Below are 56,884 nucleotides of genomic sequence, written 5' to 3' on the forward strand. Positions count from 1 at the left end.
TGTTGCTGTAACCGTAGCGGCGCATGAGGGCGCGCACGGTTTCTTCGAGCCATTCCCAGCGCGCCGATTCGGGCGGCAGGATGTCGTTCATGCCTTTGATGGCTTGGAGGATGTCGGCCATGAAAATGAAAGTCGAGACGGTGTCTGTGAGAGAACGGCGCAGAGCTTGCGCCGGGAAAGAAAATCAGGCCTGGACGGCGGCGCCGAAACGCCGGTCAATGTAATCCTGCACCAGCTTCTGGAAGTCATCGGCGATGCGGTCGCCGCGCAGGGTCAAGGCTTTCTCGCCGTCGATGAACACTGGCGCGGCGGGTGCTTCGCCGGTGCCGGGCAGGCTGATGCCGATGTCAGCATGCTTGCTTTCGCCGGGGCCGTTGACGATGCAGCCCATCACGGCCACCTTCATGTTTTCGACGCCAGGGTACTTGACCCGCCAGACGGGCATTTGCGCCCTCAGAAAATCGTCGATCTGCTTGGCCAGTTCCTGGAAGGTGGTGCTGGTCGTGCGGCCGCAGCCTGGGCAGGCGGTGACGCTGGGCACGAAGGTGCGCAAGCCCAGCGCCTGCAAAATCTCAAGCGCCACCACAACTTCTTGCGTGCGCGCCTCGCCGGGCTGTGGCGTGAGCGAAACGCGGATGGTGTCGCCAATGCCCTCTTGCATCAGCACCGACAGCGCGGCGGCCGACGCCACCGTGCCCTTGGTGCCCATGCCAGCTTCGGTCAGCCCCAGATGCAGTGGGTAGTCGCAGCGCTGAGCCAGGCCCCGGTACACGCTGATCAGGTCCTGCACACCACTGACCTTGCACGACAGGATGATCTGCTCGGGGGCCATGCCCAACTCGCGGGCCGCCTGGGCTGATTCGAGCGCCGAATTGATCAGGGCCTGGTACATCACCTGCTGGGTGGTCCAGGGCTGGGCGCGCCGGGCGTTTTCGTCCATCAGCGAGGCCATCAGTTCCTGGTCCAGGCTGCCCCAGTTGACGCCAATGCGCACGACCTTGTCGTACTTGAGCGCCGCCTCGATCATCTGCGCGAACTGCTTGTCGCGCTTGTCACCCTTGCCCACGTTGCCGGGGTTGATCCGGTACTTGGACAAGGTCTTGGCGCACTCGGGGTAATCGGTGAGCAGTCGATGACCGTTGTAGTGGAAATCGCCCACCAAGGGCACGTCGATGCCCATGCGGTCGAGTTGCTCGCGGATGTGGGGCACGGCTTCAGCCGCTTCCGGCGTGTTGACCGTGATGCGCACAAGCTCAGAGCCGGCAATGGCCAACTCCTTGACCTGGATGGCGGTGCCAATGACATCGACCGTGTCGGTGTTGGTCATGGATTGCACGCACACGGGGGCGTCGCCGCCAATGAGGACGACACGCTTGTCCCAGACGACGCGAGCCTGACGCGAGCGCCGTGGCGCCGGTCTGGCGACCTCGATCGGTTTGGCCAAAGATGAGGAAAAGTCGTTCATTTCAATTCAAGCCGCGCCACATTGTTGCGCGTGTGAGAGGCCAGTTCAACCGGCTGGCCTTGGTAGATCACGTCCAGGGCCGAAGAGTTTCCAAGGTGGAGCTTGAAAGGCGGTATGCCGGTCAGCTCAACGGTTTCGCCCACTTTGAGGTGACGGGACAGCAAGACACCTCTTCCATCGCGAATTTCAACCCACGCAGGTCGGCTGCTCTTGAGCACCAAAGGCCCTTCGCCAGCACCAACGACTGGCGAAGAGGCGGCAAGCGCCACTGGCGCAACAACTGCCACCTGAGAGGCTGCAGGCTCGGGTGCCGCCGACGACGCAGCAGCATCTGCCTGCGAAGGCACCACCGCTGGTGCACTGACCGCATCGATCGATGGCACGGGCGCCTCGGGCACCGATGCTGGCGCAGCCACGGTGTCGATGGTGGCCGGTTGCTGGCTGGGGCCCGCCCACTGAGGCCACTGAACTGAGGCGGGCATGAAATAAACCACCAGTGAAGCCAGCAGCAACACGATCGGAGCCAGCCATTGCGGCTTGAGCAAGGCTTTCAGATCAAACGATTCGCCCGAATCAAACGACAAATTGGCCCCACGCGACTCCTTGAACGGCTGGTTCAAGGCGGGCTTTTGCGGTGACAACGGAATGGCCTGGGCTGCAGGCAAAGCGGCCAGAACAGGCGCTGGGTCAATCTTCAGGCTGCGGCACACCGTCATGGCCAGCGCACGCGTGAAATTGGCATCGGGCAATTGATCATGCCGACCGCTTTCAAGCGCCTCCAGCTTGGCCGGAGAAACCTTGATCATTGAGGCCAAAGCATCGATTTCCAGGTTCTGAGCCTGCCGGGCTTCACGCAGCAGATCGCCCGCTTTGGCGCCCAAGGGGGAACTCGAGCTGAACGCGGTTGGATCACTCATCGAAACGCCCCAACTCCAACGCCGTGGCTTCGCGCGAATTGGGGAAACGGCTGCGCAAAATCCTGGCCAGTTCATCACGGCCGCCCACATTGCCCATGCGATTCTCAACGCGAGCACCCAGCCAGATGGATTCTGGTGTGATCTGCTCTGGAATGTTGTTCACACGGCGAATGTAAAAGCGCGCGCGCTCATATTCACCTCGTCGGTACAAGACCGCGGACAGGTTGTAAGCGGTGGCAGGGTTGGTCACGTCCAGCTCGTAAGAGCGCGCCAGGGACTTCTCGGCCTCAGGCAATAGACCGGCGCGCACCTGACAGACACCACGGGCCATCAAGGTTTTGCTGGTGGCGATGGTCTGCGGCAAATTGGCGGCGCGCTCAAAAAGGGCATCGGCCTCGGGATAGCGTTGCTTGCTGCAAAGCCACCAGGCGTAGTTGTGGATGGCACTGCCGTTGCGCTCATCGAGCTGGATGGCGCGCTTGAAGCTTTCATCCGCCAGTGCCGGTTCGTTCATGGCGCTGTAGATCAAGCCGCGCAACTCATGCGCCTCGGACATCCGGGCATCCAGCGCCAGCACGTGCTTGAGCTCGTCCAGCGCAGTAGTTAGTTGACCTTGCGCAAAATACGCTGTGGCCAGTTCCAGCCGGATGCGAGCCCGCTTGCGCACATCGCTCTCATCCGAGGTAGTGACCACATCGTCGGACACTGAGGCCGCGGCCGACCTGGCCATGGCCTTGCTGGCGAATGAGCCCTCAGCCTGCGGCGCTTGGACGCAACCCGAGAGAGAACCAAGACTCAAGGCCACAACAACGCCCAGACAAGCCAGCTGCGTACAACGGGAAATGGTCATGCGGTCGGTCTCCTGCGCCGGGAACGGGCCGCCGGCGCTCAATTCGATGGGGGGGTGCCGCGGCCAGCGGCCCCCGGGATCAGGTGGACTACAACGGGTTGGCGGGTCATGCGACCCTTGGCATTGGTGCGGTCCTGCACTTCACCGGCGAGTTGACCACAAGCGGCGTCGATGTCATCGCCACGGGTTTTGCGCACCGTGGTGATCAGGCCGGCATCCGCCAGGATCCGGGCAAAGGCCTGCACCCGGGCATTGTCGGAACGATGCAAGCCGGACGCAGGGAAAGGATTGAACGGTATGAGGTTGAATTTGCACGAAATGCGCCCACGCACCAGGTCGATCAACTGGTGAGCATGCTCGTCAGTATCGTTCACGCCATCAAGCATGCAATATTCGAAAGTGATGAAATCGCGCGGTGCGGCGGTCAAATAATCTGAGCAGGCTGCCAGCAGTTCGTCAATCGGGTATTTGCGGTTGATGGGCACCAGCTCATCGCGCAGCACATCATTGGGGGCATGCAAAGACACCGCCAGGGCCACCGGGCAGTCGTTCTTGAGCCGCTCGATCATGGGCACAACCCCGGACGTGGACACCGTGACGCGGCGACGCGACAAGCCATAACCATGGTCGTCCAGCATCATGCGCAAGGCGGGCATCACGGCCGAGTAATTTTGCAAGGGCTCGCCCATGCCCATCATGACCACATTGCTGATGACGCGCTCGGTCTGCCCCAGTCGCTTGCGCAGCGAATGCTCGGCATACCAGAGCTGGGCGATGATTTCGCCAGTGGTCAGGTTGCGGCTGAAGCCTTGGTGGCCGGTCGAGCAAAAGCGGCATCCCACGGCGCAACCAGCCTGGGACGAGATGCACAAAGTGGCTCGGTCGTCTTCGGGGATGTAGACGCTCTCGACGGCATTGCCGGCACCGACATCAAACAACCATTTGATGGTGCCATCGGCAGAAACGTGTTCGCTGATGATCGGCAGCGGCTTGAGGGTGGCAATGCCCTGCAGCTTGCCCCGCAGCGATTTGGCCAGGTCCGACATCTGGTCGAAATCGGAGGCGCCTTTCTGATGGATCCAGCGGAACAGCTGGGTGGCGCGAAAGCGCTTCTCACCCAGTTGTTCACAGAACGCGGCCAAGCCATCCAGGTCGAATTCGAGGAGGTTGACAGCGCTCATGGACAATCGACTTAGCGGCTGTAAACGTTCAGGCCAGGGAAGAAGAAAGCGATTTCTTGGGCAGCGGTTTCAGCGGCGTCAGAGCCATGAACGGCGTTGGCATCGATGCTGTCAGCGAAATCGGCGCGGATGGTGCCCTTCTCGGCCTTCTTGGGATCGGTGGCGCCCATCAGGTCGCGGTTCTTGGCAATGGCGCCTTCGCCTTCGAGCACTTGAATGAACACAGGGCCGGAGACCATGAAATCAACCAGGTCCTTGAAGAAGCCACGCTCTTTGTGCACGCCGTAGAAAGTTTCGGCTTCCTGACGCGACAGTTGCACCAGCTTGGCGGCAGCGATCTTCAGGCCAGCGCCTTCAAAACGGGCCACGATTTGGCCGATCACGTTCTTGGCAACGGCATCAGGCTTGATGATCGACAGGGTGCGTTCGATGGTCATTATTAAGTTCTCCTAAGTCTAGATTGGACAAAACCCAGCATTGTATCGCTGGGATATGACGGGCAGCGGACAGGCCGCTCAGCGACGGCCGCGACCGCCACCACCGCCGCCATGATTGCCACCGCCTCCACCGCCGCCCTGGCCACCACCGCCACGTCCTGAGCGACCACCCACCTTGTTGAAGTAGGCATCGGCACCGATGTAGCCGACCGAGGTCTGCAGCGGATCTGGCTGACGCGGGCCGCCCTTGGGCTCGCCGCCGCGGTCAGCATTGTGGTCGGGACGACCAAAACCCTGCGTGATGCGCTTGGAGCCTTTGGCGAAACGCTTGTCGAAGGTTTGCTCCAACGGATTGGGGATGGGGCCAATGTGGTCGAAGTCGTCGTTGTGCTCGCCTTGAGGCCCTTGCTGGGCCTGAGCACCCCCGCCCTGCGGACGATCCATGGGCGGGCGTCCAGGACGATTCTGGTTGTTGCGGCCCTGGTTATTGCCGCCTTGCGGGCCATACCCGCCCTGACCCTGCTGAGGACCGCGGCCGTTGCCTTGCTGGCCATTGCCTGCCTGCTGGCCACGGCCTTGGCCGCCTTGCCGACCCTTGAAGTTGTCCTGGCCCTGAGGGGCCTGTTGCTGCTGGCCGCCACCTTGGGGCTTGCCATTGTTGCGGCCCCCCTCCTGGCGACCACCCTTCTGGAAATTGTCAGGACGGTCAAAACCGGCCAGCGACTTCACGGCGCGGACGTCGGACTCGCCCAACTCAACCCAGACACCGCGCTTGAGGCCACGTGGCAGCACGATGGCGCCATAACGCACGCGGATCAGGCGGCTGACGGCCAGGCCCACGGTTTCGAACAGCTTGCGCACTTCGCGGTTGCGACCTTCGGTGATGACCACGCGGTACCAATGGTTCACGCCTTCGCCGCCACCGTTTTCAATGGACTTGAACGAGGCCATCTGGCCTTCGATGCTGACACCCTCCAGCAGCTTGTTCTTGGAAGACTCAGGCAACGTGCCCAACACGCGCACCGCGTATTCGCGCTCCACGCCAAAGCGGGGGTGCATCAACTGATTGGCCAACTCACCCGAGGTGGTGAACAGCAGCAGCCCTTCGGTGTTCAGGTCCAGGCGGCCCACCGACATCCACTTGCCGTTTTGCAAGCGCGGCAGACGCCGGAACACGGTTGGACGGCCTTGGGGATCGTCATGGGTGACCACTTCGCCCACGGGCTTGTGATAGGCCAGGATGCGCGCCGGTTGAGGCGCGATACGGATCCGGATGGGCTTGCCACCAATCTTGACCTGATCGCCATACGACACGCGCTGACCGATGTGGGCAGCGTGCCCGTTAACCGTGATCCGGCCATCTTCGATCATCTGCTCGATGTCGCGGCGCGAGCCCACGCCCGATTGGGCCAGGACTTTTTGCAGCTTGGGGGCATCGGGCTCAGGGCGCAGCACGCGCTTTTGCGGATCCGTCTCGGCACCCTCGGCTTCTTCTTCGGCGACCTCGTCGCGCACCGTGTCGAAATCGCCTGACAGCAATTCGGCAAAGACCTCATTGGCCTGCTCGGCCGCGATCGCTGCGCGGCGCGAGGGCAGTTGCTCCGGATCGCGGGCTTCATTGCCCTCGCCTTCCAGCGCCTCACCACCGTCAGTGACCTGCTCGCCAGCTTGCTGCTCAAGTGCAGGGCGTGGAGAACGATCACCTCGCGGGCCGCGGGGGCCACGATCTCGCCGACCACGCTCGCCACGCTCTTCAAAGCGAGGCTCGGCGCCAGCCGCCGCGACTGGCTCACCGTCTTGCGAGGCTTGCACTGGCTCAGGCGCAGGCTCATTCACGTCAGGGCCCAGCTGCAAGAAGCCGTCACCGGCGGGCTCACGGACCACCGGCGCTTCATCGCTGATCAAATCAGCCTGCACTGGCGCCGCTGATTCGGCATCTGCCGCTGGCTTCTTGCGCGGGGCACGCTTGGGCTTGGCCTCAACGGCTTCTTCAACTGCAGGCTCAACCACGGTCGGAGGCACGTCCTCGGCGACGGCGACGGCCTTGCGGCGGCGCGGTGCGGGCTTGGCGGCCTCTTCCACCACGGCTTCAGCCTCCGGCTCGACCTGGCTTTCGGCGGCCTTGGTGCGACGAGCCCGTTTGGGCTTGGGCGCATCTTCGGGCGCGTTGAGCGCGGACGGGTCCAGCTCAGGTGAGGATTCGTTGGGGTCTTGCATGGGCGCGTTGTCTGAAGTCATGGAGCGGGAGAGGGTTCGGCGGGATCGGCTGGGTCAGCCGCATCGGCATCGGGGGTAGAAGGGGGTTCGGACTCGAGCAATTCGGCTTGCACTTCCAACAGCGTGCCCTGCCCTTGTTCGTCGTGTTCTTGTTGTGTGGCGCTGGCAGCGGCCTGGGCTGCCGCTTCGGGGTCGTTGTCGAGGCCGGGCAGCATGCCTTGGGCACCCAGCATGCCGTCCAGAGCTGGCAATTGATCCAGCGACTTCAAGCCCATGTCGTCCAGGAAATGCCGGGTGGTGGCGTACAGGCCGGGCCGCCCAGGGGCGTCGCGGTGGCCGATCACTTCGATCCAGCCACGGTCTTCAAGCTGCTTGACCATCTGTGTGCTGACGGTCACGCCACGGATGTCTTCGATGTCGCCCCGGGTGACCGGCTGCTTGTACGCAATGATGGCCAGGGTTTCCATCGTGGCCCGCGAGTACTTGGGCGGCTTTTCAGGGTTGAGCCTGTCGAGGTACTCCTGCACATCAGCGGTGGTTTGAAAGCGCCAGCCCGAGGCTGACTCCCGCAACTCCACGCCCCGACCATCCCACTGCTGAGAAATGTCGGCCAGCAAAGCACGGACCCCGTCTGCCGACAGGGTGTCTTCGAAGAGGGCGCGCATGTCACGCACCGTCATGGGCTGATGTGCGCATAAAAGCGCCGCTTCTAGTACGCGTTGAGCGTCCTGAGGATTGAGGACTTCCATCTCTTCAATCGGTAAACACACGCCACCCGTTCAAGGTGGAGGTTCAAACGCCGCGCGCCCTGGCTGTCGGGCTGCGTGGCACGGACCCAAGTGGCATCGACCGGCAAATGAATGCACACGCCTGATGACCGAGTTTGACCGCCTGGTGGGGCTGGTTTGACGCCTTGGGTTTGATCTTGCGCCCCAGTGAGGGGCATCCGCTTGTGGGCAAAGTCGTCAGATCAAACGCTCTTTGCCGGATGGTTGGCACGCCTTGGCGAAACCACCTGATTTGCGAGTCATTATGCACCAGTTACAGGTTTTTGGTTGGCCATTTGCAGACACCCCCAAGCTTGGGCCAGATCGTCGGGCAAAGGTGATTCGAAATGAAGGGCTTTGCCGGTGATGGGGTGCTCAAAAGCCAGGCGATAAGCGTGCAGCGCTTGCCGCGTGAGACCCAAGGCGGGAGATCCCCCATAGACCGCATCGGCCACCAGGGGATGCTTGCGGCTCGCCATGTGCACGCGGATCTGGTGGGTACGCCCGGTGTGCAAGGTGCACTCCACGGCACTGAAAGCACGGCGAATCGGGCCGTTAGGATGGTCCTCGTCCAGAACGACACGCCCCAGACAGCGCACATCGGTGCGAGCTGGTTTGCCCGAGGCCAGCACCGCCATTTTCACGCGCGAGGCTGGATCGCGGCCAATAGGCGCCTCCACGGTGAAAGCGTCGGCCACGGCGCCATGGACCAAAGCCACGTATTGGCGCTTGACCACGCGGTCGGCAATGGCCCTGGACAAGGCAGTCACCGCCTCCAGCGTCTTGCCCACCACCATCAGGCCGCTGGTGTCCTTGTCCAGACGGTGAACAATGCCGGCCCTGGGCAGGTTGACAGCACCGGCATGGTGGGCCAGCAGGCCGTTCATCAAGGTGCCACTCCAGTGGCCGGCCGCAGGGTGCACAACCATGCCCGCCGCCTTGTTGATGACCAACAAGTGCTCATCTTCGAACACGGTGGGCAGCACCATGGGCTCAGCGACAAAGGCCTGGCTTTGCGCGGTGGGCCGCAATTCGAGCCACCCCAGCTGGCCACTGCTGACCTTGCGCGAAGCTGAATCAGCCAATTTGCCGTCAACGCGAACACAACCCGCTTCGATCAAACCTTTAAGGTGGCTTCGCGAGAACTCGCCCGCCAGACTGACCAACCAGGCGTCCAGGCGCTGCCCATGCTGCGCAACCGCGACCACGCCCTCCCGAGTCACCAAGGGCAAAGGTTGACTGGCGGGCGCCGTGGCCTCGGCGCCCCAATCCTCGTCCAAAGCGTCAATGTCCAAAAGCGGCGGAGGTGAAACGGGAGATCGGGACATGAAAGCTTTGCAGAGGGGTGGATGAAAGGGGTGGTGCCATGCTTCTATACTGCCGGGTAATGCGCACCCTCGTGCGAAACTCTATGCGGTTCCAACCTCCGCCTTATACACACGTGAAACTGCTGAAAAACACCTTGTGGGGCCGGTCATCTGGCGTGAAAACCGGCCTGGTCGGCAGCTTGGCCGCCGTCCTGATGGTGCTCAGCCTGAGTGGCTGCGGATCAACGCCCGAAGACGAGTTTGGTGGCATGGCACCCGACAAATTGTACGCAGACGCGAAAGAAGAAGCGGCCGACGGCAATTACGAGAACGCCATCAAGCGCCTTGAGAAAGTGGAGGCCCGCGCCTCGGGCACGATGCTGGCCCAGCAAGCGCAACTGGACCTGGCCTACGCTTACTACAAGACGGGCGAAAAGGCCCAGGCCCTGGCCAAACTGGAACGCTTCATCAGATTGCACCCCACCAGCCCCGCCGTGGATTACGCCATTTACCTTCAAGGCCTGGTGAACTTCAATGACGACCTGGGCTTGTTTGGCCGTGTGGCCCGCCAGGATCTGGCCGAGCGTGACCAGCAAGCAGCACGCGATGCCTACGAGTCGTTCAAGCAACTGTCGACACGCTTCCCCACGTCCAAGTACGCCGCGGACGCCAAGCTGCGCATGAACTACATCGTCAACTCGCTGGCCTCCGGCGAAGTGCATGTGGCGCGTTACTACCTGCGCCGTGGTGCCTACCTGGCCGCCGCCAACCGGGCGCAACAGGCCTTGACCGACTACCGCAGCTCACCCGCCATCGAAGAAGCCCTCTTCATCATGGTGCGAGCCTACGATCAGCTGGGCTTGATCCCGCTGCGGGATGACGCAGAGCGCGTGCTCAAGCAAAGCTTCCCGAACAGCCCCTACCTCATCGGCGGCGTCAAAGCTGCCGACAAGCCTTGGTGGCAACTCTGGTGAGTTGACACAAGCCCGGCACAGGCCCCGCCTCAATTGGCCGAGCTGCCTCCTGCGGTAAAGCCTGTCAGGCGGCCTTGGTCATGAACCGCCGGGCCTTCGGCGGGCACATCCACCGGCTCTTCCACTGGCGTGGTCTCTGACGAGGCCTCACCTTCGGCCGACGCCAGGTGGAGCTGGTGCACAAAACGGCGCCCACGGTCATACGGGAACACGTCGTGCACATACCCAGCCTTGATGCGTTCCTTGTGCTGCTGCCAGAAATCAGCTTCCAGCAACTCGGCATGGTGCTTCATGAAGATGGCACGCACGCGAGGATCGCCCAGCAAGAAGGGCCCGAAAGTCTCCGGGAACACATCGTGCGGGCCGACTGAATACCAGACCTCGCCAGACATCTCTTCTTCCTCATTGCGCGGCTCTGGCACCTTGCGGAAATTGCAGTCGGTGATGTACTCGATCTCGTCGTAGTCGTAGAACACAACCTTGCCGTTGCGCGTGACGCCGAAGTTCTTCCAGAGCATGTCGCCCGGGAAGATGTTGGCCGCCACCAGATCCTTGAGCGCGTTGCCGTACTCGATGACCGCGTGCTCCAGTTGCTCTCCCTCAGCTTCCTGGATGTAGATGTTGAGCGGCACCATGCGCCGCTCGATGTACAGGTGCTTGAGGATGAGCACATCGCCCTCCTCTTCCATCACGCTGGGCGAGAAATGCTTGAGCTCGGCGATCAGCTCATCGTCGAAACGGTCGCGCGGGAAAGCCACGTTGGTGAACTCGAGCGAGTCGGCCATGCGGCCCACCCGATCGTGCTGCTTCACCAGCACGTACTTGGACATGATCAGGTCGCGCGTGGTTTCTTTCTGCGGCGGGAAGAAGTCCTTGATCACCTTGAACACGAAGGGGTACGAGGGCAGATCGAACACCAGCATGACCATGCCCTTGATGCCCGGCGCAATGCGGAACTTGTCGCTGGAGTGGCGCAGGTGGAAAAGGAAGTCGCGGTAGAACAGGTTCTTGCCGTGCTTCTGCAGGCCCAGTGCACTGTAGATTTCCGCGCGCGGCTTTCGCGGCATCAGCGTGCGCAAGAACTGCACGTAAGCCGAAGGCACTTCCATGTCCACCATGAAATAGGCGCGGGCAAAGCTGAACAGGGCCAGCAGGTCATCTTCACCAAAAAGGGCTGCGTCAATGTACAGGCGCTTCTTGGAGTTGTGCAGGATGGGGATGGCAAAGGGCAGGCTCCGGAAGCCGTTGATCACCTTGCCCACGATGTAGGCGCCCTTGTTGCGGAAGAACAGGGAGGACAGCACCTGGATCTGGAAATTGGTGCGCAGGCGCACATTGCCCACCTGCTCCTGCAGGGCCTCGAAAATGAAGCCTACGTCGCGGTTCAGATCTTCAAACGGTTCGTCGAGCTCGTAGCTCTGGATCACCGTTTTGAGCATGGCGCGCAGGTTCTCACGCGTGGGGTAGTAAGCGCGGAAGGTGGGCTTGGCTTTAGGGTCTTCGTCCTCGATGTACTCGGTGGACACGGCCGGCCGCACAAAGATGAAATCGTTGCGGAAATAGCGCCGGTGCAACATCCGGATCGTGACCGAATTGAAGAAAGTCTCGGCCAGTTCGGGCTGGCGGTGGTTGGTCAGCAGGCCGATGTAGAACAGCTTGATCTGGTGCCAGACCTCCATGGGCAGTTCGCTGGCCAGGTAGTCGTTTTCCAAGCGGGCCACAGCCTCGTTCACGCGCAGATCGTAAAACTCGATGCGCACGCGCTGGGCCAGTTGCTGGCCATGCCAATCGGCCTGCTCGAAACGAACCTTGGCGTCGGCGCTGGTTTCGCGGAAGATCTTGTAGTGGCGGTCAAACCCATCGAGCATGGCCTTGGCGATTTCAAAGGCGCGTGAATCGGTCAGTTGCGTTGGGAGCATGGATCGGCCTGAAATTAAACCGCTGAGCCAGCGGCAGGTTGTGGGGTGTGGCGTTTTTTCAGCTCGGACAGGGCTTCGGCATAGGCGGCCCCGAGGGCTTCGGGGTGTTCCACGGTCATCCGCATGTCCTTGATGTGGCCATCATGCAAGCCGTAGACCCACCCGTGCACAACGACCTCCTGGCCACGTGCCCAGGCATCTTGCACCACGGTGGTCTGGCACACGTTCAAGCTTTGCTCCAGCACATTGAGCTCGCACAGGGCGTCCAGCCTGGCTGGGCCGTCCGGGAGTTGGTAGAGCCAGTCGCGGTGCAGGTTGCGCACGTCCTGCACATGGCGCAGCCAGTTGTCGGCAATGCCGATGCGCTGGTTGTTCATGGCCGCCTTGACGCCGCTGCAGCCGTAGTGCCCCACCACGATGATGTGCCTGACCTTGAGCGAATCGATCGCGAATTGCATCACCGACAGGCAGTTCAGGTCGGAATGCACCACGACGTTCGCCACATTTCGGTGCACGAACAATTCACCGGGCAGCAGCCCCACGATTTCATTAGCCGGAACGCGGCTGTCACTGCAGCCGATCCACAGGTACTGGGGGGACTGCTGCTGCTGCAAGCGGGTGAAGAAACCGGGCGTGCGGTTTTCAATGTCCCGAGCCCAGGCCCGGTTTTTGTCGAACAGGGATTCAAGTGTCATGGATGAGAGTGTAGTCAGGCTTCATGGGTCACAATTCCCGCATGCAAGAGACTTCACCTGCGACGATCGACTACCCCATGGGCGACACCCTGCCCGCCACGGGCCAGGCCTTGGCCGTGACGCCCGGGGTGCGCTGGGTTCGCATGGCCCTGCCATTCGCACTGGACCACATCAACCTCTGGCTGTTGCGCGATGAGATAGATGGCCAGCAGGGCTGGACGATCATTGACTGCGGCATCGCCAACCAGGGCACCCAGGACGCGTGGGAACAGGTGTTTGCCACCCAGTTGGAAGGCTTGCCGGTGCTCAGGGTCATCGTGACGCACATGCACCCCGACCACGTCGGCAATGCGCATTGGTTGACCGAGCGCTGGAGCACCCCGCAGCAGCCCTGCCGCCTCTGGATGAGCGCCACCGATTTTCACGCGGCGCACCTGGCGAGCAAGCACACCAACAATTTTGGCGGTGAGCGGGCCGCGGACTTCTTTGCCAGCCACGGGCTGACCGACCCGGAGTCGGTGGCCAAGATCCGGGCCCGAACCAACTACTTCAGCGCCATGGTGCCCGACATGCCGCATGCCTTTCACCGCTTGCGCGATGGCCTGGCGGTGAAAATCGGCCCTCACACCTGGAGCTGCCACGTGGGACACGGCCATGCGCCAGAGCACATGGCGCTGCATTGCCCGGCACTGGGCGTGTTGATCTCGGGCGACATGGTGCTGCCCCGGATATCGACCAACGTCAGCGTGTACGACGCCGAACCCGAGGCCGACTCACTGACCTTGTTTTTGCAGTCTTTGGACCGCATGCGGGCGCTCCCAGCCGACACCTTGGTGCTGCCATCACACGGCAAGCCCTTTTCTGGCCTGCATGCGCGCATCGATCAATTGCACGAGCACCACCGGGAGCGCCTGGCCGAGGTCGTCACGGAATGCCAGCAACAAGCCACCACGGCCGCCGACCTGCTACCAGTGCTGTTCAAGCGCAAGCTCGACCTGCACCAGACCACGTTTGCCATGGGCGAGGCCGTGGCCCACCTTCATGCCTTGTGGCACAAGGGCACGCTCACGCGCACCCTGGGAGCCGATGGCATCTACCGATTCAGCTGCTGACGACCTGACGCCTTGAGTTTCGGCGGCGGCCCAGCGCCCCAATCACCAACAAACCCGCCAACGCGCTGGCCCAGGTTTCCGCTTCGGGCACCATGGCCACGACCATGCCGTTGATCCCGATGGCGTACAGACGGCCAAAGCCGTCTTCACCAAAGGAGGTCGGACCACTCAAGCCGGTGGCGCCCAGCAAGGCTGCTGTGTCGTCACGAAAATCCACGGGCTTGCCATCTGCCCCCAAGTAAAAAGAAAACACTCGGTCGGATACGAAGTCAGCGAAGAAGTAGCGCCCGTCGGCATCCCCAATGCTGGGGCCTCGGTAAACATAGCCCCCAGTGATTGAATTGCCCAGACCACCAGGTGCGCCCAGGTGCGCATATTCAAAGATGGGATCGGTCAAGCCGGGCGCCTCGCCGCCCACCACAGGAGTCGCCACAGAGCCTTCTCTCAGGCGCCAGCCATAGTTGTGACCACCAAGGTCCCCGGCCTTCTCCAGATTGATTTCTTCGAAAACATCCTGGCCGACATCCGCGATCCAGAAATCGCCTGTTTGCCGATCAAAGCTGTTGCGCCATGGGTTGCGAACACCCAGTGCCCAGATCTCGGGCCGGGTGCCTGCCTGGTTCACGAAGGGGTTGTCGGTGGCCACGCTGTAGCCAGCGTCGGCACCGCTCACGTCAATCCGAAGCACCTTGCCCAGCAGGCTGTTGCGGTTCTGTCCATGGTTGTGGGGGTCATTGGCATCGCCGCCATCACCGGTGGCGATGTAGAGGTTCTGGTTGTCGCCAGGCCTGAAGGCCAGCCAGCCCGCCTTGTGGTTACCGTAGGGTTCTTGAGGGATGCTGATGACGCTTTGGGCCGAGCCCGCATTGGCCACATTGCTGGATGGCGCGGCCACCGTGTACCGCTCGACCACGGTGTTGAGCGTGGTTTTGTCGATGTAGTTGACGTAGAACCTGCCGTTGCTGGCATAGCCGGGGTCAAAGGCCAAGCCCAGGAGTCCGCGCTCGCCAGCGGTATCCACCTTGGCCGACAGGTCCAAAAACGGCGTCGCCAGCGTCTGACCATTGGCAATGATCTTGACCAGCCCGCTCTTTTCAATGACAAAAAGGCGGTGGTCCCCGGTAGGTGCGGTCAGGTAGACGGGCTGGCTCAGATCACCGGCCACCAACGTGCCGCTGAGGGCGTGCGCCCCTGAAACAGCCACGGCCATCGCCATGGACGCGCAAAACTTTGCCAGAACATATCGTCCTCTCATGCTTTTCTCCTTGTGACCTATGTTGACCCGAGCCGGAGATTAAGCAGGAAAGGAAGGGACTTTCAAGACAAGGGCTATTCAGGCCCAGTCCGGGATGACTGCATGGCGCAATTGCTCGCGGGCTTTTTCGTAATCTGGCATGACGGACATGACCACTTCCCAGAAGCGGGGGCTGTGGTTCATTTCGCGCAAGTGGGCCAGCTCGTGCACCACCACGTAGTCGATCACATGGTCGGCAAAGTGCATCAGGCGCCAATGCAGGCGGATGGATCCATCCACACTCGCACTGCCCCAGCGCGTGCGCGCAGACGACAGGCTGATCCGGCTGACGCTCACACCCATCAGCGGGGCAAAGTGCTTCACCCGCGCTTCAAAGCGCTGTTTGGCCTGCTTCTTCAGCCAGGACTGAAAAGCATCACCAATCAGCCCAGATGCTGCGTCAGGGTTCAAACCCAACATCAGGGCCCGGCCGCTTTCGCTCAGGCTGACACCTTTGGTGCCAGGATCCAGCACCAGGGTCAGCGGCTCACCCAGGTAAGGCAAAACCGCACCATGCTGCCACTCGATGCGAGAGGCCTTCTGCTTCAAGGCACGCTCGCGCTGCTCGACCAGCTTGTTGCAGATCCAGCGGGATTTGGCGTGCAGGGCGGTTTCGATGTCGCCGGAAGACACCCACCGGGGGGCGCGCACGCTCAGCCCTTCGGAGCTGACGACCATGCCGATGCTGCGGCGGCGCACGCGCTGGAATTCATAGGCCACGATCACATCGCCCAGGCGCACTTCATGCTCGGCCTGGGGGTGGCGGAATACGGGTATGTCGGGCTGGGCAGGCACCGGCATGGCGGGCGACTGGGCCAGGGCCGCAGAATGCGGCTCCTTGCCAGTGGCGCCTTCCACCCAGGGCAGGCCCATCTGCTCACCCGACGACACTGGTGTCACTGTCTCAGGCGTTCGGTCACTCATCACTCAAACTTGTCTTTCATGTCAGCTCGCCCATGTGTGTGGCCACGGGGCTGTCTTCGCCATGTGCACGCCGATCCCGCAGGATCAGGAAGTCGGCAAAGGACGACAGATCGGGATGGATCGTCAGATCGGAAACCTGCTGGCGCAGGTCGATCAATTCGGTTTCGGTCATGGTGGCGGCCTGCCCGGTGCGAACCAGGTGGGGCTCGCAACCGACGGACTGCGCCGCCAGCACATCGCGCGGAAGGTCGCCCACCATGGGCACACCCGCCAAGGACACGCCAAAGCGCTGCCCGATCATCTTGAACAGACCAGGCAAGGGCTTGCGGCAGGTGCATTGGTCTTCGGGGGTGTGGGGGCAGAAGAAAACGGCCTCGACCCGGCCGCCATGGCGGGCCAGCAACTGGTTCATCCGTGCATGCATGGCGTTGAGGGCCACCATGTCGAACAAGCCCCGGCCGATGCCCGACTGGTTGGTGGCCACGACAACGTGCCAGCCGGCATGGTTGAGCCGGGCGATCGCCTCCAGCGCACCGGGCAGAGGCACCCACTCGTCCGCCGACTTGATGTAGTCGTCCCGCTCGTGATTGATGGTTCCGTCGCGATCGAGAATGACGAGTTTCATGCCCACTCCGAAAGGGGTCATGCGGCCAACCTGGACAGGTCGGCCACGCGATTCATGGCCTGGTGCAAGGATGCCAGCAAACCGAGGCGATTGGTGCGCAATGCGGCATCTTCGACATTAACCATGACATCGGCAAAAAATGCATCAACTGGCGTCTTCAGAACTGCGAGTGCTTGCAGCGAGGCCGTGTAGTCACCGTCATCAGCCTTCATCCTTGCTTTGACCTTAACAGCGGTCAGGGCCTCGTATAGCGCGACTTCGGCGGGCTCCTTCAGTAAAGCGGCATCGACCTCGGGCTCAACCTTGCCATCGACCTTTTTAAGAATGTTGCCCACTCGCTTGTTGGCAGCGGCCAATGAGGCGGCCTCAGGCAGCGCGGCAAAAGCCCGGACGGCCGCAAGGCGCTGATCAATCTCGGCCAAGCGCTGTGGATCCAAGGCCAGCACGGCATCGACTTCCTGGGCGCTGTAGCCTTGCTCGCGCAGGCTGCCGGACAGGCGATCGTAGATGAAACGCACCAGCAAATCCTTCCGTTCGGCGGCCTTGCCCTCAAACGGCGGGTAGAGCTTGCTTGCCAGATCGGCGTCTTGTTTGACACTCGGCTCCGGGAGGCCGGCAAACGCGCCAAATGCACTATCCACCATCTGCTCTAACTGCAGCGGCAGATCGCGCTCGATCAGCATGCGAATCACGCCCAGGGCATGGCGACGCAAGGCGAATGGATCCTTGTCGCCCGTGGGCAACTGGCCGATGCCGAACAGGCCCACCAGGGTCTCCAGCTTGTCGGCCAAGGCCACCACCACGCCGACCAGATCGCGCGGCAATTCATCGCCCGCGAAACGGGGCTTGTAGTGGTCTTCGATGGCCTGCGCCACCTGGTCGCCCAGGCCATCGTGGCGGGCGTAGTAGCCGCCCATGATGCCTTGCAACTCGGGGAACTCGCCCACCATGTCGGTCAACAGATCGACCTTGGCCAGGCGGGCTGCCGTATCCACGTTCGCAGCCAGCGAGGCTTGACCCAATGCCTCCATCAACCCCTTGGCAATGGCGCGCACGCGTTCGACGCGTTCGCCCTGCGTGCCCAGCTTGCCGTGGTAAACCACCTTGGACAGGCCAATCACGCGGGACTCCAGGGTCTTCTTGCGGTCCTGGTCGAAGAAGAACTTGGCGTCGGCCAGGCGCGGGCGCACCACGCGCTCGTTGCCGCCAACCACCGCGCTGGCGTCTTCAGGACTGATGTTGCTGACGATCAGGAACTGGTTGGTCAACTTGCCGGAAGCGTCCAGCAAGGGGAAGTACTTCTGGTTGGCCTTCATCGTGAGGATCAGGCACTCTTGCGGCACTTCCAGGAAGGCCTCTTCAAAGCGGCCGGTCAACACATTGGGGCGCTCAACCAGGGCCGTCACCTCGTCCAACAGCGCGTCGTCATCGATGGGATGGAGGTTGGTGCCGACCTTGCTCGCAGCAAGCTTGAGTTGACGCGAGATCTCGCCCCGGCGGGCTTCGAAGCTGGCGATCACGGCGCCTTCTTGCGCGAGTTGCGCCGCGTAGGTGTCGGCGTTATGAAGCACCACGGGGTTGACCTTGGCCTCAAAGCGATGGCCTTGCGTGCTTCGGCCAGACAGCAAGCCCAACGCACCCACGGAAACCACTTGGTCGCCATGCAGGGCCACCAGGCCATGCGCCGGACGCACGAAGTTGACGCTGGTCCAGCCCGGCTGGAAATCAGCGCCCGGGCCTTGCTCCAACTGGTAATTCATCACCTTGGGGATCGGCAGCTTGGACAAGGTTTCGTCCAGCGCCTTTTGCAAGCCTTCGCTCAAGCTGGCACCGGCCTTGATGCTGTCAAAGAACAGCGCCTCGGCCTTGCCATCGGGCAAGCGCTTCAGGCTGGCAACCGCGTCAGGTCCAGCGCCCAAGGCCGAAAGCCGTTTGAGCAAGGCTGGCGTGGCCTGGCCTTCGGCATTCAGACCCACGCTGACGGGCATCAGCTTTTGTTGCACAGCCTGGTCAGTCGCCTTGGCCAGCACCGACGTCACATGCACCGCCAGACGGCGCGGCGAAGCAAAGGCCGTCGCCACGGAATCAGCACCCGCCAGGCCTTGCGATTTCAGGCTATCAGCCAGCACCTGGGCAAAAGACTCACCCAACTTCTTGAGCGCCTTCGGCGGCAACTCTTCAACGAACAACTCAACGAGCAAATTGGAAGCGCTCATGCTCAGGCGACTTTCTTTTCTAGTTGTGCAAGAACCTCTTGCGCCCAGGCCTTGGGGGCCATCGGGAAGCCCAATCGGGCACGGCTGTCGAGGTAAGCCTGGGCCACACTGCGGGCCAGGTTGCGGATGCGGCCGATGTAGGCCGCGCGCTCGGTCACCGAGATGGCACCACGCGCGTCCAGCAAGTTGAAGCTGTGCGCGGCCTTGAGCACCTGCTCATACGCCGGCAAGGCCAGGTGCTGCTCGATCAGGTACTTGGCTTGCGTTTCGTAGTTGGTGAAAGCGCCCAGCAGGAACTCGACATTGCTGTGCTCGAAGTTGTAGGTGGATTGCTCGACCTCGTTCTGGTGGAACACATCGCCGTACTTCAGCGTGCGCTGAATCTTCTGGCCATCGGCGCCCACTTCTTCCCAACTCGTCCACACCAGGTCATAGACGTTTTCAACGCCTTGCAGGTACATGGCCAAGCGCTCCAGACCATAGGTGATCTCACCCGTCAGCGGCTTGCAATCGATGCCGCCCACTTGCTGGAAGTAGGTGAATTGCGTCACCTCCATGCCATTGAGCCAGACCTCCCAGCCCAGGCCCCAGGCGCCCAGCGTCGGGTTCTCCCAATCGTCTTCCACGAAGCGGACGTCGTTCTTCTTCAGGTCAAAGCCCACGGCCTCCAGCGAGCCCAGGTACAGCTCGAGGATGTTGGACGGCGCTGGCTTGAGGACGACCTGGAACTGGTAGTAATGCTGCAAGCGGTTGGGGTTCTCGCCAAAGCGGCCATCCTTGGGACGGCGGCTGGGCTGCACATAGGCTGCGCGCCACGGCTCTGGGCCCAGCGCGCGCAGAAAGGTGGCGGTGTGGCTGGTACCGGCGCCCACTTCCATGTCATAGGGTTGCAGCAAAGCGCAGCCCTGGGCATCCCAGTAGCTTTGAAGGCGCAAGATCAATTGCTGGAAGGTCAGCATGGCATTTTTTGGGTCGGTGGGGTGGGCATCAAGCAGTGACGCGAATGCCCGATTCTAAAGACTCGCGGACGGACTCCGCGAACGGCGCTTCAAGGCCAGCACAGCCAGGGCCGCCAAAGCCACCACCGGCCACAGGCCGAAACGCCCTGCCCACTCGGCATACGGCGTGTTGCCCATGCGCCCTTGGACCGATGCCACCAGGGCACCACGGGTGTTGGTGGGCAAGGCAGCGGTCACCTTGGCGGTGTGATCAATCACCACGGTGGCCCCGGTGTTCGTGGCCCTGATGGTGGGCAATTGAAACTCCAGCGAGCGCATCCGGGCGATCTGCAAGTGCTGGTAAATCGCCACCGTGTCGCCGAACCAGGCCAGGTTGCTGACGTTGGCAAACACGGTGGGCGCTGGCTGCCCAGGCGTCACGAAACGCTGAGCCAACTCTTCGCCAAACAAATCTTCGTAGCAGATGGTGGGCGCCACCCATTGCCCTTTGACGCCAAAAGATGGCGCGGCGCGAGGCCCTCGGGTGAAGTCGCCCAAGGGCATGTTCATCATCTGAACGAACCAGTGAAAGCCCAAGGGAATGAACTCGCCGAAAGGCACCAGGTGGTGTTTGTTGTAGCGGTAGAAACCGTCGGGCAAGGCTTTGGTGGCCGATGACAAGCCCACCACGGAGTTGGTGTAGCCCCGCTCGAAATCACCCAAGGGCAGACCGATCAAGGCCGCGCGATCCCCCACGTGGAATGCACTCGCCAGTTCAGCCCAATAGCCTTCGGGCATCTGATCCGGCAACAGCGGAATGGCCGTTTCGGGCGCCACCACCAGATCGCCTTTGGCCGCCACCAGTTGTCGGGCATGCCAGACCAATTGGTCAATCAGGTGCGACTGCGCGAACTTCTCGTCTTGAGGGATGTTGCCCTGCAGCAAGGTCACGGACAGAGGTGCGCCATGGGCGCGGGTGAACTCATGCCACGGCCGCCCGCCGATGAAGGACAAACTGCCCACCAGCAGCAGCAAAGCCAACACACTGACCAGCATCGAGCGCCACCTGGGCGCAGACAACACCACCCAGGACAGCATCAGCACCCAGACCGCGCCCATGGCATACACGCCGATCCAGGGCGCCAGAACGGCCAGCGGGGAGTCCACCAGGGCATAGCCGCTGGCGGCCCACGGGAAGCCGGTGAAGATGCAGCCGCGAATCCATTCGGCCAGCCACCACAAAGCCGCCAGCAACACGCCATCTGAAAGCCAGTGGCCTCGCCGCCACCCCACCCAGGCTGCGGCCGCCAAGGCCATGAAGCCAGACAGCGCCGCGCAAAGCACCAGCACGGACAAGCCTGCGAGCCACGCCGGCAAGCCGCCGAACTGGTGCAGGCTCACGAACATCCAGCCCGTGCCACTGACCAGCCAGACCGTGCCGAACAAGGCGCCACATTTGGCTGCCAGGGAAACCGATCCAATGCTGCGAAGAACACCCACAAAGGTCATGACGGCCAGGGACAGCAAAGTGGCGGGCCAGGCCGTGCCCAAGGCGTCAATCCAGGGTGAAAAAGCCCCTGCCAGCAAAGCCCCTGCCAACATGGACAAAAGCAGGGCCTTGCCCACGCGTAAACCGCCCGGAGGAACCCAGGCACCTGAAGCAAGCATCGTCACCTTCAGGACCCGCTCATGTCCAGGGCATCGGGCGCACGCGTGACCTTGAACCAGCGCACCGCGCCGCCCCGCGCCAACATGACCGAAAATCTAAGGCCCCCAACTTCGACGGCCTCGCCCCGACGTGGCACCCGCCCCAATTCGTGGGCCACAAAGCCGCCGATCGTGTCGAAATCATCCACGGGCAGATGGATCCCGAAAGCGGTGTTCACCGCCTCGATGTCGGCATCGCCCGCCACCCGCTGGCTGCCGTCGGCCAAAGTGAAGATGCCGTTGTCGCTTTCGCCAACATCGAACTCGTCTTCAATCTCACCGACGATCTCTTCCAGCACATCCTCGATGGTGATCAGGCCTGCGGTTTTGCCGAATTCGTCGATCACGATGGCCATGTGGCTGCGGTTGGCCCGAAAATCGCGCAGCAACTCGTTCAGCCCCTTGGATTCAGGCACGAACACCGGCGGGCGCAGCAAAGTGCGCAAATTCAGCTCAGGCGCACGCTGAAGCTTGAGCAAATCCTTGGTCATCAACACGCCGATGATGTTTTCGCGGCTGCCTTCGAACACCGGAAAGCGCGAATGCCCGGCATCGATCACCTGGTTCAGCAAATCTTCGTAGGGCGCATTGATGTCGAGCAAATCCATGCGCTTGACGGCCACCATCACATCGCCAGCGCTCATGCCGGCCATGCGTATCACGCCCTCCAGCATCACCCGGGATTCGGGCTCGATCAACTCACGCTGCTCGGCGGTGGCCAGCGATTCAATCAGCTCATCGGTGGAATCCGGACCAGGCGAGATGAATTCAACCAGCCGCTCAAAAAGACTGCGACGGTCTTTTTCACGGTCATGTTGTTGCAGGAAGGCGGTTCTGTCGGCTTTGGTGGGCCGACTCTGGGAAGGTTCGGACACGGGGGGGGTGTCTTGGTGGCGATGTTGCAAGAATACCCGATGAAGATGGCGATTGTGCAACCCCACGGCTTCAAAGCCTTGGCAGCCGGGGCTACACTCGCGGGATGAGCTTGATACCTGTCACCATCCTTACCGGTTTCTTGGGCAGTGGGAAAACCACTTTGCTCAAGCGCATCCTGACCGAAGCACACGGCCAGAAGATTGCCGTCATCGAAAACGAATTCGGTGAAGAAAACATCGACAACGACATCCTGGTGGCCGACACCAAGGAACAGATCATCCAGATGAACAATGGCTGCATCTGTTGCACCATCCGGGAAGATCTGCGCGCCACCCTGACCGACCTGGCCGCCAAGAAGCGCGACGGCAGCCTGAAGTTCGACCGGGTCGTGATCGAGACCACCGGCCTGGCCGATCCCGGCCCCGTGGCGCAGACCTTTTTCATGGACGACGAGATCGCCGAGATCTACCTGCTGGACGCCATCGTCACACTGGTCGATGCCAAGCACGGCCAGACGCAACTGGACCAGCGCCAGGAAGCCCAGCGCCAGGCCGGTTTCGCCGACCAGATCTTCATCAGCAAGACCGACCTGGTCACCACGGCCGAGGCCGACGACCTGGCCCACCGCCTCAAGCACATCAACCCCCGCGCGCCCCAGCAGCGGGTGCATTTCGGCGAAGTGCCACTGGGCAATGTGTTCGATCTGCGCGGCTTCAACCTCAACGCCAAGCTGGAAATCGACCCCAGCTTCCTGACCGACGATGCGCACGACCACGGTCACCATGACCACGATCACGTGCACGACGAGCATTGCAACCACCCGCACCACCACAAGCACGACGACGATGTGAAATCCTTCGTCTACAAATCCACCCGCCCTTTCAACCCCAGCAAGCTGGAAGATTTCCTCGGGTCGATGGTGCAGATTTATGGCCCGCGCATGCTGCGCTATAAAGGCGTCTTGAATGTCGTGGGCATGGACCGCAAGGTCATTTTCCAGGGTGTTCACCAGTTGATGGGCAGCGACGTGGGCCCGAAATGGTCGCCCGGGGAAGACAAAACCAGCAAAATGGTCTTCATCGGCATCGATCTGCCCCAAGACCTGTTCCGCACAGGCCTTGAACAGTGCCTGGCTTGATGGATGATAGGGCCGAGGGATAGTCTGGTGAAGTTGAGCTAGGAGCCTCGCTACAATCCGCGCGCCTTCATTCATGCCCTGATTGCCAAAAGCAGCACAACCAAGGCGATAGAGCCATTAGCTGGCCATGCGTCTCTTAGGAGGATCCTGTGACGAAAGCATCTGACAAGCCCTCGACCAAATCGAGCGCCCCTGCCCCAGCCAAAACGGCCAAGGCGGTCAAGGACACGCCGGTCAAAACCGCTGCCAGCAAGCCCGTCGCCAAGGCCCCTCCTCCTCCCCCTGCTTCGACGACTCCCGCCAAAAAAGAAACTTCCGCCGCCAAGAAAACCAGCATGGTGGCCCCTGCCAAATCGGCGACGCCACCTGCTCCCGCTCAAGCTTCCCCTCAAACGGTCGAAGCTGCCGTATTGGCCAAACCCGTGGCCCCGGCACGCTCACCGTCCAAAATCAGTACCCCAGATCACATGTCTACTACCGCAACCAAGGTTGACAGCAAGCTCGCCAACGCATGGAAAACCAAAACCGGCCGGGAACTCACCGAACCCGAGTTGATGGCCATGCCCGAAGCCGAGTACATGAATGAAAAGCAGTTGGACTTCTTCCGTGGTCGCCTGACCGTGCTGAAGGATGACCTGCTCTCCAACGCCGGTGAAACCACCGAACACCTGCGCGAAGACACCTCCATCGTCCCAGATCCGGCCGACCGCGCCACGATCGAAGAAGAGCACGCCCTGGAACTGCGCACCCGCGACCGCGAACGCAAGCTGCTCAAGAAGATCTCCCAGGCGCTGACCCGCTTGGACTCCGGCGAGTACGGCTACTGTGACGAAACAGGCGAACCCATCGGCTTGGGCCGACTGATCGCCCGCCCCACCGCCACCCTGTCGCTGGAAGCCCAGCAGCGCCGGGAACTCAAGCAAAAAATGTTCGGTGACTGATCTGCTGTTGCGCACCCTCACTTCTATGCCCTATTTCGGCCTGCGATCATGAGCAAGGACTCCGGCGGATTTTTACGCAAGGTGGCCCGCTTCGTCGCCAATCCGACCACGGATTGGACGCAGCTGGATGCCCCGTCTGCCGGCTCCCCTGAGAGCGAATACGCCAAGACCGAAATCAAAGCCATGATCGAGCGCAAGCGCCGCAACGATTTCGTGCGCAAGCGCGAACTCGACATGCTGCGCAAGATCCGCCGGGAAGGCCTGAGCCAGGACAACGCGCTGGCATTGTCTGGCGCTTCCAACCTCGATTCCGAGTCTCGTCCCCACAGCGGCCCTCGTTCGGACATCGCCGTCAAAGCCAAGATTGATGCCATCGAGCAGCAAATGGTGGGCGATCAAAACGCAGCGCGCCAGGCGGCTCAAGCCCCGCCCGTGGCACAACGGCCACCGCCCTTGCCATTGAATGCCGCAGCGGCCTACGCGCCCACCGCTCCCAATGAGCTGAGTGCGCCCGAGAGACTCAAAGCTCGGTCCGAGTTGAGCCCCTTGGAGTTCGATCCGCCCGAGATTTCGCAGGCGGTGTTTGATTCGGCCCGCGCGAACCAACCCCGAATGAGCGGCTCTCCGCCACCGCCCATGCTCAACGATCACCTGTCGCCAGTCGGCTTCAGCGGCGGCTCTGGCGTTGATGTGACTGAGATGGAGCACGATCCCGAGCTGGACGAGGCCGTGATCGCCTTCGCGAACGCCGATTTCGACGAGTGCGAGCGCGCCCTGCTGGCCCTGATCGCCCCTGGCGGAACGCGGCACGACCAATCCGAAACCTGGATGGCGGTCTTCGACCTGTACCGGGCCCTGGATCTGCCTCAAAAGTTTGACCACCTGGCGGTGTCGTTTGCCCACCAGTTCGGGCTGTCCGCACCGCATTGGTATTCCTTGCCCCAGCGGGTGCAGGCCTTCGTGGCCATCAGCGAACAGCAAGCCGCTGCAGCCGCCAAGGAAAACCAGGATGACGCAGAAGGCCCCGCCACCGAACCCGGCGAAGGCGAACCCGCACAGCCCCGCGCCCTGGAGGGCTGGTTGGCACCGGCGGTGATCGACTCCGAGGCCGTGGCGCAACTGCGCTATGAAATCCTGCAACTGCCGCGTCCATGGACCATGGATTGGAGCAATGTCGAGAAAGTGGCGCCTGAAGGTGCCGCCCAGCTGAGCCAGTTGATGAAAGCCTGGGCCAAAGAGCCCGCCGCCATGGCCTGGATCGGTGCTGACCAATTGCTGACCGTGCTGGCCGAGAGTTCACCCTCGGGCGCCAGAGACGCCGACCCTGCCTACTGGATGCTGCGCCTGGATACCTTGCGCCTGTGCAACCGGCCAGATCAGTTCGACGAAGTCGCCATCGAGTATTGCGTGACCTACGAGCTGTCGCCCCCATCCTGGGAGGCCTCGGCCTGTCAGGTGCGCCACATGCGCGATGGCGTCACACCTCACACCATGATGCTGTCACACGTCAGTGACGTGACCACCAGCTTTGTGGAATCCCAGATGCACGACGACATCGAGTTCGTGCAGGTCGCTGCGCTGAACCTGTCGGGTCAGCTGGTTGGCGACATCAGCGAAACGCTGCGCAAGCTGGACAACCAGTTGGGGGCCAGCATCACGCTGGACATCGATTGCGAGCACCTCCTGCGAGTCGATTTCATCGCCGCTGGCGACTTGCTGAACTGGGTGCTCGCGCGCCGTGGTGAAGACCGCGAAGTCACCTTCGTCAAGCCGCATCGGCTTGTGGCGCTGTTCTTCGGCGCCATGGGAATCAACGAGCACGCCAAGGTCAAGCTGCAACTGATCTAATGCCTCAGCCCGATCACCGGGCCCCGGCACTCACTTGAAAAACCCCATGGATTCTTATCACGGCACCACCATTGTCAGCGTGCGCCGTCAAACCCCCAACGGCTGGCAAGTGGCCATCGGGGGTGACGGCCAGGTCACGCTGGGACACATCATCGTCAAATCAACCGCCCGCAAGGTGCGCAAGCTTCACCGCGACCAGGTTCTGGCCGGTTTCGCCGGCGCCACGGCCGACGCCTTTACCCTGTTCGAACGCTTCGAATCGAAGCTGGAGAAGCACCAGGGCCACCTGGCGCGCGCCGCAGTCGAGTTGACCCGCGACTGGCGCACCGACCGCGTCCTGCGCCGCCTGGAAGCCATGCTGGCCGTGGCCGACCTTGAAACCTCGCTGATCATCACGGGCAACGGCGACGTGCTGGAACCCGAGCACGGCATCATCGCGATCGGATCTGGCGGCGCCTATGCGCAGGCCGCCGCCCGCGCCCTGATCGGCCACACCACCCTGGATGCCGCCGACGTGGTCAAGAAGTCGCTCGAGATCGCTGGCGACCTGTGCATCTACACCAACCAGAGCCACACCATTGAAACCCTTGGATGACGCCATGAGTGGCATGACCCCACAAGAGATCGTCAACGAACTCGACCGCCACATCATTGGCCAGCGGGAAGCCAAACGCGCCGTGGCCATTGCCTTGCGCAACCGCTGGCGCCGCCAGCAGGTCGAAGGCAGCATGCGTGGCGAGATCACGCCCAAGAACATCCTCATGATCGGTCCCACCGGCGTGGGCAAGACCGAGATCGCCCGCCGACTGGCCAAGCTGGCCGACGCGCCTTTCATCAAGGTTGAAGCCACCAAATTCACCGAGGTGGGCTACGTCGGCAAGGACGTCGACACCATCATCCGCGACCTGGTGGAATACGCCGTCAAACAAGAGCGCGCTGTGCAGATCCAGACCCAACGCGCGCGCGCCGAGGACGCCGCCGAGGACCGCTTGCTGGACGTGCTGGTGCCGCCACCACGCTCCGAGTTCGGGATCTCGTCGCCACCGCCAGACAACACCGCCCGCCAGGTCATGCGCAAACGCCTGCGTGAAGGCACGTTGGACGACCGTGAAATCGACATCGAACTGGCCGACAGCAAGACGCCTGCCTTAGAAATCATGGGACCAGCGGGCATGGAAGAGATGGCCGAGCAGCTGCGTGGCATGTTCGCCCAGGCTGGCGGCCAGCGCAAGAAGGCGCGCAAGGTAACGGTGGCCGAAGCCCGCGTGCAACTGATCGAGGAAGAAGCCGCCAAGCTGGTCAACGACGACGACATCAAGACCCGGGCGCTGGAGCGGGCCGAGCAGAACGGCATCGTGTTCATCGACGAGATCGACAAGGTGGCCAGCCGCATGGAAGGCCAAGGCGCCGAAGTTTCGCGCCAGGGCGTGCAGCGCGACCTGCTGCCTTTGGTTGAGGGCACCACGGTCAACACCAAGTACGGCATGGTCAAGACCGACCACATCCTGTTCATCGCCTCGGGCGCTTTCCACCTGAGCAAGCCCAGCGACCTGATCCCGGAGCTGCAAGGTCGCTTTCCGATCCGCGTGGAGTTGTCATCCCTGTCGGTCGATGACTTCGAGGCCATCCTCACGCAGCCCAGCGCCAGCTTGATCAAGCAGTACCAGGCCTTGCTGGCCGCCGAGGGCGTCACCCTGGAGTTCACACCCGACAGCATCCGTCGGCTGGCGCAGATTGCCTACGATGTGAACGAGCGGACTGAGAACATCGGTGCACGCCGCTTGGCCACGGTGATGGAACGCTTGCTGGACGAGATCTCGTTCAACGCACCCGGCATGTCAGGACAAACCCAGACCATCGACACCGAACAGGTCGATGCCCGCCTGGGTGAGTTGTCGCGCAACGAAGACCTGTCGCGCTTCATCCTTTGAGTCAGGCTTCAGACGCGAGCGTCAGCAGGCCTTCAAAGATCAGGTTTTCGACCACGTGAACCGGCAACTCGGTCACGTGGGCCAACCGAGACACCGCCCCGCCCGACATGACCAGCAAGGGCTCGCGGCCCGTGTGCAGGTGCAGCCTGCGCAAGCTGCGCTCAATGGCCCCGGCGATGGCATCGGTGCCGCCGCTCATCAGCGCATCGCTGGTGTTGGTGGGAAAGTCCTGCACCTCGCCCGTGGGTACCTTCAGGCCGGCGGTGCCGCTTTCCAAAGCGCGGTACATCAGCCCGAATCCCGGCATGATCAAGCCGCCCAGAAACCGCCCCTGCACGTCCACCGCGTCCACGGTGACCGCCGTACCCACCATCACGGCCAGCACGGGCGGTGGCGCATCGGCCGACACCTGCAGGGCACGCTGGCGGGCCCCGATGATGGCTGCCCAACGATCAGCCCCCAGGCGCGCTGGATGCTCGTAGCCATTGACCACGCCCGATGCCCGCGCCGACGACACCACCCAACGGGGCTTGACGCCCCAGTTGGTCAGTTGCTCCTCGACACGCCGCTTGATGGCATCACCCGCCACCACACAACCCAACATGGCATCCGGGGCTGCCAAGGCTTGCCACTCTTGCGTCCACAGGTGATCAATGTCTTCCAGGACCACGGCCCCGTGCGCCAACAATTCGGCACCAGGAACGCCCTGCGAATACAAACCCCACTTGAGCCGGGTGTTGCCAATATCGATGACTAAAAACGACATGCATCTATCTCGCGAACAAAGCACCCGAACGATAAGGTGAAACCCGATTTTGCCTGCAAGACCACGCCCGTGTCGTTGTGGCAATGCAGCACTGCTTCAAAGGCATCGGCGACGCGGTTTTTTGACAAGGCATAGTATTGACCCCGCGCCACATCACGGGAATGAAGGATTGGGCACGCCAACTGCCATGCTCAAAGAATGGAAAACACAATGACATCAATTGCACGAGCCTTGCTCCTCTCGATCGCCATGGCGGCACTGCCCGCCCTGGCCGCCACAGAGGTCAGAGGCGTCAAGTTCACCGACACCCTCCAGGCGGCCCAGCAATCGTTGAAGCTCAACGGCGCAGGCGTGCGGGTCAAAATCATCCTCGACCTCTATGCCGCGGGCCTGTACGTGGCCAAAACAGACCCCAATGCCACGGCGGTGATTGGCCAACCCGGGGCCAAGGTCATGAAGATCGTGCTGCTGCGGGATTTGACAGGCGAGGACTTCGCCGATGCCACGGTCAAGGGTTTCAAGGCCAACAACAGCGAGGCGGATGTGGCCAAGTTCCAGGGCAAGCTGGAAGAAATCAAGGCCTTGATGCTGGATTTTGGCCCCGTCAAGAAAGGCACGGTCATCCAGATCGACTTTGTGCCTGGCGAAGGCACCCACGTGCTGCTGGACGGCAAAAGACGAGGCCCTGAAGTCACCGGCGATGACTTTCAGCAAGCGGTGCTGCGCATCTGGCTGGGCCCCAAACCGGTGGATTCCGACCTGAAGCAATCGCTACTGGGCGGCAAATAAGGCACAAAACAACCGACTGTGATCAATGTCATGGTCGAAACGACTTGAAACAATTTGGTTTATTGCCGATAAGGTGACCATCTGCATTGATTTTGCAGGCCCCTCATGATCGATCAAGCATTGCCCACCCTGAAGGACTGGATCACGGTTTTCACCCGTGCCGAGATCCCCGTGTTGCCCGCCTCCGTCGCCGAGCTGGCCGAGTTGCGGGCCATGGAGGAGGCCAAGGGCAATGTCGATGCGCACATGCTGTCGCAGAACCTGGGCGGCGATCCCCTGATGACGCTGAAGGTGTTGATGCAGGTCTCGCAAGACTGCCATCGTCGGCACATCAGTTCGCCCGAAACGCTCACGGCCGCCATCCTGATGCAGGGCATCGGCCCATTTTTCAGCACCAACGCGAACGTGGTTTCGGTGATCGATTGGCTGGCAGACCACCCCGATGCCTTGAGTGGCTTGCTCAAGGTCATCAAGCGGGCTCGCAGGGCCGCCCACCTGGCCGTGACATTCGCCAGCCACCGCCAAGACGAAGACGCCGACATGATCCAGGAAGCCGCGCTGCTGCACGACTTTGCCGAGATGCTGCTGTGGTGCCATGCCCCAACCCTGGCATTGACCATCGCACAGAGACAGAAAGCGGATCACACCCTTCGTTCAGCCGATGTCCAGAAAGAAGTGTTGGGCATTGAATTGACCGACCTGGCGCACGCTTTGATGGAGGCTTGGCAACTGCCGGAGCTGCTGATCAAGAACACCGATGACCGCAACGCCGAGCACCCCAGGGTGAAAACCGTGTTGCTGGCCGTTCGCATTGCCCGCCACACCCAGTATGGCTGGGAAGACCCTCACGCCCAGGCTGCCCTGCCCGATGACATCGCCGACGTCGCCAAATTGTTGACGCTGTCCGACGAATCCGCCAAGCGCAAAATCATGGAAATCGACAACTGACTGGCAAACCAATCAGCGGATCGACACTGAACTGCGCATGGCGTGCACCACACCACTGCCAAAAGCCGCGCCAAAGCGCTTGGCCAGACGCTCGGCCAGATTTTCCTTGAGCGTGTAATCGATGATGTCTTCGGCCTTGATGACATCGCGCGCCAGGATATCAAGGCTGCCCACGTGATCGGCCAAGCCCAGCTTCACGGCCTCCTGGCCGTTCCAGAACAGGCCTGAAAAAGTCTCCGGGGTTTCTTGCAGGCGTTTGCCACGGCCCTGGCGCACCACGGCGATGAACTGCTGGTGGATCTGGTCCAACATGGCTTGGGCAAAAACCTCGTGCTGCGGATTGCGTGGCGAGTAGGGGTCCAGCATGCCCTTGTTGGCACCGGCTGTGAGCAGGCGGCGCTCCACGCCAGCCTTGTCCATGATGCCCACAAAACCAAACCCGTCCATCAGCACGCCGATCGAGCCCACCATCGAGGCCTTGTCCACGTAGATTTCATCGGCGCCCACGGCGATGTAGTACGCCGCCGAGGCGCACATTTCCTCGCACACGGCATAGACCTTCTTCTTGTGCAAGACCTTCAGGCGGCGGATTTCGTCGTTGACCAAGCCAGCCTGGACCGGGCTGCCACCCGGCGAATTCAGGCGAATGACCACGGCCTGGGCACCCGCATCTTCAAAAGCGCTTCGCAAGGCGGTGGTCAGGTTGTCGGCATTGGCATCGGTGTCGCCACCAATTTCGCCACGCACTTCGACCAGGGCGGTGTGGGGGGCGGATGGGGCCGTCGATGTCGGCATGTTCTGCATCGCCGCCCAGATCATGCTGCCTGCGATCAGGATCCAGATGATGCGCCAAAGCCAGCGCCAACGACGCTCACGGCGTTGCTGCAGCAAATAGGCCCTGGCGAACTCTTCCAACATGCTGTGCTGGGCTGCAGCGATGGGGGAAGAAGACGGATCGACTGCGCTCATGAACAAGACACTCTCTTAGAAAATAGGCTGGATGCGGTCGCTAGGATACCAATACACCTGTTTGTCGCGCTCTTCGACGGTCATCTTGACCAGGCGCTTGCCCACGCAGGGGCCGCCCACGCACTGGCCATTCGGCGGGTCGTACAGCGCGCCATGGACCGAACAGATGATGAAGCGCTTGTCCTGGTCCCAGAACTGGCCGGGCTGCCAGTCCATCTGGGTGGGCACGTGGGCGCACTGGTTCAGGTAGGCCACCACCTCGTTGTCGTAGCGCACGGCAAAGGCCGACACACTCTGCCCCCACTCCAGCACATCGAAAACCACGGCCTCGCCGCACTCTTCCAGAGCGGACGACTCACACAGGAACTGGGGCTCTTTGTTCAATTCAGGCATGTTGCAACAACCACTGCTTTAGTTCGGCCACGGAGTGGGCCACGTGACGGGTGGGGTAATCCGCGAAAGCGGTGGGTTCGTGCGCCCCGTAGCTCACCGCCAACGAATGGGCGCCCGCATTGACCGCCAGTTGCAGATCGTGCGTGGTGTCGCCGATCATCAAGGTGCGCTCAGGGCTGATACTGAACTCGGCCATCAACTCCTGCAGCATCAGTGGATGCGGCTTGGACTGGGTTTCATCGGCGGTGCGGGTGGCGTCGAACACGCCGCGCAAGGCGACGTGCTCCAGGGCTTCGTTCAGACCCGAGCGAGTTTTGCCCGTGGCCACGGCCAGCCAGTGGTGCCGCGACTTGAGTTCGGCCAGCAATTCCAGCGAGCCGTCAAACAGACTGAGTTCGTGCTGGCGCTGGAAATAGTGATGGCGGTAGCGCAGGCCCAGCTCGGGCACACGCTCCTTGGGCAAAGTGGGCGCCACATGCGCCAGGGCATCGTGCAAACCCAGGCCGATCACATAAGACGCCGCGGTGCGCGACGGAATCGGCAACGCCAGGTCAGCGCACGCTGCCTGGATGCACCGCACGATCAGCGCGGTCGAATCGTAAAGCGTGCCGTCCCAATCAAAAACTATCAGGTCGAACTGGCGGGGACGTGATGAAGAGGGTGAATTCATGGTCGGCACTTTACTTGGGCACTGATGCCAGCGCGGTCAACAGTGACTCGCAGTCGGTCGGCAAGGAGGCTTGGAACGTCATGTCTTCACCGGTGACTGGATGGGGCAGGCGCAAATACCGGGCATGCAGGAACATGCGTTCGAAACGCACACCGGCCACCGCCCCACCCCGGGCCATGGCTTTGTTCAAGGTGAAATCACCGTACTTGTCGTCGCCCACGATGGGGTGGCCTTCGCTGAGCAAATGGACGCGGATCTGGTGCGTGCGACCCGTTTTGATCGTGACGTCCAGCAGGCTGAAGTCAGCGTAATGCTTCATCACCTTGACCAATGAAATAGAGCGGCGGCCGTCGTCGTTGTCATCCGCCACGGCCTTGACGCGGCGCTCGCCATCCGCCGTCAGGAATTTGTGCAGCGCCACATCGATGACCTTTTTGTGGTCGGGCCAGGTGCCGATCACCAGGGCCGCGTAGGTTTTTTGCACCTTGCGCTCGCGGAAATGCTCTTGCAGTGTGGTCAAAGCGCTGCGTTTTTTGGCCACCAGTAATATGCCGGAGGTTTCTTTATCCAACCGATGGACCAATTCCAGAAACTTGGCTTGAGGACGCGCGCGGCGCAATTGTTCGATGACGCCGAAACTCACGCCACTGCCCCCATGCACTGCCACACCGGCGGGTTTGTTGATGGCCAGCACGTGCTCGTCTTCAAACAATATGGGGAATTCCTTGGCCGGCACCGTGCTTTCGGATTCAGCGGGTTTGTCTGACAAACGCAAGGGGGGCACGCGCACCTCGTCCCCCAGAGCCAGGCGAGTGTCGGCCGAGGCGCGCCCCTTGTTCACGCGCACCTCACCGCTGCGGATGATTCTGTAAACCAGGGTTTTAGGCGCGCCTTTGAGCACCTTGATCAGGTAATTGTCCAGACGCTGGCCTGCACCGCCTTCATCGATGGTCAAGCGCTGTACCGCAGCGGGGGTCGAAGTGCTTGAATTCACTGGCTTTTTTGGACTGTGAGATGCGGATTTCGCACCTATAATGGGCTGAGCCACGTGATGAAGTGTTGTGATTGTTAAATTGCAGTCGCAATCTTTGGCGAAGCCAAGCGAGAGTTTACCTTTTGAGACCGCTTTGCATCGCCCAGACGTGGCCCGGCGGGGAGTCCCGCCAAATTGATGGTGATGCATCACGTGCTGCGTTCCGGAGAAAACCACCCAAGGTGTGGTCTTGCCAGGTCGCCGCGTGTGTCAGAGCCAATGTCGAACGAACCACGACTCAAGGTTTTTTGGCGCCAGAGATTCATTTCGCTGGTGTCCGCGTCGAGTGACCGCACTAATGTCCCGGCCTATCCTGCACGTTTCCATTGCCGCCCCACACCTCACCATGCCCCGCACAACGGGTTGTGGCGCTGAGGTGTGCGCGAGCCACTGGACAATACGGCCCGATTCGCCCTCCCCCTGCCCGATGCCCTGGTTTGACGAGGACTTGCTGTACAGCGGTCCCGACAATCCGTGGTGGTCGCCAGGGGCCTGTGCCACGTCACCCGCGCATGCGCCCCTGCTGCACTGACCCTCTCGGTCACCAGCCACGGCAATTCCTTCTCGGTTCTTTCTGCGTTGACTCGTGCATGAAGGTTGCCACTGACTCCGGTCGGTGGTGAATCGAGGTCTGCCTGGTGCCATCCAGGGCCGGCCTCGCATGGACTGGAGTTCACATGAAACGCATGCTGATCAATGCCACGCAGCCTGAAGAGCGCCGCCTGGCCATCGTCGACGGACAAAAGCTCCTCGACTTCGAGACCGAAATCGAGGGCCGCGAACAGCGCAAGGGCAACATTTACAAAGCCGTTGTGACCCGCGTCGAGCCTTCGCTCGAGGCCTGCTTCGTCGACTACGGCGAAGAGCGCCACGGTTTCCTGCCCTTCAAGGAAATCTCGCGCCAATATTTCCGCGAGGGCGTTGACGTCCGCTCGGCCCGCATTCAAGACGCGATCAAGGAGGGGCAGGAACTGCTCGTCCAGGTCGAAAAAGAAGAGCGCGGCAACAAGGGCGCGGCCCTGACCACCTTCGTGTCGCTGGCCGGCCGATACTTGGTCCTCATGCCCAACAACCCGCGTGGTGGTGGCGTCAGCCGCCGCATCGAGGGCGATGACCGCGAAGAGCTCAAAGAAGCCATGGATCAGCTCGAATACCCCAAGGGTATGAGCCTGATCGCCCGCACCGCTGGCATCGGCCGCACCGCCGCCGAGCTGCAGTGGGACCTGAACTACATGCTCAAGCTGTGGACGGCCATTGACGAGGCCTCCGGCACAGGCAAAGGCGCCTTCCTGATCTATCAGGAATCGTCCTTGGTGATTCGCGCCATCCGCGATTACTTCACCTCCGACATCGGCGAAATCCTGATCGACACGGACGACATCTACGAGCAGGCCAAGCAGTTCATGCTGCACGTCATGCCCGACACGGCCAACCGCGTGAAGCGCTACCGTGACGATGCCCCGCTGTTCTCGCGTTTCCAGATCGAACACCAGATCGAAACGGCCTTCAGCCGCACGGTGAACCTGCCTTCCGGCGGCGCCATCGTGATCGACCACACCGAAGCCCTGGTCTCGGTGGACGTGAACTCGGCGCGCGCCACCCGTGGCAGCGACATCGAGGAAACCGCCACCCGCACCAACCTGGAAGCGGCCGACGAAATCGCCCGCCAGATGCGCTTGCGCGACCTGGGCGGCCTGATCGTGGTCGACTTCATCGACATGGAAGAGTCGAAGAACCGCCGCGAGGTCGAGACCCGACTGCGCGATGCCCTGCGCTTCGACCGTGCCCGTGTGCAATTGGCCGCCATCAGCAAGTTCGGCCTGCTGGAAATGTCGCGCCAACGCCTGCGCCCCGCGCTGAGCGAAGGTTCGCACATCACTTGCCCACGTTGCAACGGCACGGGCCACATCCGCGACACCGAATCGTCGGCGCTGCAGATCCTGCGCATCATTCAAGAAGAATCGATGAAGGACGGCACGTCCGCCGTGCACGTGCAAGTGCCGGTCGAAGTGACCTCGTTCCTGCTGAACGAAAAGCGCACCGAGATCACCAAGATCGAGCTGAAGCAACGCGTGACCGTGCTGTTGATCCCAAACAAGCACATCGAAACGCCCAACTACAAGCTCGAGCGCCTGCGCCACGACGACCCGCGCCTGGAAAACATCCAGACCAGCTACTCGATGATCGAGGAACCCGAGGAAGACGTCGGCATCACGCGCCGTGAAAAGAGCAAGCCCAAGCAAGAGCCGATCATCAAGGGCGTGTTGCCCGATCAGCCTGCGCCCACGGCCGTGCCCAAGCACGAACCTGCGCTGGAATCGGCGGCCACGCCCGTCGCCGCCGTGCCCAAGCCCGTGGCAGTGCCGCCTGCACCATCGACCGGCGGCTTCTTTGGCTGGATCAAGAGCCTGTTCTCCAGCACGCCAGCATTCACGCCTGCGCCTGAAGTCAAGCCCGTGCAAGAAGCCCCGAAGGACACCGCCAAGGACGATGGCAAGGGCGGCCGAGGCGGCAAGGGCCGTGGCCGTCGTGACGGTCAAGGCCGTGGCGGCGAACGCAGCGCCAACGGCAATGGCGAACGCGCCGAGCGTGGCGGTGAGCGTGGTGGCCGTGGCGAGCGTGGTGAACGCGCCGACCGTGGTGGCGAACGCACCGAGCGCCCTGCTGCCGCTGAAGGCCGTGAGCCCCGTGAAGGCGGCCGTGGTGGCCGTGGCCGTGGCCCGCGCGAAGACCGCGCTGCCGCGACCGAGATCACCAACGAGCTGAACGCCCGTGGCGAAGCCGCGCCGCGTCAAACCGATGAAGCCCGCCCCGAAGGTGGCCGTGGACGCGGTGGACGTGGCCGTGGTGATCGCCAGGAACGCGCGCCCCGTGACAACGTCGCGGTGGATGTGCCCGAGAACGCCTTTGTCGACACCATCCCCGTGGGCCCCGACGCGCCAGCTGAAGGCACGGCAGAACGCGATGGCGCACGCCGCCGTCGCCGTGGTGGACGTGGTCGTGGCGAGCGTGACGATGCGGCCCTGAACACCGAAGGTCAAACGACTGAGCAACCGTCGGCTGAACCTGGTGACACGACACCTCGCCAGCAAGAAGAAGCTGTTCGCACTGAAGGCGCCGACGACTTCACTGAAGGCGAGCGCCCTGAAGGTGAAGGCGAGAACGCCGATGGCCGCCGCCGTGGCCGTGGACGCGACCGCAATCGCCGTGGTGACCGCCGTGACCGCCCTGTGGGCACGGACGATACCCAAGCGGCCATTGAGCCGGCACCACAACCTGGTTTGAACTTGACATTGCCGTCACCCTCAGCCGATGTGGGCCCGTTCAGCCTGGCGCCCAGCAGCGTTTCGGCAGCCCCCGCTGCTGAGGCGTCGTTTGAGCCGGTGGAAGAAACGCCGCCTGTGGCTTTGGCCGTCGCCCCCGTGGAAGCCATCCATGTGCCAGCCCCTGTGGCAGCAGCCCCCGTGGCCGCTGCTGAACCAGTGGCCGTCGCAGCACCGGCAGCCCCTCAGGCCGAAGCCTTTGTCTTGCCCCTGAACGACCTCAATGCGATTGCGCAAAACGCAGGCCTGCAGTGGGTGAACTCGGACTCGGACAAGGTCAACGCCATCCGCGAAGCGATTGCCCGTGAACCCAAGCCGGCCCATGTGCCGCGCGAGCGTCCGCCCGTGGTGATCGCTGACGAAGGCCCTTTGGTGTTGGTCGAGACCCGCAAGGACCTCAACCAGATCAAGCTGCCTTTCGAGTCGACCGCCAACTGATCTGATCGACGCCCAATGAAAAGCGCCATCCCCGGCATGGGGATGGCGCTTTTTTCATGGTCCGCCCACTTTGCAGCGGGCGATCATCTCGGTCAGGGCAGGCGCATCAAGCGGGCAAGCGGGCCAGGGCCTGGTGGTAGGGCGCGTGGTGCATCAGCTCATCCCAGGTGAGTGGCGCCGTTTGCGGCAGCAGGTCCAGCCGACGCGCCTCGCTGTCGGCGCTGGGCTCCCACAGGCCGCGCGCATGCGCGATCTGCAGGCCATCCAGTAAATCATCCACCGCCCTGCCGCCTTTCAAGGATTGGTTGCACAGCAGCACCAGGTCACAACCGGCGTTCAAAGCCGCCACGGCGCCTTGCGTATGGTCGCCCGCCACGCTGGCGCCTTCCATGCTCAGGTCATCGCTGAAGATGGCCCCGGTGAAACCCATCTTCTCGCGCAGGATATCCTGCAGCCAGCGTTGTGAAAAACCGGCAGGCATGTCATCCACCTTCGGATAGATGACGTGGGCAGGCATCACGCTGGTCAGCGAGGTGCTCATCCATTCATAAGGCTTGGCATCGTCGCTCAGGATCGCTTTGAGGCTGCGGCGGTCAATGGGCACGTCCACGTGCGAATCGGCCTTGACGAAGCCGTGGCCGGGAAAATGCTTGCCGCAGTTGGCCATGCCAGCCAGCAAAAGGCCATGCATCACGCTCTTGGCCAGCAGGGTCACCACGCGAGGGTCGCGGTGAAAGGCCCGGTCGCCGATCACGCTGCTTTCGCCGAAATCCAGGTCCAGCACCGGCGTGAAGGTCAGGTCAACGCCGCAGGCGCGCAACTCGCTGGCCAGCACGTAGCCGCACGCGGTGGCGGCATCGCTGGCGGCCATGGCGCCGCTGCCCTCGCCTGCCTTGCCATCCTTCATCCACATCTCACCCAGGCGCCGCATGGGCGGTACGTGCGTGAAACCGTCGGTCTTGAAGCGCTGCACGCGTCCGCCTTCGTGGTCCACGCAGATCAGTACATCAGGGCGCAATTCCTTGATCTCGGCGCACAGGGCCGTGAGCTGGACGCGACTCGCCCAGTTGCGGGCAAACAGGATCAGCCCGCCCGTGAGCGGGTGCTGCAGACGGCGCCGGTCATCGGCATTGAGGCTCAAGCCTTCGATGTCCAGCACCACAGGTGCGTGGACGATGTCGGAATCGGCATTGGCCTGGACGGAATGGGGCGATGAGCTCATGGTTGGTCGGTTTGGGTTTCGATGACGACGAAGGCCAAGGCATGGTCCACCTCATCGGTGACCGTGACATGGGCCTGCCATTTCTTTTGGGCGAACCAGTCGGCCAGTTCGCCATTCAACACGATGCGCGGGCGACCGCTGGCTTCGTTCAGGATCTCGCAGGAGCGCCAGGTCATGGGCCAATGAATGCCCAGCCCGATGGCCTTGGAAAAAGCCTCTTTGGCGGCAAAGCGCGTGGCCAGGTAACGCAGGCCACGGATGGCCACGCGCGCCTGGCGTTGGCGGTAGACCAGCAACTCTTGCGGGCCCAGCACCTTCTCGGCAAAGCGCTCGCCGCGCCGTTGCAAAGCCTCCTGGATGCGACGGATGTCGCACAGGTCGGTACCGATGCCCACAATCATGCGGACACCGCCCGGCGCGCACGCACGATCTCGGCCTTGAAGTCGGCGATGGCCTGTTTCAGGCCGACGAAGACCGCGTGGCCGATCAAGGCATGGCCAATGTGCAGCTCCGTGATCTCGGGCAAAACGGCGACCAGGGCGGTGCTACTGGACGTGGGCGGCGCCACACCGGGCGTGGCCGACCAGCTTTCATTCAAGGCCAATCCATGGCCGGCGTGCGTGCGCAGGCCCAGGCTTTGCGCCAGCTTCAATCCCGCCTGAAGACGCTGTAGTTCGGCCTGCACGCCGGTGGCGTCACCCGCCCACCAGGCGTTGGCCAAGGCACCCGTGTGAAGCTCCACACAAGGCGCACCGGCTTGCGCCACGGCTTCAATCTGGGCCGGATCGGCGCCGATGAACAGCGACACGCGCGAACCCACGGCGGCCAGGCGCGTGCAAGCATCACGCACGCGGGACAACTGCCCCACGACATCCAGCCCGCCTTCGGTGGTGATCTCCTGGCGCCGCTCGGGCACCAGGCACACATGCTCGGGGCGCGTGCGCTCGATGATGTCCAGCATCTCGTCGGTCACGGCCGCTTCGAAGTTCAAAGGTGCCGCGATGCTGGCCTTCAGTCGCACCACGTCGTCGTCGCGGATGTGGCGGCGGTCTTCGCGCAGGTGGAAGGTGATGATGTCGGCACCGGCTTCGGCGGCCAGGATCGCGGCGGCCACGGGGTCGGGGAAACGGCCGCCACGGGCATTGCGCACGGTGGCGACATGGTCGATGTTCACGCCCAGCAAAGGCGCGTCGTGCGTGGTCAGGTGCGTGGCAGAAAAGGTCATGCCTGTTGAAGCTCCATCATGAGCTGGCGGGTGCGCAGCGTGTGGGATCCGAGATGATAGTGAAGCAAGGCGCGCAACACCGTTTTGAGTTCGCTCAAGGCGGGGATGCAAGCCGCCATCAGGGGCGGCATGGCCGGGACCAGTATCGTACGCCCACCCCCGCCTTCGGTTGACAAGGCGGCTTCCAGTTGGTGCAACACCGCACCGTCCAAGGCCGCGGCATCATCAGGCTGGCGGGCGCGCGAGACGCCCAGTTCCGGATGCAACTCATAGCGCTGGCCCGGCGCCACTGACTGGCCATCAACGGTCACTTGCGACAAGTCCGGCAGGTGCCCCAACTGGCGCAACAACACCATCTCGAAGCCCCGCAAAGCGGCCTGCAGCAAGCTGGGGTCGGCCAAGGCGGACAAGGTCTGGGCATACGCATCAAACAAACCAGGGTGCGGGTCGTGACGGGCCAGCAGGCGCATCAGCAATTCGTTCAGGTAGAAGCCGGGCAACAAGGCCGCCCCACCCGGCCACGCCGGACCGCCGGCCCATTCGGCCTGGCGCAGCAACCAGACCTCGGCCTCCTCGGAGCGCTTCACGCCGAAACCGACGTGCAGGCGCTGAAAAGGCATCAGCACGGGACGCAATTGGGAGTAAGGGCGCTTGGCGCCTTTGGCCACGGCCACCACGCGGCCATGGTCGCGGGTGAACAAGTCCAGGATCAGGCTGGACTCGCTCCAGTCATGGCTGTGCAGCACGAAGGCTGCACTGGAGGGTCGGGATGCCGCACGGGCCACGCTTTATTCGTAGCCGTAAGTGCGCAGGCGGGCGTCGTCATCGGCCCAGCCGGAACGCACCTTGACCCAGATCTCCAGGAAGACCTTGCGGCCCCACAGGTGTTCCAGCTCGGTGCGCGCCTCCATGCCGATGCGCTTGAGGCGCTCGCCTTTGTCGCCAATGACAATGCCCTTGTGGGTATCGCGCTCGACCACGATGGTGGCGGCGATCTTGATGATGCCGGTGGCGCGCGGGTGATTGGCCAGCGGCGGCTCGTCGGTGTAGGTGTCGATCACCACGGTCGAGGTGTAAGGCAGCTCGTCACCAGTCAGGCGGAAAAGCTTTTCGCGCACGATCTCGCTGGCCAGGAAACGGTCGGTGCGGTCGGTCAGGGCATCCTGGTCATACCACCAGCCCTGTTGTGGCAGGTAGGGCCGCACGATCTCCAGCAGCCGGCGAACATCGTCCGGGCTTTGGGCAGACAGCGGCACAAACTCAGCGAAGGGGTGGCGCTCCTGCATGGTTTGCAGCCAGGGCAAGACATCAGCACGGCGGTGCACCAGGTCCAGCTTGTTGGCCACCAGGAAAACGGGCTTGTCCTTGGGGCACAAGGCCAGCACCTTGGCATCGTCCAGGCCAAAACGCCCGGCTTCGACCAGGAACAGCACCACATCCACATCGGCCAGCGTGGCCTGCACGGTTTTGTTCAGGTTGCGGTTGAGCGCGGCCGTGCCCTTGACCGTGTGCCGGGTTTGAAAGCCGGGCGTGTCCACGAACACGAACTGGGTCGTGTCGTCGGTGTGGATGCCGGTGATGCGGTGGCGGGTGGTCTGCGCCTTGCGCGAGGTGATCGACACCTTCTGGCCGACCAGGGCGTTGAGCAAGGTCGATTTGCCCACATTGGGGCGCCCGATGATGGCGATCAGGCCGCAGCGTTGGTGACTCACATCCACACCCGCCTTGGCGCCGCCCGTTTTGGCCATGGCCAGCCCAGCCAGCATGTCATCCAGTGACGGGTTCAACGCATCAACCACCGGTTGTGTCGTTGGGGCCTGGGCAGGAGCCTCGGGCGAAGTGTCATCTGGTGACGAAGGTGTGTCGGACATGGTGTGAGTCAAAGATCGCAAAAGAAAAATCAAAAATCAAGAACGTTTGGCAGCAACGGTGCGCTTCTTCGATGGCGCTTTGGAAAGCGCGACGCCCGCGCCTGGCTGGCCAAGCACAGTGGACGAGGGTGAAGGCAGTTGCTGCACCTGGAGCAAGGCCAGTTGAGCCGCCACCTGTTCGGCAGCGCGCTTGGACAGCCCCTCGCCCAGCACCGAAATCCCAAAATCTGGCAAATCGCAAGCCACCACGAACACCTGCTCATGCGCCTTGCCCCGTGTGGCATCCACGCGGTAGACAGGCACGGCCATCTTGCGACCTTGAAGCCATTCCTGCAAGGCCGTTTTGGCGTCCTTGCTCCAGACTTCCAGGGTGGTTTCGGCCATCACGGGCTCGAACAGCCGCAGGACCAGCGTGGACGCGGTCTCGAAACCAGCGTCCAGGTAGACCGCACCGATGACGGCTTCCAGGGCATCCGCCAGGATGGAGGGCCGCTGAGCACCACCGCCACGAGACTCACCCTCGCTCATTTTCATGACCGCCGGCAGATCCAGGTGCACGGCCAGTTTGTGGAGCATGTCCTGGCGAACCAGGTGCGCGCGCACACGAGTCAGGTCGCCTTCGTCGCTGCGGTCAAACCGCGCGTACAGCATGCTGGACACCGCCAGGTTCAGGACGGCATCGCCCAGGAACTCGAGGCGTTCGTAGTGATCTTGCCCAAAGCTTTTGTGGGTCAGGGCCCGCGCCAACAGGGCCGGATCCTTGAAGTCATGGCCCAGCCGCTGCTGCAAGGCCCTCAGCGGCGTGGAAGCCGCTGCGGTCACCGTCGTGGATCGGGGCATCAAAATCCCACGCGATCAATGCCAGACGCCATCACTTGGATTGGCCGTGGAATTTGATCAAGAGGTAGACGGGCTCGATCAACTCGATTTCCTTGTCGTAGGCAAACTTGACCACGATCTTGTCGTTTTCCTTGGTGACTTCCAGGTCACGCGAGCTGATGGCCTCGACGTTGTATTGCACGGATTTGTCGCGGTCAAAGGCCGCGCGGATTTCAGGCACGGTGCTGCCCGCGCCCGCCGCGCTGGTCACCATCTTCTGGATGGTCTGGAATTCCATGACGGCAGGCACCACCTTCATGATGACCAAGGCGAAGCTGCAAAGAATCACCGCCCAAAACATCAAGCCGATCAATGTGATGCCCGACTGCGAACGTTTCATGTTGTCCCCCACACGAATCATTGGAAAAAGCCGATGCGCTTCAGACTGCTGAAATTCATCCACACCACGAAAGCCTTGCCGACGATGTTTTCGTCAGGCACAAAGCCCCAGAAGCGCGAATCTTGTGAATTGTCGCGGTTGTCGCCCATCATGAAGTAATGGCCTGGCGGCACCTTGCAAACCACGCCTTCAACACTGTAGCTGCAGTTTTCCTTGAACGGATACGCTTCAATGGCTTGATCTGGAATATCAGGCTGGCGCGCCTTGTCCACCAGGATCCTGTGATTCGTGCCGCTCAGGTTTTCTGCAAACTGCAGAAAATAGCGCAGCGTGTCCTCGTCGTAGAACTCGGCCAGGGGCGTTTGCTCGATGGGTGTGCCGTTGATGGTCAGGCGCTTGTTGATGTAGGCCACCGTGTCACCTGGCAAACCCACCACCCGCTTGATGTAATCCAGGCGAGTATCGACCGGGTAACGGAACACCATCACATCGCCACGCTTGGGATCGTGGTTGGCGATGATTTTTTTATTGATCACCGGCAAGCGGATGCCGTAGTGGAACTTGTTGACCAGGATGAGATCGCCGATCAGCAAGGTTGGCACCATGGAGCCTGATGGGATCTTGAAAGGCTCGAACAGGAACGAGCGCATCAAGAAAACCACCACGATGACCGGGAACAAGCCAGCCGTCCAATCCAGCCACCACGGCTGCATCAACAGGCGCTCTTTGGCCTCGGTCACGTTGCCATCGACCTGGGCAATGCCTTGGCGCTTCAGTTCCGCACGGCGGGCTTCGTCTTGTGCCACGAGATTGGCGGCAGCCGCTTCGCGTTCAGGTTGAAACTTGTAGCGCTCGGCCAGCCAGTACAGCATGGTCACGACGGACATGATGAACAGCAGGAACGAGAAGTTGCCTTGCCATCGGCCTATGTACCAGCCACCCAGGTAGACCGCCAGGGCGCCATAGAAAATACCGGTGAGGAAACTCATCAATCTTCCACTTGAAGGATGGCCAGGAACGCTTCTTGGGGCACTTCAACCGACCCAATCTGCTTCATCCGCTTCTTCCCGGCCTTTTGTTTTTCGAGCAATTTGCGTTTGCGGCTGATATCACCGCCATAGCATTTTGCCAGCACGTTCTTGCGCAGCGCCTTGATGTTCTCCCGCGCAATGATGTTGGAGCCAATGGCTGCCTGGATGACCACGTCGTACATCTGCCGCGGAATGTGTTCGCGCATTTTGGCGGCGACGCCACGACCACGGAACTGGCTTTGCACGCGGTGCACGATGATCGACAGGGCATCGACCCGGTCGCCGTTGATCAGGATATCGACCTTGACGACGTCGGAGGCACGGTACTCCTTGAAGTCGTAGTCCATCGATGCATAGCCGCGCGACACGCTCTTGAGCTTGTCAAAGAAGTCGAGCACGATCTCGGCCAGCGGCATCTCGTACGTGAGCATGACCTGGCGACCGTGGTAGGCCATGTTGAGCTGCACGCCCCGCTTCTGATTGGCCAGCGTCATCACCACGCCGACGTAGTCTTGCGGCATGTACAGGTGCATCGTGACGATGGGCTCGCGGATCTCCTTGATGCGGCCCAGATCGGGCATCTTCGAAGGGTTCTCGACCGAGACGATCGTGCCGTCGTTCAACTCAACCTCGTAGACCACGCTGGGCGCGGTGGTGATCAGGTCCTGGTCGAACTCGCGCTCCAGGCGTTCCTGCACGATCTCCATGTGGAGCAGGCCCAGGAAGCCGCATCGGAAGCCGAAGCCCAGTGCTTGCGACACTTCAGGCTCATAGCGCAGCGACGAATCGTTGAGCTTGAGCTTTTCAAGCGCATCGCGCAGTTGGTCGTATTCGCTGGCTTCAGTGGGGTACAGGCCCGCAAACACCTGCGGCTGGATTTCCTTGAAACCAGGCAAGGCCTCGGTGGCCGGGCCCGCGTTGTTGGGCTGCTTCTTTTCGACCGTGATGGTGTCGCCGACCTTGGCGTTTTGCAACTCCTTGATGCCGCAGATCACGAAGCCCACTTCGCCCGCACGCAAGGCCGGGCGATCGATCGACTTGGGCGTGAACACACCCAGGTGTTCAGCCGGGTACACGGCATTGGCCGCCATCAGGCGAATGCGTTCGCCCTTGCGCAACTCACCATCGACCACGCGCACCAGCATGACCACGCCCACGTAGTTGTCGAACCACGAGTCAACGATCATGGCGCGCAGCGGGCAATCGGGATTGCCTTGGGGCGGCGGCATGCGGGCCACCACCGCTTCAAGGATGTCTTCAACACCCATGCCGGTCTTGGCAGAGCACGGGATCGAATCGGTGGCATCGATGCCGATGACGTCTTCGATCTCTTCCTTGGCGCGCTCAGGATCGGACTGCGGCAAGTCCATCTTGTTCAAGACGGGGATGACGGTGACACCCAGGTCAAGCGCGGTGTAGCAGTTGGCCACCGTTTGCGCTTCAACGCCCTGGCTCGCATCGACCACCAACAGCGCGCCCTCACAAGCCGACAGCGAACGACTGACTTCATAAGAGAAGTCAACGTGTCCAGGTGTGTCGATCAGGTTGAGGTTGTAAACCTGACCATCTCGGGCCTTGTAAGACAACGCGGCGGTCTGAGCCTTGATGGTGATGCCGCGTTCTTTCTCGATGTCCATCGAGTCGAGCACCTGGGCTTCCATCTCTCGGTCGCTCAGGCCTCCACACAGCTGAATGATGCGATCGGCCAGGGTGGATTTGCCGTGGTCGATGTGGGCAATGATGGAGAAATTACGGATGTGATTCATAAAAAAAAGGCACGTCGAAATGGATGACGCGCCTTCCAACAAAAACGTATGGCAACTGCTTGTTGGGACTTCATTGTAGCCAAAACGACCCCATCCAGAACCGCATCCCGGCCGGGCAAAGGGTCGTTGCAGGCCGCCAACAAAGACATTGTCAACAGGTTATCCACAGACTCTTGTTGACAAGTTCGGCGATTCGGGGACCCGTTCGGTCATTCGGCGATGACCTCTCATATCCCGATCAGCAATGGCGCGCTCAACCGGTGGATTGTAGCCAGATTCCAACGCGATCAACCCAAGTTATCAACAGGAATTGCGCAAGAAAAAGACTTGCAAGATGTGCCACAAGTCCGTGTATTTTTTGCAATAAGAAATCCCGCAAGGCCTTTTGGCGCTTGCGGGACCAGTTCAGTCGGCTTTTCGGCGGTCAAGCAGGCTCATCACTTGCTGGGGCGGATCAGCACGTACTGAGCACCATCGCCACGGCGCACCAGCACATTCACCGGACGGCCCTTTTCTGATTTGGCCAAGGCCGCCTCGAACTGCCGCACATTGGCAACCTGGGTGTTGCCCACGCTCAGGATGACGTCACCCGGGCGCAGCCCCGCGCGTGCGGCGGGCCCACCCACCTCTTCCACCAACACACCACCGTTGACCTTGAGCTCGGCTTTTTGAGCCGACGTCAGATCAGTCAGGCCCAGGCCGAGCGAGGCCACCGCCGTGGGTTTGGACTCAGCCGGTGCGTTGTCGCCAGCAGCAGCTTTGGCGGCCTTCTCAAGGTCGAGCTCGACCACCGTGATGCCCAGGTCTTTGTAGGCGCCACGGCGGAACACTTGCAGGACCGATTTGGTGCCGGGCTTGGTGCCACCCACCAAACGGGGCAGGTCACCAGCGGTCTCGACCGCCACACCATTGAACTTGGTGATGATGTCGCCAGCTTCCAGACCAGCCTTGGCGGCAGGACCACCAGGCTCCACCATGCGCACCACGGCACCTTGCGCCTTGCTCAGGCCCAAGGATTCAGCCACCTCTTTGGTGACCGGCTCGATCTGAACACCGATGCGGCCACGCACCACCTTGCCACCCGCGCGCAACTGGTCGGCGACCTTCACCGCATCGTCGATGGGGATCGACAAGGAGATGCCCATGAAGCCACCAGAGCGGCTCAGGATCTGGGAGTTGATGCCTACCACCTCGCCGCGCATGTTGATCAGCGGGCCACCGGAGTTGCCAGGGTTCACTGCCACATCGGTCTGGATGAAGCGAACCTCTTCGCCGGTGTCTCGCGCTTTGGCGCTGACGATGCCGGCCGTGACCGTGTTCTCCAGGCCGAACGGCGTGCCGATGGCCATGACCCACTCACCCACCTTGAGGCGGCTCACATCACCGATGCGCACCGCGGGCAGATTCTTGGCCTCGATCTTGAGCACGGCCACGTCGGTGCGCTTGTCGGCGCCCACCACCTTGGCCTTGAACTCACGCTTGTCGGTCAGGGTGACATAGACATCATCCGCACCCTCAATGACGTGGGCATTGGTCATGACCAGACCGTCGGCGCTCAGGATGAAGCCAGAGCCCAAGCCACGAGGACGCTCCTCACCATCACCTCTGGGCGTGGCCCTGGGGCTGCCTTTGCGCTGGCCTTGCCCTGGCATGGGCGTGCCAAAAAAGCGGCGGAAAAACTCGCGCATCTGTGCATCGGCATCATCAGCATCTTCATCACCAGAATCGGCAATGCGCTGCGTGGTGCGAACACTGGCCACGGACGGCCCCACACGCTCAACCAGTTGAGTGAAGTCAGGCAAGCCCTGGACCAGCAAGGGCGGCGGCGATGTGGCTGGCGCGGCGATGGGAGGCGTGGCAACCACCCCTGCAGGCTGCTGCGCCTGAGAAGCGTGGGGCAACAAACTGGAACTCAATAACAGGCCCACCGCCATCACGACGCCGCCCACCACCAGGGTGCGGCGCACAACGGAGCTGGTGGAAGATCCGGGCTGGAAAGAAGATGTCATTGCTGAAAACCTCACAAATGCAAAACAAGTAACTGGTGAATCAACGTTGGAGCCACTCAACCGGATGACAGTTCACCATTCGATGGTTTCTGTTGGTAAAGCCACACACCATCATGAATGCCACAAACGGCAACGCCGCTTGGGCAAACCACAGCGGCGTCACGTCAAGAATGGTGGATTACAAACAATGCGGTGATCAGGGAGCTTCATAGAGCACATTGCGCGTCAAGCCATTGGGCGAAGCAAATGACTGCTCGCCATGGCCTTGAACACGGCGAGCTGAAAGTGCTTGCTCAAGCTGCGGATCACGCCAAACCGACGCACCCGCCGCCGCAGGATCATTGCCCATCGCGGAGGGAAAGGCCGCGCCCTCGGCCAAAGAGGCCGCAGTCACGCCATTGCCCGACCAGGTGGCTTCCATCGAGGTGGATGGCGCAAAGGCTTGGGTACGGTCAGCGGCAGGAAATGTGCCTTGAGCCAGGCTGTTGGCAGGCAAGGACGAGCCCGGTGGTAACCCGCCCTGGTTGGTCACCAAAGCGCCCACCACCATCACGAAGCAGGCCGCCACGGCCATCGGGCCAGCCCACACGCGTCGGCGCAAAGGCTCGGCGGGGGGCATGGCCGCCACACCAATGTCCACGACAGAAGGCTGGTGGCGCGCCACCAGCCCGGCTGGCGCCAGCACCACGGGCTCTTGCACCAAGCGCTCACGGAATGATTTGAGGAAGTGCGAACTGCCGGAGGCATCGGCCAGCTCGTCGGAGCGCATCACGTCACCAATGAGGTGGTAGTCGCTCCAGCGAGCGCGGACCTTGGCGTCATCACGCCACGAGGCACAAGCGCGGGCGACTTCGGCCACGTCAGCTTCGCCATCGGCCAAGGCCGACAGCGCTTCGAAGGGCAAATCATCATCCATGCGACGGTCAGACATAGGCGGGCTCCGTGTCGACATTGAAATCAGGCCAAGGAATTTTGGCCATCCTGGCAATTCAGAGGCGCCAGTTCACAAAAAGTTCACTCAACTTCACCAACGATCGCCGTCTTTGGTGTCCAGCAGGGGACGCAGGCGCTGCGCGATGGCATCCCGGGCGCGAAAAATGCGCGACCGAACCGTGCCAATCGGACAGCCCATCACCTCGGCAATCTCTTCGTAACTGAGCCCCTCGATTTCACGAAGGGTGATGGCCTGGCGCAGGTCTTCGGACAAGGCCTCGATCGCGGCATTGACCGTGTTGGCGATCTGGCGGCTGGCCATCAAGGATTCGGGGGTTTCCCCGGTGGTGAGTTCGTTCTCGACGCGGGAAGTGTCGGAGTCATCGTCTTCGCCAGAACCTGCGCGCGATGATTCGGTGACCAATGGATCTCGGCGCAAACCAATCAGCGCCTTTTTGGCGGTGTTGACGGCGATGCGGTAGAGCCAAGTGTAAAAAGCGCTTTCGCCACGGAAATTGGGCAAGGCGCGGTAGGCGCGGATGAAGGTTTCCTGGGCGATGTCTTCCACCAGATCGACGTCGCGCACCATGCGGGCAATCAGGCGCTGGATGCGGCGCTCGTACTTGACCACCAGCATCTCAAAGGCACGCTGGTCGCCGCGTTGCACGCGCTCGACCAACAAGGCGTCCACATCAACGATGGGCGTGACCGGGCAGGTGTCCTGGCCTTCAACCCCCACGGTAACCAAGGGATCAAAAGCCTGGGCAGACACAGGCTGATCCGGCATCACCGGAGGCTCCGAAGGCAGGCGCGGCGGCGTCATGAACGGATCCTCCGCTGAACGGCGCGCTCAGACTCAAGCAGGATCACCGTTTCGGCAAAGTCACTGTCGGCCACGGCCATGCCTTGGGCGCCCGCCTGGTCGTTGGTGTTGAATGATGAAAGCAAGTTGGGCCACTGACGTTGATGATTTCCGGATGATGCCACCACTTGTTCCGCCCCGACCTGATTGGCCCTCGCGTTGAACAGCAATGCCCGCAAGTGGTGCCCTGCGCTGCCTTTGAAACAAATGCGGGCATCCAGCCATGACCACGACGTCATCTGGCTCTCTGGGCCCGAGGAAACCATTTTGACCAGGACCCAAACGCCCAGGTCAAAAACCACATGCACAGCAACGGTTTGTTGGCCCGCTGTTGGGGCCTCTTTCACCGACCAACCGGGCGGTACTTCAGCAGGCGCCCTGTCCGGACGGAAAGGCGGCAAACCACCCCAATGCAAAGTCACCGTCCGGTTGATGCTCAGGCTTTGCCATGAGTGCCAGGTCATCATCAGCCAGGGCACACCCACCGCCAATGCGATCACCACGGGAAGCCAGGATCCTTGACCGGATCGGGCTTGTGAAAAGAGTGCCCACGCCCATGCCAGCCACAAGGCCGTGGCGAGTAGGAGCAATGCCCGGGCCGCCCAACGAATGGCAGGCACCTGGGCCACGCCCAACGGCAGTTGCCACTGCGCCCTCGATCCCAGCAAACCCTGATGCAAAAAGCCCCCGTGCCCTGCCCCGGCGATGTCATCGGCGAAAGGCATGGAACGGGCGCTCAAAGGTCAAGCAGTGTCAGACGCGCTTGAACACCAGCGAACCGTTGGTGCCGCCAAACCCGAAGTTGTTCTTCAGGGCCGCGTCAATCTTCATCTCGCGCGCGGTATTGGCGCAGTAGTCCAGGTCGCACTCAGGATCCTGGTTGAAGATGTTGATGGTGGGGGGCGAGATCTGGTGGTGGATGGCCAACACCGTGAACACCGACTCGATGCCACCCGCACCGCCCAACAAGTGGCCGGTCATGGACTTGGTGGAGTTGACCACCAGGTTTTTCGCATGCTCGCCAAACGCGCGTTTGATGGCGTTGGTTTCGTTGGCATCGCCCAGCGGGGTCGAGGTGCCGTGCGCGTTGAGGTATTGCAACTGATCCGGGTTGAGGCCGGCGTTGCGCAGCGCGGCCATCATCGAACGCGTGGGGCCATCCACATCGGGCGCGGTCATGTGGTACGCGTCGGCGCTCATGCCAAAGCCGCTGATCTCGGCGTAAATCCTGGCACCACGGGCTTTGGCGTGCTCGTATTCTTCAACCACCATCACACCGGCACCTTCACCGAGGACGAAACCGTCGCGGTCCTTGTCCCACGGGCGCGAGGCGGTTTGCGGGTCATCGTTGCGGGTTGACAAGGCGCGGGCAGCGGCAAAACCACCAATGCCCAGTGGCGAAACCGTGGCTTCGGAGCCGCCAGCCACCATCACGTCGGCATCGCCGTATTCGATCATGCGCGCGGCTTGGCCGATGCTGTGCAGGCCGGTGGTGCAGGCCGTGACGATGGCCAGATTGGGGCCCTTGAAGCCGCAATGGATGGACACATGCCCCGAGATCATGTTGATGATCGAGGCCGGGACGAAAAATGGGGAGATTCTGCGGGGGCCGCGGTCGGCGTACTCTTGATGCGTGGCCTCGATCAAAGGCAAGCCACCAATGCCGGAGCCCACGATGCAGCCGATGCGCTCGGCCACTTCAGGCGCCAATGCCTCGCCCATGGGCAGGCCGGAATCCTTGACCGCCTGGATGCTGGCAGCCAGCCCATAGTGGATGAAGGTGTCCATGTGCCGGGCTTCTTTGGCGGGGATGTAATCCTCGATGTTGAAGCCCTTGACCTCACCTGCAAATCGGCAGGCAAACGCCGACGCGTCGAACTTGGTGATGGTGTCAATGCCGGACTTGCCAGCAATCAGATTCGACCAGGACTCATCGACCGTGTTTCCAACGGGGGTGACGAGGCCTAGGCCGGTGACAACGACGCGACGACGGGTCATGCTGGGTGTGGAAAAAAAGGAGGGTTAGAGACAACCAAGGCCCCGAAGGGCCTCAGTGATCAACAAGTGGTTATTTTAGGCCTTGGCGTGGCCCTTGGCATAGTCGATGGCCAGCTGAACGGTGGTGATCTTTTCAGCTTCTTCATCGGGAATTTCGATGCCGAACTCGTCTTCGAGCGCCATCACCAATTCAACGGTGTCCAGCGAATCAGCGCCCAGATCGGCCACGAAGGCTTTTTCAGGGGTGACTTCGGATTCGGCTACACCGAGTTGTTCGGCAATGATCTTCTTGACGCGTGCTTCGATATCGCTCATGACTCCTCCAGGAGTGGGTGCAAATAAACCGGGGATTTTAGCGGGTTAGCGGCGCAAACCGCCAAACCCGAAAAACGAATTTGAGAACCCCGTAAAAACTCAATTCATCAACATGCCACCGTTGACGTGTAACTCCGTCCCGGTGATGTAAGCGGCTTGAGGCGAAGCCAGAAAGGCCACCGCCTCGGCAATGTCTTCAGGTTGGCCCAGGCGCCCCAATGGGATCTGGGCCTTCAATGTAGCTTGCTGTTCGTCGGTCAGCGCGCGGGTCATGTCGGTGTCGATGAAACCGGGAGCCACGCAGTTGACCGTGATGTTGCGGCTGCCCAACTCGCGCGCCAGGGCCCGGGTCATGCCCGCCACGCCCGCTTTGGCCGCAGCATAGTTGGATTGGCCACCATTGCCCATCGCGCCCACCACCGACGTGATGTTGATGATGCGGCCATGGCGTTGCTTCATCATGGGGCGCATGACCGCGCGGCTCATGCGGAAAACGGCCTTGAGGTTGGTGTCGAGCACGGCATCCCAGTCGTCATCCTTCATGCGCATGGCCAGAGTATCCCGCGTGATGCCGGCGTTGTTGACCAGCACGTGCAATGCACCGTGCTCTTTCAGGATGGCGTCGATGGCAGTGTCTACCGCAGCAGCATCCGTCACGTTCAGGACGAGGCCTTGGCTGCCCGGGAACGCGCTCAGCGCCTCGCTGATGGACTGCGCACCGGCTTCGGTCGTGGCCGTGCCCATGACTTTGTAGCCACGCTGAGCCAGGGTCACGGCGATGGCGCGACCAATGCCACGGCTGGCGCCGGTGACCAGGGCCACTTGGGGGGTTGATTCGCCGCTCATGTCAACAGGCCTTTCGCTTCCAGCAAGGATGCCGGGTCAAAAATGGTGGTGGTGATCAGTTCGCCGTCAATGCGCTTGACCATGCCGGACAAAACTTTGCCGGGGCCGCATTCGATCACGTGGGTCAAGCCGCGGACCTTGAGCGCCTGGATGGTTTCTACCCAGCGCACAGGACCAAAAGCCTGACGATACAGGGCATCTCGCAGTTCATCAGCCTGCGTGACCGAGGCCACGTCGATGTTGTTGATGACGGGGATGGAAGGCAGGGAAAAGGTCGTGTCCGCCAGTTTGGCCTTGAGCCGTTCAGCGGCAGGCCTCATCAAGCTGGAATGGAACGGGGCCGACACCGACAACAGCAACGCACGCTTGGCACCCGCCGCCTTGAGCACCACGCAAGCCTGATCCACACCGGCTTTGGTGCCGGCAATCACGGTTTGCTTGGGATCGTTGAAATTCACGGCCTCAACCACTTCACCGCTGGCTTGGGCCGCTTCAAGGCATCCGGCCTTGACGGCTTCGGCATCCAGGCCAAGGATGGCGGCCATGCTGCCCAAACCCACGGGCACGGCTTCCTGCATCGCCTGAGCACGGAAGCGCACCAGGGGCAAGGCTTCGGCCAGGGTCAAGGCGCCTGCGGCCACCAGGGCCGCGTACTCGCCCAGGGAATGCCCCGCCACGGCGGCAGGCTTCAAACCGGTCTCGGCCAGCCAGGCGCGCCAGCAGGCCACGTCAGCGATGAGCATCGCGGGTTGAGTGTTCGCGGTCATGTCCAAGGCCTCTTTGGGGCCTTCGGCGATCAATCGACCCACGTCTTCGCCCAAGGCCTCGGAAGACTCGGCCAGGGTGTCACGCACGGCGGGGTGATCCGCCCAGCCATTGAGCATGCCCACCGACTGCGAGCCTTGGCCTGGAAACACGAATGCGAATGAGGTCATGTGATTTACTTCCTTACTGCTGAAAATCAATAGTCCACCAACACGGCGCCCCAGGTGAAGCCACCACCCACGCCTTCCAGCAGCAGGGTCTGGCCTCGCTGGATGCGGCCATCTCGCACCGCCTGGTCCAGCGCCAGCGGAACGGACGCCGCCGAGGTATTGCCGTGCTCATCGAGCGTGACGATCATCCTATCGTCTGAAACTTGCAGCTTGCGCGCCGTGCTTTGCATGATGCGCAAGTTGGCCTGGTGCGGCACCAGCCAGTCGATGCAGGAGGCATCGCGGCCAGCGGCTTGCAGCACCTCATTGGCCACCTGCTCCAGCACGGTCACGGCCAACTTGAAAACACCGGGGCCATCCATTTTGACCGTGGGATCGCCCAGAATCGCACCGCCGGACACCGTACCAGGCGCCCACAGCATGTGTGCCTGCTGCCCATCGGCATGCAGGCGCGATGCCACGATGCCGGCCTGCTCGGAGGCCTCCAGCACCACGGCACCCGCCCCATCGCCAAACAGCACACAGGTGGTGCGGTCGCTGAAATCCAGCAGGCGGGAGAACACTTCGGCGCCGATCACGAGCGCCCGGCGCGCGGAACCGGTGCGGATCAGGGCGTCGGCCACCGTCAAGGCGTAGATGAAGCCAGAGCACACGGCCTGCACGTCAAACGCCGCGCAACCTCGGATGCCGAGCTTTTGCTGAATGAGGCAGGCGGTGGACGGGAACACCATGTCGGGTGTGGACGTGGCACAGATGATCAGATCGATGTCAGCCGCCTCGATGCCCGCCGCTTGCAACGCTTTCTGCGCCGCCAGCACACCCAGGTCGCTGGAGCCGACATGCGGCTCAGCGAAGTGGCGCGCACGGATGCCCGTGCGAGACACGATCCATTCGTCGGAGGTTTCGATGCCCTGACTGGCCAGCTGATTGGCCAAGTCCTGGTTGGTGAGTCGTCGTGGCGGCAGGTGAGCGCCAGTACCGGCTATGCGTGAGTGCTTGATGGGCATTTCAGGGGGGCAACGCGGTGCTGGTTAAAACACCTCGGTGCCCTTTGGGCACGGCTCGAAGGATCAGGCAGCGCGGTCAACCGCACCCGCCGATCCAACAGCCGCCGACGTGCCTTCTGGATTGGTTGAATCGGCCGCATCTGCAACCGGCAAACCATCGAGCGATGCCGCAATGCGGTCATGTACACGCTCCAAAAGGCTGTGACGAGCCGCATCATAGGCCCTGTTGATGGCCAGCTCGAATGCAAAGGCATCGGCAGAACCATGGCTTTTGAACACCAGGCCACGCAAACCCAGCAAAGCCGCGCCGTTGTAGCGGCGGTGATCGGCCCGTTTTTTGAACTGGTTGAGCACCGGCATGGCGATCAAGGCCACCAATTTGGTCAGCAGATTGCGCGAGAACTCTTGCTTGATGAAATTGGCCAGCATGGACGCCAGCCCTTCGGCCGATTTGAGCGCCACATTGCCCACGAAACCATCGCAAACGACGATGTCGGTCGTGCCTTTGAAAATGTCATTGCCTTCGACATTGCCCTGGAAGTTGATCAGGCCCTTGTCGCCCGCATCGCGCAGCAATTCGCCAGCGCGCTTGATGACTTCACTGCCCTTGATGACTTCTTCGCCGATGTTGAGCAAGCCCACGGTGGGCGCTTCCTTGCCATCCACGGCCGACACCAGCGCGCTGCCCATGACCGCGAATTGCAGCAGATGCTCGGCCGTGCAGTCCACATTGGCGCCCAAATCGAGCACCGTGGTCGAGCCATCCAGCTGGTTGGGCAGGCCAAAGGCGATCGCCGGGCGGTCAATGCCCTCGACTGTTTTGAGCACATAGCGCGCCACGGCCATCAAGGCCCCGGTGTTGCCCGCTGACACGCAAGCGTGCGCATTGGCCGGTGCATCGGCCGTCGCCTTGACCTGCGTGACAGCCACGCGCAGCGATGAATCTTTTTTGCGGCGCAGGGCCACTTCCACCGGATCGTCCATGGAGACGACCTCACTGGCCTGCACCAGGGTGACACGCTCCCAATCCTTGGCAGGCGCCAGGGCTTCGGGCAAACCGACCAACACCAGCTCGGCCTCGGGGTGCTTGGCCAGAAAAGCCTTGCACGCAGGCAAGGTGACCGACGGGCCATGATCGCCGCCCATGCAGTCGACCGAGATTCGGACACGACCTTGGCGATCCGGAATGGCAGCACGGCTGGAGGCCGAGGTGGAAAGGGTCGAAACAGTCATCGGGTGGGTCTTGGGTGGGGGTATTGCTCAGCGAGCCCAAAACAACAATGGGCCGGAGGACTGACCAGTGTCAGCCTATCCAGCCCTTGCTTCTTGACGAAATCTGAAGGAACCCAGCACAGGGCCAGGCTCGATCAAGGATTAAGCGTCAGCCTTGGTCTTGAGCACCTTGCGGCCACGGTAAAAGCCGGTAGGGCTGATGTGGTGACGCAGGTGGATTTCGCCGGTGGTGCTTTCGACGGCGGTGCCCGGGGTGTTCAGCGCGTTGTGCGAACGGTGCATGCCGCGCTTGGAGGGGGACTTTTTGTTTTGCTGAACGGCCATGGATGACTCCAGAAACCGAGCCTCACGGCCCGTTGAGTGCAAGCTCTCACCGACTTTTACAGCGCGCCATATCAATTGACTTGATACCTGCCGCGCCAGTCGTTTTTAGCCTGCGAAGTGTTGACAAATTGTATAAATCCCGGGGCCTTTCCCGGAAAACCATAGATTCTAGCACGAGAGTGCCCAACAATTCAAATCAGGTACTGCCCTTTTTCAGGGAAGCCAATACCGCGAAAGGATTGGGCTTGTCTGCGGCGGATTCTTCGTCCGGCGTTTCAGCCACCGGCGTGCCGTCGGGCGCCACCAGGCCGGATTGCATCAGGGCTTGCACGTCGGTGGGACATTCATCGTGCCGAGGAACGATGGGCTGGGCCATGATCAATTCGTCCTCGATCAAGGCCAGCAGGTCGAATTGGCGACTGATGGCGAGCACGTCGTCGTCAGAATCCGCGTCCAGCTCGGCGGCCATGGCCTCATCCG

At 62.0% G+C, this 56,884-nt stretch carries 53 protein-coding genes (1 of these 53 cut by a window edge); 10 read left to right on the forward strand and 43 right to left on the reverse strand.

All coding sequences use genetic code 11. The features are described from left to right. Positions 1 to 184 precede the first annotated feature (184 nt). The 8 genes from ispG to Q7V20_RS10320 all read right to left on the reverse strand — a co-directional run bounded on the left by ispG (position 185) and on the right by Q7V20_RS10320 (position 9,162). Positions 185 to 1,465 (reverse strand): flavodoxin-dependent (E)-4-hydroxy-3-methylbut-2-enyl-diphosphate synthase, encoded by a 1,281-nt coding sequence (ispG, locus tag Q7V20_RS10285; protein WP_304790198.1) that lies wholly within the window; start codon positions 1,463 to 1,465, stop codon positions 185 to 187. Next, positions 1,462 to 2,382 carry a helix-turn-helix domain-containing protein gene (locus tag Q7V20_RS10290; RefSeq protein ID WP_304790201.1) on the reverse strand — a complete coding sequence of 307 codons (921 nt, stop codon included), beginning with the start codon at positions 2,380 to 2,382 and terminating at the stop codon, positions 1,462 to 1,464. Before Q7V20_RS10290 ends, ispG begins: the two co-directional genes overlap by 4 nt. Then, complete coding sequence (gene pilW / locus Q7V20_RS10295; protein WP_304790204.1) at positions 2,375 to 3,232, reverse strand: type IV pilus biogenesis/stability protein PilW; 858 nt, start codon at positions 3,230 to 3,232, stop codon at positions 2,375 to 2,377. Before pilW ends, Q7V20_RS10290 begins: the two co-directional genes overlap by 8 nt. A gap of 38 nt (positions 3,233 to 3,270) precedes the next feature. Next, positions 3,271 to 4,413 (reverse strand): 23S rRNA (adenine(2503)-C(2))-methyltransferase RlmN, encoded by a 1,143-nt coding sequence (gene rlmN / locus Q7V20_RS10300; protein WP_304790207.1) that lies wholly within the window; start codon positions 4,411 to 4,413, stop codon positions 3,271 to 3,273. Positions 4,414 to 4,424: 11 nt separating this feature from the next. Beyond that, positions 4,425 to 4,850, reverse strand: coding sequence for a nucleoside-diphosphate kinase (ndk, locus tag Q7V20_RS10305; protein WP_304790210.1), 426 nt, complete (start codon positions 4,848 to 4,850; stop codon positions 4,425 to 4,427). A gap of 78 nt (positions 4,851 to 4,928) precedes the next feature. Further along, positions 4,929 to 7,088, reverse strand: a complete 2,160-nt coding sequence (gene rluB, locus Q7V20_RS10310) for a 23S rRNA pseudouridine(2605) synthase RluB (protein ID WP_304790212.1) — start codon at positions 7,086 to 7,088, stop codon at positions 4,929 to 4,931. Continuing rightward, complete coding sequence (scpB, locus tag Q7V20_RS10315) at positions 7,085 to 7,732, reverse strand: SMC-Scp complex subunit ScpB (RefSeq protein ID WP_370652444.1); 648 nt, start codon at positions 7,730 to 7,732, stop codon at positions 7,085 to 7,087. Before scpB ends, rluB begins: the two co-directional genes overlap by 4 nt. A gap of 365 nt (positions 7,733 to 8,097) precedes the next feature. Then, a complete protein-coding gene (locus Q7V20_RS10320) occupies positions 8,098 to 9,162 on the reverse strand; it encodes an RluA family pseudouridine synthase (protein WP_304790217.1) in 1,065 nt (354 codons plus the stop codon). A 113-nt stretch (positions 9,163 to 9,275) separates the two neighbouring features. Here Q7V20_RS10320 and Q7V20_RS10325 point away from each other — a divergent pair, with 113 nt between their 5' ends. Beyond that, on the forward strand, positions 9,276 to 10,115 hold the full coding sequence (locus tag Q7V20_RS10325; protein ID WP_370652445.1) for an outer membrane protein assembly factor BamD: 840 nt from the start codon (positions 9,276 to 9,278) through the stop codon (positions 10,113 to 10,115). A 29-nt stretch (positions 10,116 to 10,144) separates the two neighbouring features. Here the strand turns inward: Q7V20_RS10325 and aceK are convergent, their stop codons facing one another. Beyond that, on the reverse strand, positions 10,145 to 12,034 hold the full coding sequence (gene aceK, locus Q7V20_RS10330; RefSeq protein WP_304790220.1) for a bifunctional isocitrate dehydrogenase kinase/phosphatase: 1,890 nt from the start codon (positions 12,032 to 12,034) through the stop codon (positions 10,145 to 10,147). Positions 12,035 to 12,048: 14 nt separating this feature from the next. Beyond that, the gene (gene can / locus Q7V20_RS10335) at positions 12,049 to 12,729 is read right to left on the reverse strand and encodes a carbonate dehydratase (protein WP_304790223.1); all 681 of its coding nucleotides are present in this window, start codon (positions 12,727 to 12,729) and stop codon (positions 12,049 to 12,051) included. 23 nt (positions 12,730 to 12,752) lie between these two features. On the opposite strand from can, the gene Q7V20_RS10340 reads away from it, so the two are divergent. Continuing rightward, positions 12,753 to 13,841 (forward strand): MBL fold metallo-hydrolase, encoded by a 1,089-nt coding sequence (locus Q7V20_RS10340; RefSeq protein WP_304790225.1) that lies wholly within the window; start codon positions 12,753 to 12,755, stop codon positions 13,839 to 13,841. Here the strand turns inward: Q7V20_RS10340 and Q7V20_RS10345 are convergent. The 7 genes from Q7V20_RS10345 to Q7V20_RS10375 form a co-directional block, all read right to left on the reverse strand. Further along, entirely contained in the window at positions 13,831 to 15,096 is a 1,266-nt protein-coding gene (locus Q7V20_RS10345) for a sorbosone dehydrogenase family protein (RefSeq protein ID WP_304790228.1), read from the reverse strand. The two genes, Q7V20_RS10340 and Q7V20_RS10345, sit on opposite strands and share 11 nt — an antisense overlap. A 78-nt stretch (positions 15,097 to 15,174) precedes the next feature. Further along, positions 15,175 to 16,059: a M48 family metallopeptidase gene (locus Q7V20_RS10350; protein WP_304790231.1), complete on the reverse strand. Its 885-nt coding sequence runs from the start codon at positions 16,057 to 16,059 to the stop codon at positions 15,175 to 15,177. 16 nt (positions 16,060 to 16,075) lie between these two features. Next, complete coding sequence (gene gmhB, locus Q7V20_RS10355; RefSeq protein WP_304790234.1) at positions 16,076 to 16,684, reverse strand: D-glycero-beta-D-manno-heptose 1,7-bisphosphate 7-phosphatase; 609 nt, start codon at positions 16,682 to 16,684, stop codon at positions 16,076 to 16,078. 17 nt (positions 16,685 to 16,701) lie between these two features. Further along, entirely contained in the window at positions 16,702 to 18,900 is a 2,199-nt protein-coding gene (gene glyS, locus Q7V20_RS10360; RefSeq protein ID WP_304790237.1) for a glycine--tRNA ligase subunit beta, read from the reverse strand. A gap of 2 nt (positions 18,901 to 18,902) precedes the next feature. Beyond that, a complete protein-coding gene (glyQ, locus tag Q7V20_RS10365) occupies positions 18,903 to 19,859 on the reverse strand; it encodes a glycine--tRNA ligase subunit alpha (RefSeq protein WP_304790240.1) in 957 nt (318 codons plus the stop codon). Positions 19,860 to 19,913: 54 nt separating this feature from the next. Continuing rightward, positions 19,914 to 21,506: an apolipoprotein N-acyltransferase gene (gene lnt, locus Q7V20_RS10370; RefSeq protein ID WP_304790243.1), complete on the reverse strand. Its 1,593-nt coding sequence runs from the start codon at positions 21,504 to 21,506 to the stop codon at positions 19,914 to 19,916. 8 nt (positions 21,507 to 21,514) lie between these two features. Beyond that, complete coding sequence (locus Q7V20_RS10375) at positions 21,515 to 22,369, reverse strand: HlyC/CorC family transporter (protein ID WP_304790357.1); 855 nt, start codon at positions 22,367 to 22,369, stop codon at positions 21,515 to 21,517. A 155-nt stretch (positions 22,370 to 22,524) separates the two neighbouring features. Here Q7V20_RS10375 and Q7V20_RS10380 point away from each other — a divergent pair, with 155 nt between their 5' ends. The 5 genes from Q7V20_RS10380 (at position 22,525) to hslU (ending at position 28,279) form a co-directional block, all read left to right on the forward strand. Continuing rightward, the gene (locus Q7V20_RS10380) at positions 22,525 to 23,559 is read left to right on the forward strand and encodes a GTP-binding protein (RefSeq protein ID WP_304790246.1); all 1,035 of its coding nucleotides are present in this window, start codon (positions 22,525 to 22,527) and stop codon (positions 23,557 to 23,559) included. 467 nt (positions 23,560 to 24,026) lie between these two features. Then, positions 24,027 to 24,500 carry an RNA polymerase-binding protein DksA gene (gene dksA, locus Q7V20_RS24350; RefSeq protein ID WP_370652446.1) on the forward strand — a complete coding sequence of 158 codons (474 nt, stop codon included), beginning with the start codon at positions 24,027 to 24,029 and terminating at the stop codon, positions 24,498 to 24,500. Between the two features lie 48 nt (positions 24,501 to 24,548). Continuing rightward, a complete protein-coding gene (locus tag Q7V20_RS10390; RefSeq protein WP_304790252.1) occupies positions 24,549 to 26,348 on the forward strand; it encodes an STAS domain-containing protein in 1,800 nt (599 codons plus the stop codon). A 46-nt stretch (positions 26,349 to 26,394) separates the two neighbouring features. Then, on the forward strand, positions 26,395 to 26,943 hold the full coding sequence (gene hslV / locus Q7V20_RS10395; protein WP_304790255.1) for an ATP-dependent protease subunit HslV: 549 nt from the start codon (positions 26,395 to 26,397) through the stop codon (positions 26,941 to 26,943). Between the two features lie 4 nt (positions 26,944 to 26,947). Then, a complete protein-coding gene (gene hslU, locus Q7V20_RS10400) occupies positions 26,948 to 28,279 on the forward strand; it encodes an ATP-dependent protease ATPase subunit HslU (protein ID WP_304790258.1) in 1,332 nt (443 codons plus the stop codon). A gap of 1 nt (position 28,280) precedes the next feature. Here the strand turns inward: hslU and Q7V20_RS10405 are convergent, their stop codons facing one another. After that, positions 28,281 to 29,045, reverse strand: a complete 765-nt coding sequence (locus tag Q7V20_RS10405) for a type III pantothenate kinase (protein WP_304790261.1) — start codon at positions 29,043 to 29,045, stop codon at positions 28,281 to 28,283. Between the two features lie 210 nt (positions 29,046 to 29,255). On the opposite strand from Q7V20_RS10405, the gene Q7V20_RS10410 reads away from it, so the two are divergent. Next, positions 29,256 to 29,834: a chalcone isomerase family protein gene (locus Q7V20_RS10410; protein ID WP_304790264.1), complete on the forward strand. Its 579-nt coding sequence runs from the start codon at positions 29,256 to 29,258 to the stop codon at positions 29,832 to 29,834. A gap of 105 nt (positions 29,835 to 29,939) precedes the next feature. Then, positions 29,940 to 30,782, forward strand: a complete 843-nt coding sequence (locus tag Q7V20_RS10415) for an HDOD domain-containing protein (protein ID WP_304790266.1) — start codon at positions 29,940 to 29,942, stop codon at positions 30,780 to 30,782. 12 nt (positions 30,783 to 30,794) lie between these two features. Here the strand turns inward: Q7V20_RS10415 and Q7V20_RS10420 are convergent, their stop codons facing one another. From Q7V20_RS10420 to Q7V20_RS10435, 4 genes are read right to left on the reverse strand one after another with little or no spacing between them, the layout of a single operon-like run. After that, the gene (locus tag Q7V20_RS10420; protein WP_304790268.1) at positions 30,795 to 31,751 is read right to left on the reverse strand and encodes a S49 family peptidase; all 957 of its coding nucleotides are present in this window, start codon (positions 31,749 to 31,751) and stop codon (positions 30,795 to 30,797) included. A gap of 15 nt (positions 31,752 to 31,766) precedes the next feature. Beyond that, positions 31,767 to 32,144: a Rieske 2Fe-2S domain-containing protein gene (locus Q7V20_RS10425; protein WP_304790271.1), complete on the reverse strand. Its 378-nt coding sequence runs from the start codon at positions 32,142 to 32,144 to the stop codon at positions 31,767 to 31,769. Further along, positions 32,137 to 32,814 carry an HAD-IA family hydrolase gene (locus Q7V20_RS10430; RefSeq protein WP_304790274.1) on the reverse strand — a complete coding sequence of 226 codons (678 nt, stop codon included), beginning with the start codon at positions 32,812 to 32,814 and terminating at the stop codon, positions 32,137 to 32,139. The genes Q7V20_RS10425 and Q7V20_RS10430 overlap by 8 nt, the downstream gene beginning before the upstream one ends. Positions 32,815 to 32,824: 10 nt before the next feature. After that, positions 32,825 to 33,769, reverse strand: coding sequence for an RluA family pseudouridine synthase (locus Q7V20_RS10435; protein WP_370652447.1), 945 nt, complete (start codon positions 33,767 to 33,769; stop codon positions 32,825 to 32,827). Between the two features lie 755 nt (positions 33,770 to 34,524). On the opposite strand from Q7V20_RS10435, the gene Q7V20_RS10440 reads away from it, so the two are divergent. Further along, positions 34,525 to 37,608 carry an Rne/Rng family ribonuclease gene (locus Q7V20_RS10440; RefSeq protein ID WP_304790280.1) on the forward strand — a complete coding sequence of 1,028 codons (3,084 nt, stop codon included), beginning with the start codon at positions 34,525 to 34,527 and terminating at the stop codon, positions 37,606 to 37,608. A 106-nt stretch (positions 37,609 to 37,714) separates the two neighbouring features. Here Q7V20_RS10440 and nagZ read toward each other — a convergent pair whose 3' ends face one another. The 21 genes from nagZ to Q7V20_RS10545 form a co-directional block, all read right to left on the reverse strand. Further along, positions 37,715 to 38,830: a beta-N-acetylhexosaminidase gene (nagZ, locus tag Q7V20_RS10445; protein WP_304790282.1), complete on the reverse strand. Its 1,116-nt coding sequence runs from the start codon at positions 38,828 to 38,830 to the stop codon at positions 37,715 to 37,717. Next, entirely contained in the window at positions 38,827 to 39,231 is a 405-nt protein-coding gene (acpS, locus tag Q7V20_RS10450; RefSeq protein WP_304790285.1) for a holo-ACP synthase, read from the reverse strand. The genes nagZ and acpS overlap by 4 nt, the downstream gene beginning before the upstream one ends. Further along, the gene (locus Q7V20_RS10455; protein ID WP_304790288.1) at positions 39,228 to 40,055 is read right to left on the reverse strand and encodes a pyridoxine 5'-phosphate synthase; all 828 of its coding nucleotides are present in this window, start codon (positions 40,053 to 40,055) and stop codon (positions 39,228 to 39,230) included. Before Q7V20_RS10455 ends, acpS begins: the two co-directional genes overlap by 4 nt. Continuing rightward, entirely contained in the window at positions 40,052 to 40,840 is a 789-nt protein-coding gene (gene recO / locus Q7V20_RS10460) for a DNA repair protein RecO (RefSeq protein WP_304790290.1), read from the reverse strand. Before recO ends, Q7V20_RS10455 begins: the two co-directional genes overlap by 4 nt. A gap of 3 nt (positions 40,841 to 40,843) precedes the next feature. Then, complete coding sequence (gene era / locus Q7V20_RS10465) at positions 40,844 to 41,926, reverse strand: GTPase Era (RefSeq protein ID WP_370652448.1); 1,083 nt, start codon at positions 41,924 to 41,926, stop codon at positions 40,844 to 40,846. 36 nt (positions 41,927 to 41,962) lie between these two features. After that, positions 41,963 to 42,766 (reverse strand): ribonuclease III, encoded by an 804-nt coding sequence (rnc, locus tag Q7V20_RS10470; RefSeq protein WP_304790293.1) that lies wholly within the window; start codon positions 42,764 to 42,766, stop codon positions 41,963 to 41,965. Positions 42,767 to 42,797: 31 nt separating this feature from the next. Further along, positions 42,798 to 43,145 carry a DUF4845 domain-containing protein gene (locus Q7V20_RS10475; protein ID WP_304790295.1) on the reverse strand — a complete coding sequence of 116 codons (348 nt, stop codon included), beginning with the start codon at positions 43,143 to 43,145 and terminating at the stop codon, positions 42,798 to 42,800. A 17-nt stretch (positions 43,146 to 43,162) separates the two neighbouring features. Then, complete coding sequence (gene lepB, locus Q7V20_RS10480; protein WP_304790299.1) at positions 43,163 to 44,134, reverse strand: signal peptidase I; 972 nt, start codon at positions 44,132 to 44,134, stop codon at positions 43,163 to 43,165. Beyond that, positions 44,134 to 45,942 carry a translation elongation factor 4 gene (gene lepA, locus Q7V20_RS10485; RefSeq protein WP_304790302.1) on the reverse strand — a complete coding sequence of 603 codons (1,809 nt, stop codon included), beginning with the start codon at positions 45,940 to 45,942 and terminating at the stop codon, positions 44,134 to 44,136. The genes lepB and lepA overlap by 1 nt, the downstream gene beginning before the upstream one ends. Positions 45,943 to 46,379: 437 nt before the next feature. Beyond that, on the reverse strand, positions 46,380 to 47,951 hold the full coding sequence (locus Q7V20_RS10490) for a DegQ family serine endoprotease (protein ID WP_370652449.1): 1,572 nt from the start codon (positions 47,949 to 47,951) through the stop codon (positions 46,380 to 46,382). A 196-nt stretch (positions 47,952 to 48,147) separates the two neighbouring features. After that, entirely contained in the window at positions 48,148 to 48,882 is a 735-nt protein-coding gene (locus Q7V20_RS10495; protein WP_304790304.1) for a sigma-E factor negative regulatory protein, read from the reverse strand. 93 nt (positions 48,883 to 48,975) lie between these two features. Continuing rightward, positions 48,976 to 49,707 carry an RNA polymerase sigma factor RpoE gene (gene rpoE / locus Q7V20_RS10500; RefSeq protein ID WP_304790307.1) on the reverse strand — a complete coding sequence of 244 codons (732 nt, stop codon included), beginning with the start codon at positions 49,705 to 49,707 and terminating at the stop codon, positions 48,976 to 48,978. Next, positions 49,704 to 50,471, reverse strand: coding sequence for a hypothetical protein (locus Q7V20_RS10505; protein WP_304790310.1), 768 nt, complete (start codon positions 50,469 to 50,471; stop codon positions 49,704 to 49,706). The genes rpoE and Q7V20_RS10505 overlap by 4 nt, the downstream gene beginning before the upstream one ends. A 28-nt stretch (positions 50,472 to 50,499) precedes the next feature. Beyond that, positions 50,500 to 51,744, reverse strand: coding sequence for a beta-ketoacyl-ACP synthase II (gene fabF, locus Q7V20_RS10510; protein ID WP_304790313.1), 1,245 nt, complete (start codon positions 51,742 to 51,744; stop codon positions 50,500 to 50,502). A gap of 75 nt (positions 51,745 to 51,819) precedes the next feature. After that, positions 51,820 to 52,059 carry an acyl carrier protein gene (acpP, locus tag Q7V20_RS10515; RefSeq protein ID WP_230181537.1) on the reverse strand — a complete coding sequence of 80 codons (240 nt, stop codon included), beginning with the start codon at positions 52,057 to 52,059 and terminating at the stop codon, positions 51,820 to 51,822. 99 nt (positions 52,060 to 52,158) lie between these two features. Next, complete coding sequence (fabG, locus tag Q7V20_RS10520; protein ID WP_304790320.1) at positions 52,159 to 52,905, reverse strand: 3-oxoacyl-ACP reductase FabG; 747 nt, start codon at positions 52,903 to 52,905, stop codon at positions 52,159 to 52,161. Continuing rightward, complete coding sequence (fabD, locus tag Q7V20_RS10525; protein WP_304790323.1) at positions 52,902 to 53,840, reverse strand: ACP S-malonyltransferase; 939 nt, start codon at positions 53,838 to 53,840, stop codon at positions 52,902 to 52,904. Before fabD ends, fabG begins: the two co-directional genes overlap by 4 nt. Positions 53,841 to 53,866: 26 nt before the next feature. Then, positions 53,867 to 54,847 carry a beta-ketoacyl-ACP synthase III gene (locus tag Q7V20_RS10530; RefSeq protein WP_304790326.1) on the reverse strand — a complete coding sequence of 327 codons (981 nt, stop codon included), beginning with the start codon at positions 54,845 to 54,847 and terminating at the stop codon, positions 53,867 to 53,869. Between the two features lie 63 nt (positions 54,848 to 54,910). Continuing rightward, complete coding sequence (gene plsX / locus Q7V20_RS10535; protein ID WP_304790328.1) at positions 54,911 to 56,080, reverse strand: phosphate acyltransferase PlsX; 1,170 nt, start codon at positions 56,078 to 56,080, stop codon at positions 54,911 to 54,913. Between the two features lie 141 nt (positions 56,081 to 56,221). Then, positions 56,222 to 56,404: a 50S ribosomal protein L32 gene (gene rpmF / locus Q7V20_RS10540; protein ID WP_230181541.1), complete on the reverse strand. Its 183-nt coding sequence runs from the start codon at positions 56,402 to 56,404 to the stop codon at positions 56,222 to 56,224. A 196-nt stretch (positions 56,405 to 56,600) separates the two neighbouring features. After that, positions 56,601 to 56,884: the final stretch of a DUF177 domain-containing protein gene (locus tag Q7V20_RS10545; RefSeq protein ID WP_304790333.1), read on the reverse strand. The gene runs 310 nt beyond the window's last position; only the last 284 of its 594 coding nucleotides appear in the window; its start codon lies beyond the right edge, outside the window; it ends in the stop codon at positions 56,601 to 56,603.

It is taken from the genome of Aquabacterium sp., from assembly GCF_030652515.1.
Classification (GTDB): Bacteria; Pseudomonadota; Gammaproteobacteria; order Burkholderiales; family Burkholderiaceae_C; genus Aquabacterium.

Excerpts from the sequence above, each read along its gene's own strand:
- glyS (WP_304790237.1), bottom strand. The coding sequence starts at position 18,900 with ATGAGCGCTTCCAATTTGCTCGTTGAGTTGTTCGTTGAAGAGTTGCCG.
- rluB (WP_304790212.1), bottom strand. The coding sequence starts at position 7,088 with ATGACTTCAGACAACGCGCCCATGCAAGACCCCAACGAATCCTCACCT.
- ndk (WP_304790210.1), bottom strand. The coding sequence starts at position 4,850 with ATGACCATCGAACGCACCCTGTCGATCATCAAGCCTGATGCCGTTGCC.
- Q7V20_RS10495 (WP_304790304.1), bottom strand. The coding sequence starts at position 48,882 with ATGTCTGACCGTCGCATGGATGATGATTTGCCCTTCGAAGCGCTGTCG.
- rpoE (WP_304790307.1), bottom strand. The coding sequence starts at position 49,707 with ATGACGCCGCCGCGCCTGCCTTCGGAGCCTCCGGTGATGCCGGATCAG.
- lnt (WP_304790243.1), bottom strand. The coding sequence starts at position 21,506 with ATGCTTGCTTCAGGTGCCTGGGTTCCTCCGGGCGGTTTACGCGTGGGC.
- glyQ (WP_304790240.1), bottom strand. The coding sequence starts at position 19,859 with ATGCTGACCTTCCAGCAATTGATCTTGCGCCTTCAAAGCTACTGGGAT.
- era (WP_370652448.1), bottom strand. The coding sequence starts at position 41,926 with ATGTCCGACACACCTTCGTCACCAGATGACACTTCGCCCGAGGCTCCT.
- can (WP_304790223.1), bottom strand. The coding sequence starts at position 12,729 with ATGACACTTGAATCCCTGTTCGACAAAAACCGGGCCTGGGCTCGGGAC.
- hslV (WP_304790255.1), top strand. The coding sequence starts at position 26,395 with ATGGATTCTTATCACGGCACCACCATTGTCAGCGTGCGCCGTCAAACC.
- pilW (WP_304790204.1), bottom strand. The coding sequence starts at position 3,232 with ATGACCATTTCCCGTTGTACGCAGCTGGCTTGTCTGGGCGTTGTTGTG.
- Q7V20_RS10405 (WP_304790261.1), bottom strand. The coding sequence starts at position 29,045 with ATGTCGTTTTTAGTCATCGATATTGGCAACACCCGGCTCAAGTGGGGT.
- gmhB (WP_304790234.1), bottom strand. The coding sequence starts at position 16,684 with ATGAAACTCGTCATTCTCGATCGCGACGGAACCATCAATCACGAGCGG.
- acpS (WP_304790285.1), bottom strand. The coding sequence starts at position 39,231 with ATGATTGTGGGCATCGGTACCGACCTGTGCGACATCCGTCGCATCCAG.
- Q7V20_RS10455 (WP_304790288.1), bottom strand. The coding sequence starts at position 40,055 with ATGACCTTTTCTGCCACGCACCTGACCACGCACGACGCGCCTTTGCTG.
- Q7V20_RS10340 (WP_304790225.1), top strand. The coding sequence starts at position 12,753 with ATGGGTCACAATTCCCGCATGCAAGAGACTTCACCTGCGACGATCGAC.
- fabF (WP_304790313.1), bottom strand. The coding sequence starts at position 51,744 with ATGACCCGTCGTCGCGTCGTTGTCACCGGCCTAGGCCTCGTCACCCCC.
- rlmN (WP_304790207.1), bottom strand. The coding sequence starts at position 4,413 with ATGAGCGCTGTCAACCTCCTCGAATTCGACCTGGATGGCTTGGCCGCG.
- aceK (WP_304790220.1), bottom strand. The coding sequence starts at position 12,034 with ATGCTCCCAACGCAACTGACCGATTCACGCGCCTTTGAAATCGCCAAG.
- Q7V20_RS10320 (WP_304790217.1), bottom strand. The coding sequence starts at position 9,162 with ATGTCCCGATCTCCCGTTTCACCTCCGCCGCTTTTGGACATTGACGCT.
- Q7V20_RS10415 (WP_304790266.1), top strand. The coding sequence starts at position 29,940 with ATGATCGATCAAGCATTGCCCACCCTGAAGGACTGGATCACGGTTTTC.
- rpmF (WP_230181541.1), bottom strand. The coding sequence starts at position 56,404 with ATGGCCGTTCAGCAAAACAAAAAGTCCCCCTCCAAGCGCGGCATGCAC.
- Q7V20_RS10490 (WP_370652449.1), bottom strand. The coding sequence starts at position 47,951 with ATGACATCTTCTTTCCAGCCCGGATCTTCCACCAGCTCCGTTGTGCGC.
- Q7V20_RS10530 (WP_304790326.1), bottom strand. The coding sequence starts at position 54,847 with ATGCCCATCAAGCACTCACGCATAGCCGGTACTGGCGCTCACCTGCCG.
- Q7V20_RS10380 (WP_304790246.1), top strand. The coding sequence starts at position 22,525 with ATGAGCTTGATACCTGTCACCATCCTTACCGGTTTCTTGGGCAGTGGG.
- hslU (WP_304790258.1), top strand. The coding sequence starts at position 26,948 with ATGAGTGGCATGACCCCACAAGAGATCGTCAACGAACTCGACCGCCAC.
- acpP (WP_230181537.1), bottom strand. The coding sequence starts at position 52,059 with ATGAGCGATATCGAAGCACGCGTCAAGAAGATCATTGCCGAACAACTC.
- lepB (WP_304790299.1), bottom strand. The coding sequence starts at position 44,134 with ATGAGTTTCCTCACCGGTATTTTCTATGGCGCCCTGGCGGTCTACCTG.
- Q7V20_RS10345 (WP_304790228.1), bottom strand. The coding sequence starts at position 15,096 with ATGAGAGGACGATATGTTCTGGCAAAGTTTTGCGCGTCCATGGCGATG.
- Q7V20_RS10475 (WP_304790295.1), bottom strand. The coding sequence starts at position 43,145 with ATGAAACGTTCGCAGTCGGGCATCACATTGATCGGCTTGATGTTTTGG.
- rnc (WP_304790293.1), bottom strand. The coding sequence starts at position 42,766 with ATGCCCCGATCCACGACGGTGACCGCAGCGGCTTCCACGCCGCTGAGG.
- ispG (WP_304790198.1), bottom strand. The coding sequence starts at position 1,465 with ATGAACGACTTTTCCTCATCTTTGGCCAAACCGATCGAGGTCGCCAGA.
- dksA (WP_370652446.1), top strand. The coding sequence starts at position 24,027 with ATGTCTACTACCGCAACCAAGGTTGACAGCAAGCTCGCCAACGCATGG.
- plsX (WP_304790328.1), bottom strand. The coding sequence starts at position 56,080 with ATGACTGTTTCGACCCTTTCCACCTCGGCCTCCAGCCGTGCTGCCATT.
- lepA (WP_304790302.1), bottom strand. The coding sequence starts at position 45,942 with ATGAATCACATCCGTAATTTCTCCATCATTGCCCACATCGACCACGGC.
- Q7V20_RS10390 (WP_304790252.1), top strand. The coding sequence starts at position 24,549 with ATGAGCAAGGACTCCGGCGGATTTTTACGCAAGGTGGCCCGCTTCGTC.
- Q7V20_RS10505 (WP_304790310.1), bottom strand. The coding sequence starts at position 50,471 with ATGCCTTTCGCCGATGACATCGCCGGGGCAGGGCACGGGGGCTTTTTG.
- Q7V20_RS10430 (WP_304790274.1), bottom strand. The coding sequence starts at position 32,814 with ATGAATTCACCCTCTTCATCACGTCCCCGCCAGTTCGACCTGATAGTT.
- Q7V20_RS10440 (WP_304790280.1), top strand. The coding sequence starts at position 34,525 with ATGAAACGCATGCTGATCAATGCCACGCAGCCTGAAGAGCGCCGCCTG.
- Q7V20_RS10410 (WP_304790264.1), top strand. The coding sequence starts at position 29,256 with ATGACATCAATTGCACGAGCCTTGCTCCTCTCGATCGCCATGGCGGCA.
- Q7V20_RS10425 (WP_304790271.1), bottom strand. The coding sequence starts at position 32,144 with ATGCCTGAATTGAACAAAGAGCCCCAGTTCCTGTGTGAGTCGTCCGCT.
- Q7V20_RS10420 (WP_304790268.1), bottom strand. The coding sequence starts at position 31,751 with ATGAGCGCAGTCGATCCGTCTTCTTCCCCCATCGCTGCAGCCCAGCAC.
- fabG (WP_304790320.1), bottom strand. The coding sequence starts at position 52,905 with ATGAGCGGCGAATCAACCCCCCAAGTGGCCCTGGTCACCGGCGCCAGC.
- nagZ (WP_304790282.1), bottom strand. The coding sequence starts at position 38,830 with ATGAGCTCATCGCCCCATTCCGTCCAGGCCAATGCCGATTCCGACATC.
- Q7V20_RS10350 (WP_304790231.1), bottom strand. The coding sequence starts at position 16,059 with ATGAGTGACCGAACGCCTGAGACAGTGACACCAGTGTCGTCGGGTGAG.
- scpB (WP_370652444.1), bottom strand. The coding sequence starts at position 7,732 with ATGCGCGCCCTCTTCGAAGACACCCTGTCGGCAGACGGGGTCCGTGCT.
- fabD (WP_304790323.1), bottom strand. The coding sequence starts at position 53,840 with ATGACCTCATTCGCATTCGTGTTTCCAGGCCAAGGCTCGCAGTCGGTG.
- Q7V20_RS10290 (WP_304790201.1), bottom strand. The coding sequence starts at position 2,382 with ATGAGTGATCCAACCGCGTTCAGCTCGAGTTCCCCCTTGGGCGCCAAA.